The organism is Bradyrhizobium sp. 157 (genome assembly GCF_023073815.1).
Lineage (GTDB): Bacteria > Pseudomonadota > Alphaproteobacteria > Rhizobiales > Xanthobacteraceae > Bradyrhizobium.
Window position 1 is genome coordinate 1 of the sequence record NZ_JADPKF010000050.1, and the last position, 56,147, is coordinate 56,147.

The 56,147-nt window shown below is 63.5% G+C and carries 55 protein-coding genes (1 of these 55 running past the window's edge); 24 read left to right on the top strand and 31 right to left on the bottom strand.

Features of this window, described 5'->3' with window-relative positions; translation table 11 throughout:
- Nucleotides 1-126: 126 nt before the first annotated feature.
- The 3 genes from IVA95_RS11055 to IVA95_RS11065 all read right to left on the bottom strand — a co-directional run bounded on the left by IVA95_RS11055 (nt 127) and on the right by IVA95_RS11065 (nt 2,834).
- Nucleotides 127-651, bottom strand: coding sequence for a PAN domain-containing protein (locus IVA95_RS11055; protein WP_346657994.1), 525 nt, complete (start codon nt 649-651; stop codon nt 127-129).
- A gap of 227 nt (nt 652-878) precedes the next feature.
- Entirely contained in the window at nt 879-2,249 is a 1,371-nt protein-coding gene (locus IVA95_RS11060; RefSeq protein WP_247510504.1) for a glutamate--cysteine ligase, read from the bottom strand.
- 96 nt (nt 2,250-2,345) lie between these two features.
- Nucleotides 2,346-2,834: a MarR family winged helix-turn-helix transcriptional regulator gene (locus IVA95_RS11065; RefSeq protein ID WP_065731894.1), complete on the bottom strand. Its 489-nt coding sequence runs from the start codon at nt 2,832-2,834 to the stop codon at nt 2,346-2,348.
- 122 nt (nt 2,835-2,956) lie between these two features.
- Between IVA95_RS11065 and gstA the strand changes: the two genes are divergently transcribed.
- Nucleotides 2,957-3,571 carry a glutathione transferase GstA gene (gene gstA, locus IVA95_RS11070; RefSeq protein ID WP_247510505.1) on the top strand — a complete coding sequence of 205 codons (615 nt, stop codon included), beginning with the start codon at nt 2,957-2,959 and terminating at the stop codon, nt 3,569-3,571.
- 158 nt (nt 3,572-3,729) lie between these two features.
- Here the strand turns inward: gstA and IVA95_RS11075 are convergent, their stop codons facing one another.
- The 4 genes from IVA95_RS11075 to IVA95_RS11090 form a co-directional block, all read right to left on the bottom strand.
- Complete coding sequence (locus IVA95_RS11075) at nt 3,730-5,943, bottom strand: FAD-dependent oxidoreductase (protein ID WP_247510506.1); 2,214 nt, start codon at nt 5,941-5,943, stop codon at nt 3,730-3,732.
- A 151-nt stretch (nt 5,944-6,094) separates the two neighbouring features.
- Entirely contained in the window at nt 6,095-7,303 is a 1,209-nt protein-coding gene (locus tag IVA95_RS11080) for an acetyl-CoA C-acetyltransferase (RefSeq protein ID WP_247510507.1), read from the bottom strand.
- A 62-nt stretch (nt 7,304-7,365) separates the two neighbouring features.
- On the bottom strand, nt 7,366-9,156 hold the full coding sequence (locus tag IVA95_RS11085) for an acyl-CoA dehydrogenase C-terminal domain-containing protein (protein ID WP_247510508.1): 1,791 nt from the start codon (nt 9,154-9,156) through the stop codon (nt 7,366-7,368).
- A 179-nt stretch (nt 9,157-9,335) separates the two neighbouring features.
- Nucleotides 9,336-9,722, bottom strand: coding sequence for a nuclear transport factor 2 family protein (locus IVA95_RS11090; protein WP_247510509.1), 387 nt, complete (start codon nt 9,720-9,722; stop codon nt 9,336-9,338).
- Nucleotides 9,723-9,847: 125 nt separating this feature from the next.
- Between IVA95_RS11090 and IVA95_RS11095 the strand changes: the two genes are divergently transcribed.
- The 5 genes from IVA95_RS11095 (at nt 9,848) to IVA95_RS11115 (ending at nt 16,876) form a co-directional block, all read left to right on the top strand.
- Nucleotides 9,848-10,444 carry a PadR family transcriptional regulator gene (locus IVA95_RS11095; protein ID WP_247510510.1) on the top strand — a complete coding sequence of 199 codons (597 nt, stop codon included), beginning with the start codon at nt 9,848-9,850 and terminating at the stop codon, nt 10,442-10,444.
- Between the two features lie 190 nt (nt 10,445-10,634).
- Entirely contained in the window at nt 10,635-14,042 is a 3,408-nt protein-coding gene (locus tag IVA95_RS11100) for a hypothetical protein (RefSeq protein WP_247510511.1), read from the top strand.
- 246 nt (nt 14,043-14,288) lie between these two features.
- Nucleotides 14,289-14,948: a hypothetical protein gene (locus IVA95_RS11105; RefSeq protein WP_346657993.1), complete on the top strand. Its 660-nt coding sequence runs from the start codon at nt 14,289-14,291 to the stop codon at nt 14,946-14,948.
- Nucleotides 14,949-15,170: 222 nt separating this feature from the next.
- Nucleotides 15,171-16,097 (top strand): sulfite exporter TauE/SafE family protein, encoded by a 927-nt coding sequence (locus IVA95_RS11110; RefSeq protein WP_247510512.1) that lies wholly within the window; start codon nt 15,171-15,173, stop codon nt 16,095-16,097.
- The gene (locus tag IVA95_RS11115; RefSeq protein WP_247510513.1) at nt 16,094-16,876 is read left to right on the top strand and encodes a TIGR02186 family protein; all 783 of its coding nucleotides are present in this window, start codon (nt 16,094-16,096) and stop codon (nt 16,874-16,876) included. Before IVA95_RS11110 ends, IVA95_RS11115 begins: the two co-directional genes overlap by 4 nt.
- Nucleotides 16,877-16,917: 41 nt before the next feature.
- On the opposite strand, the gene IVA95_RS11120 is transcribed toward IVA95_RS11115, so the two are convergent.
- Together IVA95_RS11120 and IVA95_RS11125 are read right to left on the bottom strand one after the other, a co-directional pair.
- Nucleotides 16,918-18,267 (bottom strand): ATP-binding protein, encoded by a 1,350-nt coding sequence (locus tag IVA95_RS11120; RefSeq protein WP_213254207.1) that lies wholly within the window; start codon nt 18,265-18,267, stop codon nt 16,918-16,920.
- Nucleotides 18,267-18,989, bottom strand: a complete 723-nt coding sequence (locus IVA95_RS11125; RefSeq protein WP_247510514.1) for a response regulator transcription factor — start codon at nt 18,987-18,989, stop codon at nt 18,267-18,269. Before IVA95_RS11125 ends, IVA95_RS11120 begins: the two co-directional genes overlap by 1 nt.
- On the opposite strand from IVA95_RS11125, the gene IVA95_RS11130 reads away from it, so the two are divergent.
- From IVA95_RS11130 to IVA95_RS11140, 3 genes are all read left to right on the top strand, one after another.
- Complete coding sequence (locus tag IVA95_RS11130; protein WP_247510515.1) at nt 18,988-19,401, top strand: hypothetical protein; 414 nt, start codon at nt 18,988-18,990, stop codon at nt 19,399-19,401. The genes IVA95_RS11125 and IVA95_RS11130 overlap by 2 nt on opposite strands.
- A gap of 80 nt (nt 19,402-19,481) precedes the next feature.
- Complete coding sequence (locus IVA95_RS11135; protein WP_247510516.1) at nt 19,482-19,796, top strand: cysteine rich repeat-containing protein; 315 nt, start codon at nt 19,482-19,484, stop codon at nt 19,794-19,796.
- A gap of 12 nt (nt 19,797-19,808) precedes the next feature.
- Nucleotides 19,809-20,642: a sterol desaturase family protein gene (locus tag IVA95_RS11140; protein WP_247510517.1), complete on the top strand. Its 834-nt coding sequence runs from the start codon at nt 19,809-19,811 to the stop codon at nt 20,640-20,642.
- 8 nt (nt 20,643-20,650) lie between these two features.
- On the opposite strand, the gene IVA95_RS11145 is transcribed toward IVA95_RS11140, so the two are convergent.
- The 3 genes from IVA95_RS11145 to IVA95_RS11155 all read right to left on the bottom strand — a co-directional run bounded on the left by IVA95_RS11145 (nt 20,651) and on the right by IVA95_RS11155 (nt 23,913).
- Complete coding sequence (locus IVA95_RS11145; RefSeq protein WP_247510518.1) at nt 20,651-22,006, bottom strand: divalent metal cation transporter; 1,356 nt, start codon at nt 22,004-22,006, stop codon at nt 20,651-20,653.
- A 93-nt stretch (nt 22,007-22,099) separates the two neighbouring features.
- Nucleotides 22,100-22,882, bottom strand: a complete 783-nt coding sequence (locus IVA95_RS11150; protein ID WP_247510519.1) for an MBL fold metallo-hydrolase — start codon at nt 22,880-22,882, stop codon at nt 22,100-22,102.
- Nucleotides 22,883-22,959: 77 nt separating this feature from the next.
- Nucleotides 22,960-23,913, bottom strand: coding sequence for a DMT family transporter (locus tag IVA95_RS11155; RefSeq protein WP_247510520.1), 954 nt, complete (start codon nt 23,911-23,913; stop codon nt 22,960-22,962).
- 97 nt (nt 23,914-24,010) lie between these two features.
- On the opposite strand from IVA95_RS11155, the gene IVA95_RS11160 reads away from it, so the two are divergent.
- A complete protein-coding gene (locus IVA95_RS11160) occupies nt 24,011-24,874 on the top strand; it encodes a LysR substrate-binding domain-containing protein (protein WP_247510521.1) in 864 nt (287 codons plus the stop codon).
- 169 nt (nt 24,875-25,043) lie between these two features.
- On the opposite strand, the gene pdeM is transcribed toward IVA95_RS11160, so the two are convergent.
- The 4 genes from pdeM to IVA95_RS11180 form a co-directional block, all read right to left on the bottom strand.
- Nucleotides 25,044-25,742 (bottom strand): ligase-associated DNA damage response endonuclease PdeM, encoded by a 699-nt coding sequence (gene pdeM, locus IVA95_RS11165; protein WP_256470189.1) that lies wholly within the window; start codon nt 25,740-25,742, stop codon nt 25,044-25,046.
- A 126-nt stretch (nt 25,743-25,868) separates the two neighbouring features.
- On the bottom strand, nt 25,869-28,586 hold the full coding sequence (locus IVA95_RS11170) for a ligase-associated DNA damage response DEXH box helicase (RefSeq protein ID WP_247510522.1): 2,718 nt from the start codon (nt 28,584-28,586) through the stop codon (nt 25,869-25,871).
- 196 nt (nt 28,587-28,782) lie between these two features.
- Nucleotides 28,783-30,012 carry an ABC transporter substrate-binding protein gene (locus IVA95_RS11175; protein WP_247510523.1) on the bottom strand — a complete coding sequence of 410 codons (1,230 nt, stop codon included), beginning with the start codon at nt 30,010-30,012 and terminating at the stop codon, nt 28,783-28,785.
- Nucleotides 30,013-30,137: 125 nt separating this feature from the next.
- Nucleotides 30,138-31,064, bottom strand: a complete 927-nt coding sequence (locus tag IVA95_RS11180; protein WP_247510524.1) for a methyltransferase domain-containing protein — start codon at nt 31,062-31,064, stop codon at nt 30,138-30,140.
- 196 nt (nt 31,065-31,260) lie between these two features.
- Here IVA95_RS11180 and IVA95_RS11185 point away from each other — a divergent pair, with 196 nt between their 5' ends.
- From IVA95_RS11185 to IVA95_RS11205, 5 genes are all read left to right on the top strand, one after another.
- The gene (locus tag IVA95_RS11185; protein ID WP_247510525.1) at nt 31,261-32,298 is read left to right on the top strand and encodes a ligase-associated DNA damage response exonuclease; all 1,038 of its coding nucleotides are present in this window, start codon (nt 31,261-31,263) and stop codon (nt 32,296-32,298) included.
- Entirely contained in the window at nt 32,295-34,151 is a 1,857-nt protein-coding gene (locus tag IVA95_RS11190) for an ATP-dependent DNA ligase (RefSeq protein ID WP_247510526.1), read from the top strand. The genes IVA95_RS11185 and IVA95_RS11190 overlap by 4 nt, the downstream gene beginning before the upstream one ends.
- A 96-nt stretch (nt 34,152-34,247) precedes the next feature.
- Nucleotides 34,248-34,550, top strand: coding sequence for a DUF6460 domain-containing protein (locus IVA95_RS11195; protein WP_247510527.1), 303 nt, complete (start codon nt 34,248-34,250; stop codon nt 34,548-34,550).
- 24 nt (nt 34,551-34,574) lie between these two features.
- Nucleotides 34,575-35,309, top strand: a complete 735-nt coding sequence (locus IVA95_RS11200; protein ID WP_247510528.1) for an MBL fold metallo-hydrolase — start codon at nt 34,575-34,577, stop codon at nt 35,307-35,309.
- A gap of 2 nt (nt 35,310-35,311) precedes the next feature.
- Nucleotides 35,312-36,634: an MATE family efflux transporter gene (locus IVA95_RS11205; protein WP_247510529.1), complete on the top strand. Its 1,323-nt coding sequence runs from the start codon at nt 35,312-35,314 to the stop codon at nt 36,632-36,634.
- Nucleotides 36,635-36,766: 132 nt separating this feature from the next.
- On the opposite strand, the gene IVA95_RS11210 is transcribed toward IVA95_RS11205, so the two are convergent.
- Entirely contained in the window at nt 36,767-37,864 is a 1,098-nt protein-coding gene (locus tag IVA95_RS11210) for a quinone-dependent dihydroorotate dehydrogenase (RefSeq protein WP_213254234.1), read from the bottom strand.
- Nucleotides 37,861-38,205 (bottom strand): DUF952 domain-containing protein, encoded by a 345-nt coding sequence (locus tag IVA95_RS11215; protein WP_247510530.1) that lies wholly within the window; start codon nt 38,203-38,205, stop codon nt 37,861-37,863. Before IVA95_RS11215 ends, IVA95_RS11210 begins: the two co-directional genes overlap by 4 nt.
- Before the next feature lie 185 nt (nt 38,206-38,390).
- On the opposite strand from IVA95_RS11215, the gene IVA95_RS11220 reads away from it, so the two are divergent.
- Nucleotides 38,391-39,041, top strand: a complete 651-nt coding sequence (locus IVA95_RS11220; RefSeq protein ID WP_247510531.1) for a helix-turn-helix transcriptional regulator — start codon at nt 38,391-38,393, stop codon at nt 39,039-39,041.
- Between the two features lie 12 nt (nt 39,042-39,053).
- On the top strand, nt 39,054-39,557 hold the full coding sequence (locus tag IVA95_RS11225; RefSeq protein WP_247510532.1) for a mismatch-specific DNA-glycosylase: 504 nt from the start codon (nt 39,054-39,056) through the stop codon (nt 39,555-39,557).
- Nucleotides 39,558-39,765: 208 nt separating this feature from the next.
- Here IVA95_RS11225 and IVA95_RS11230 read toward each other — a convergent pair whose 3' ends face one another.
- The 5 genes from IVA95_RS11230 to IVA95_RS11250 form a co-directional block, all read right to left on the bottom strand.
- Nucleotides 39,766-40,548, bottom strand: a complete 783-nt coding sequence (locus IVA95_RS11230) for a class II aldolase/adducin family protein (RefSeq protein WP_247510533.1) — start codon at nt 40,546-40,548, stop codon at nt 39,766-39,768.
- 153 nt (nt 40,549-40,701) lie between these two features.
- Nucleotides 40,702-42,342, bottom strand: coding sequence for a lysine--tRNA ligase (locus tag IVA95_RS11235; RefSeq protein WP_247510534.1), 1,641 nt, complete (start codon nt 42,340-42,342; stop codon nt 40,702-40,704).
- Between the two features lie 243 nt (nt 42,343-42,585).
- On the bottom strand, nt 42,586-43,413 hold the full coding sequence (locus IVA95_RS11240) for a transporter substrate-binding domain-containing protein (RefSeq protein ID WP_247510535.1): 828 nt from the start codon (nt 43,411-43,413) through the stop codon (nt 42,586-42,588).
- A 180-nt stretch (nt 43,414-43,593) separates the two neighbouring features.
- Nucleotides 43,594-44,184 (bottom strand): SCO family protein, encoded by a 591-nt coding sequence (locus tag IVA95_RS11245; RefSeq protein ID WP_247510536.1) that lies wholly within the window; start codon nt 44,182-44,184, stop codon nt 43,594-43,596.
- Between the two features lie 23 nt (nt 44,185-44,207).
- Nucleotides 44,208-44,399 (bottom strand): hypothetical protein, encoded by a 192-nt coding sequence (locus IVA95_RS11250; RefSeq protein ID WP_213254250.1) that lies wholly within the window; start codon nt 44,397-44,399, stop codon nt 44,208-44,210.
- A gap of 340 nt (nt 44,400-44,739) precedes the next feature.
- Between IVA95_RS11250 and IVA95_RS11255 the strand changes: the two genes are divergently transcribed.
- The 3 genes from IVA95_RS11255 to IVA95_RS11265 all read left to right on the top strand — a co-directional run bounded on the left by IVA95_RS11255 (nt 44,740) and on the right by IVA95_RS11265 (nt 47,412).
- Entirely contained in the window at nt 44,740-46,134 is a 1,395-nt protein-coding gene (locus IVA95_RS11255) for a cytochrome B6 (RefSeq protein ID WP_247510537.1), read from the top strand.
- 54 nt (nt 46,135-46,188) lie between these two features.
- Nucleotides 46,189-46,830 (top strand): DUF4142 domain-containing protein, encoded by a 642-nt coding sequence (locus IVA95_RS11260; protein WP_247510538.1) that lies wholly within the window; start codon nt 46,189-46,191, stop codon nt 46,828-46,830.
- 84 nt (nt 46,831-46,914) lie between these two features.
- Nucleotides 46,915-47,412, top strand: a complete 498-nt coding sequence (locus IVA95_RS11265; RefSeq protein ID WP_247510606.1) for a ferritin-like domain-containing protein — start codon at nt 46,915-46,917, stop codon at nt 47,410-47,412.
- A 71-nt stretch (nt 47,413-47,483) separates the two neighbouring features.
- Here the strand turns inward: IVA95_RS11265 and IVA95_RS11270 are convergent, their stop codons facing one another.
- The gene (locus tag IVA95_RS11270) at nt 47,484-47,954 is read right to left on the bottom strand and encodes a hypothetical protein (protein ID WP_247510539.1); all 471 of its coding nucleotides are present in this window, start codon (nt 47,952-47,954) and stop codon (nt 47,484-47,486) included.
- Nucleotides 47,955-48,240: 286 nt separating this feature from the next.
- Here IVA95_RS11270 and IVA95_RS11275 point away from each other — a divergent pair, with 286 nt between their 5' ends.
- Nucleotides 48,241-49,899, top strand: coding sequence for an FAD-binding dehydrogenase (locus IVA95_RS11275; RefSeq protein ID WP_247510540.1), 1,659 nt, complete (start codon nt 48,241-48,243; stop codon nt 49,897-49,899).
- Nucleotides 49,900-50,020: 121 nt separating this feature from the next.
- Nucleotides 50,021-50,371: a RidA family protein gene (locus IVA95_RS11280; RefSeq protein WP_171579275.1), complete on the top strand. Its 351-nt coding sequence runs from the start codon at nt 50,021-50,023 to the stop codon at nt 50,369-50,371.
- Nucleotides 50,372-50,441: 70 nt separating this feature from the next.
- Here IVA95_RS11280 and IVA95_RS11285 read toward each other — a convergent pair whose 3' ends face one another.
- Nucleotides 50,442-51,581: an alpha/beta fold hydrolase gene (locus IVA95_RS11285; RefSeq protein ID WP_247510541.1), complete on the bottom strand. Its 1,140-nt coding sequence runs from the start codon at nt 51,579-51,581 to the stop codon at nt 50,442-50,444.
- Nucleotides 51,582-51,945: 364 nt separating this feature from the next.
- On the opposite strand from IVA95_RS11285, the gene IVA95_RS11290 reads away from it, so the two are divergent.
- The gene (locus IVA95_RS11290; RefSeq protein WP_247510542.1) at nt 51,946-52,311 is read left to right on the top strand and encodes a nuclear transport factor 2 family protein; all 366 of its coding nucleotides are present in this window, start codon (nt 51,946-51,948) and stop codon (nt 52,309-52,311) included.
- 849 nt (nt 52,312-53,160) lie between these two features.
- Here IVA95_RS11290 and IVA95_RS11295 read toward each other — a convergent pair.
- Nucleotides 53,161-53,448 (bottom strand): hypothetical protein, encoded by a 288-nt coding sequence (locus tag IVA95_RS11295; RefSeq protein WP_247510543.1) that lies wholly within the window; start codon nt 53,446-53,448, stop codon nt 53,161-53,163.
- A gap of 149 nt (nt 53,449-53,597) precedes the next feature.
- Between IVA95_RS11295 and IVA95_RS11300 the strand changes: the two genes are divergently transcribed.
- Nucleotides 53,598-54,560, top strand: coding sequence for a VOC family protein (locus IVA95_RS11300; protein WP_247510544.1), 963 nt, complete (start codon nt 53,598-53,600; stop codon nt 54,558-54,560).
- A gap of 65 nt (nt 54,561-54,625) precedes the next feature.
- Here IVA95_RS11300 and IVA95_RS38775 read toward each other — a convergent pair whose 3' ends face one another.
- The 5 genes from IVA95_RS38775 to IVA95_RS11320 form a co-directional block, all read right to left on the bottom strand.
- On the bottom strand, nt 54,626-54,760 hold the full coding sequence (locus IVA95_RS38775; protein ID WP_256470192.1) for a hypothetical protein: 135 nt from the start codon (nt 54,758-54,760) through the stop codon (nt 54,626-54,628).
- 64 nt (nt 54,761-54,824) lie between these two features.
- Entirely contained in the window at nt 54,825-55,061 is a 237-nt protein-coding gene (locus tag IVA95_RS11305) for a hypothetical protein (RefSeq protein WP_213254582.1), read from the bottom strand.
- A gap of 33 nt (nt 55,062-55,094) precedes the next feature.
- The gene (locus IVA95_RS11310) at nt 55,095-55,292 is read right to left on the bottom strand and encodes a hypothetical protein (protein ID WP_247510545.1); all 198 of its coding nucleotides are present in this window, start codon (nt 55,290-55,292) and stop codon (nt 55,095-55,097) included.
- A 374-nt stretch (nt 55,293-55,666) separates the two neighbouring features.
- The gene (locus tag IVA95_RS11315; protein WP_213254581.1) at nt 55,667-55,909 is read right to left on the bottom strand and encodes a hypothetical protein; all 243 of its coding nucleotides are present in this window, start codon (nt 55,907-55,909) and stop codon (nt 55,667-55,669) included.
- Nucleotides 55,910-55,952: 43 nt separating this feature from the next.
- A protein-coding gene (locus tag IVA95_RS11320; protein ID WP_247510607.1) for a glycoside hydrolase family 130 protein crosses the window boundary here: on the bottom strand, nt 55,953-56,147 show its 3' portion. It continues 1,101 nt past the right edge of the window; only the last 195 of its 1,296 coding nucleotides appear in the window; its start codon lies beyond the right edge, outside the window — the gene reads right to left on this strand; its stop codon occupies nt 55,953-55,955.

The following is a 56,147-nucleotide window of genomic DNA, read 5'->3' on the forward strand; positions in this document are numbered from 1 at the left end:
TTTGAGGGACGACCGCCTCCCAGCAAAGCCGCACGCGAGCGCGCTCTCAAATCGCGCCGTAGCGAGCGTGCGGCTCGATCGGCCGGCCCGTTACCCCATTCTACGGTTCTTATGCTGGTGCCGCCCCTACCGCACTACGCCCGAGGTAAACCCCGCCTTGCGGCGCGGCGGTTTGATGTCCTTCTTCAGGAAGCAGTGCGCTTCCTTGCCGGCATAACCCGGCCGGGCATAGGTCCAGGCGCGGCACTTGTTGTCGGCGGAACAGGCGGCCTTGCAGGCGTCTTCGCCGTCGCTGCTCTTGAGATCAAAACTCTTGTAGTCGCCGCCGAAGCGGTCGATCGAGGTTTCGACGGCCTCGTTGCGCCGTTCAACCACGCCGGCGCCGCGTACGCCGGAGACGCAGCAATCGCTCTGTATCCGCGGCGGCACGTTGCTCTTGAGCCAGCACACCGCACCGTTGGCGAGATCAGTCGGATAGTTGAAGCTCCAGGCGCGGCAGCGCCGGTCGCGCTCGCATACCAGCGCACATTCCGCCGGATCGCCCGAGATCACGGGCGCGCTGAGATAATCGCCGCCGGGACGGTCGAATTTGGCCTGCGCCAGCGCCGGGCGCGCGCATATGGCCGCCGCCAAGAAGGCGAGCGCCACCATACACGCGCTGAGCAGGCGACCAGTCTCCATCTGCGGTTGCTTTCGAATGCGCGTTGCCAGCGCGGGATGACTTTCCTCGAAAAGTCGTCCGCCCCCAGCCCCTTGATTCAGCATGATTTTTCGAAAGACCGGCAGGCGGTCGTTCGGATCATGCTGGATCGGCCGTCATTTGAGCGCCATCAACCTGTACGGCGGATGAACGGCCGAAGACCAGGCAACCCATTTAATCAGAACGCGTATTCCTGATAGACGGGCTCCACGGAACCGCCCCAGTCGCCATTGAATTTATCCAGCATCTCTTCCGCCGGCGTGCGGCCCGCTTCGAGGATGCGCTCCAGCGGTTCGAGGTGGCGGCTCTCGTCGCGGCCGGAATGGTCGACGCGGTTGCGCCGCCGCAAGCCCGCATGCGACAGCTTCAGGCATTCCTTCGCGATCTCGAACAGATAGCGGTCCTTGATCCTGGCCTTGAAGCCGAAGCGCGGGACATCGTCACGCAACGCCTGACGCTCCGCGGCGGTCCAGTGGCTGACCAGATCCCAGGCCGCGTCGAGGCTGCCATTGTCGTACAACAGGCCGACCCAGAACGCCGGCAGCGCCGGCAGGCGGCCCCAAGGTACGCCATCGGCGCCACGCATTTCCAGATAACGTTTCAGGCGGACTTCCGGGAAGATCGTCGACAGATGATTGGCCCAGTCCGACAGGGTCGGACGCTCGCCGGGCAACGAATTGTTGCGGCCCTCGAAGAAGGCGCGGAACGACGATCCGGCGACATCAATATAGGTCTCGCCGCGCTTGACGAAGTACATGGGCACGTCGAGCGCGTAGTCGACCCAGCGCTCGAAGCCCATGCCGTCCTCGAATACCCACGGCAACATGCCCGATCGCGCATTGTCGGTGTCGCGCCAGATCTCGGAGCGAAACGACAGGAAGCCGTTGGGCTTGCCCTCGGTGAACGGCGAATTGGCGAACAAAGCGGTCGCCACCGGCTGCAGCGCCAGCGACACCCGTAGCTTCTTGACCATGTCGGCTTCGGAGGAGAAGTCGAGATTGGTCTGCACCGTGCAGGTCCGGTACATCATATCGATGCCGTACTGGCCGACCTTCGGCATGTAGTTGGTCATGATCTTGTAGCGGCCCTTGGGCATCACCGGGATCTGCGACCGCGACCAGGACGGTGTCATGCCAAGTCCGAGAAAGCCGATGCCCAAGGGCGTCGCGATCTCGCGGACCTGCGCCAGGTGCGCCATCAGCTCGGACTGGGTCTGGTGCACGTTCTCGACCGGGGCGCCCGACAATTCGAACTGCCCGCCCGGCTCCAGCGAGATGGCGCCGCCCCCGGTGACGTCATACAGCCCGATGATGTTGCCGTGCTCCATGATCGGCTCCCAGCCGAGCAAAAGCTGCATGCCTTCGAGCAGCGCGCCGATGCCGCGCGCACCTTCATACGGCACGGGCTGGCGGCCCTCCAGCGTGAACGGAGTCTTCTCATGCTCGGTGCCGATGCGGAACTCGGACGGCGGCTTGATGCCGGCCTCGACCCACGCGACGAGTTCGTCACGCGATTGCAGCGGCGTCATATCGATCTGGTCACGCGCCATGAAAAAATCCGGATATCTGGCGATTCGACCGAACGCGCCGTGTGGCTGAGGGGGTGCGGACGGCGTCGTCCGCACCAACGAAACGTATCAAAGACGTCATCGCGCCGGCACGCCGTCGCGGGCAGCGGCCGCCTTGACGTCGGAGCAGGAGCAGCCCAGCCGGTCGAGCAGACCGCAGAGCTTCAAGGCGTCGGCATCGGACAGTTTGGAGCCGACGTGCTTTTCGATCGCCGCCGAATAGGCCCCCCACATCTTCTTCTGCAGCTCGCGCCCGGCTTCGGTGATCTCCACGAACTGGCCGCGCTTGTCGATCTTGCATTCGCGCCGCGCCGCCAGGCCTTCGTCCACTAGGCGGTCGATCAGCCGCGAGGTGGAATATTGCGGGATCAGCATCTGCTTTTCCAGCTCCACCGGGCGCATCTCGCCGGACGGGGCGCGCGACAGTTCCAATAGCGCGTCATACCAGGCCAGCGGCGGAAAGCCCGCTTTCTTCAAATCCTGTTCGACGGCATCGAGCACCCGGCTCTGCACCCGCATCAGGCGGATCCAGGCGGCAGTCGCCTCGGTCGATGGTTTGCGTTTCATGGTCCGGTCCGTATCTGTCAAGGATCAGTGTATCGCACTAAATGCAGCTGCATCAATCTTGACTATTCCATGCAGATGCATTTAGTCAGTCCGCCAATAATGTCGAGGGAAGGAAAAAGCCAATGAAACTGTATTATTCCCCGGGCGCCTGCTCGCTGTCCCCCCATATCGCGCTTCTCGAGGCCGGTCTGCCGTACGACCTGGTCAAGGTCGATCTGCGCGCCAAGAAGCTGGAGAATGGTGACGACTTTTTGAAGGTCAACCCGAAGGGCCAGGTGCCGGCGCTGGCGCTTGATTCGGGCGAACTGGTGACCGAAGGCCCGATCATCGTCCAGATGATCGCCGACAAGGCGGGCAAGAATCTGGCGCCGCCCCGCGATTCGGACGAGCGCTACAAGCTGCTGGAATGGCTGAACTATATCACGACCGAGTTGCACAAGAATCTCGGACCGATGTTCTCGCCGGTGCTGGCCGATGACGCCAAGGCGTTTTTCAAGGACCGCGCCATGGGCAAGTTCAAGTACCTGGAAACGGCGCTGGCCGGGCGCGACTACCTGATGGGCAAGCAGTTCACCGTGGCCGACGGCTACCTATTCACCATGCTGATGTGGGCGACCGACCGCTTGAAGTTCGATCTTTCCGACATGCCGAACCTTCTGGCCTACAAGGCCCGTGTCGGCGCCCGTCCGAAGGTGCAGGAGGCGATGGCCAAGGAAGGGCTGCTGAAGGCGGCGTGAGTTCTTGCGAATAGTGAATGCGGCAAGGGGCCGAATCGATGATCCGGCCCTTTGTCGTTGCGTAGCCCGGATGGAGCGCAGCGCAATCCGGGAAAGTGCAGCAAGTGGCGAGATCCCCGGATTTCGCTTCGCTCCATCCGGGCTACAACCTACAAAGCTTACGCCGCCTGCTTCTTCGGCGGGAAGCGGCCGTAGAAGGTCTCGCCGCTCGCCGCCATATCTTCGAGGAGCTTCGGCGGGGTGAAGCGCGAGCCGTATTTGGCCTCCAGCTTGTGGCAGAGCTCGACAAACTTCCGCGTACCCATGAAGTCGATATAAGACAGCGTGCCGCCCGTGAACGGCGCAAAGCCGAAGCCCAGGATCGAGCCGACATCGGCCTCGCGCGGGTCGGTGATGACGTGGTCCTCCACCGTGCGCGCGGCCTCGACCGCCTGCACCACCAGGAAGCGCTGCTTCAACTCCTCGATATCGATCGTATCGGGGTCGAGCTGCTTGGGCTGCAGCGCGGATAATCCCGGCCACAGGCTCTTCTGACCCTTGCCCTTCTCAGGATAATCGTAAAAGCCCTTGGCGTTCTTGCGCCCCAGGCGGCCCTGCTTCTCGACCAGCTCCACCATCAGCTTCTTCTGATCGGGGTTGATGGCGTTGGGGCCGAGATCGGCCTCGGTCGCCTTGATGACCTTCAGGCCGAGGTCGAGGGCTACTTCATCCGATAGCGACAGCGGGCCGACCGGCATGCCGGCCATCTTGGCGCAGTTCTCGATCATCGCCGGCGGCACGCCTTCGAGGAACATCTCGTTGCCTTCGGCGATGTAACGGCCGACGCAGCGGTTGGCGTAGAAGCCGCGGGCATCATTCACGACGATCGGCGTCTTGCCGATCACCCGCACATAGTCGAGCGCGGCGGCGAGCGCGACATCGCCGGTGTTCTTGCCGAGGATGATTTCGACCAGCATCATCTTCTCGACCGGCGAGAAGAAATGGATGCCGATGAACTTGCCCTGGTCCTTGAAGTTTTCGGCCAGCGACGTGATCGGCAGCGTCGAAGTGTTCGAGGCGAAGATCGCGTCAGGCTTGAGATACTGCTGCGCCTTGGCAAAGGTCTCCGCCTTGACTTTGCGGTCCTCGAACACCGCCTCGATGACGAGGTCGCAATCCCCCAGGGCAGCGTAATCCGCTGATGGCGTGATGCGCGCCAGCAGCGCGTCGCGGTCGCCTGCCTTGGCGCGGCCCTTGGCGATCTGCTCCTCGATCACCTTCTGCGCATGGGCTTTGCCCTTGTCGGCGCTTTCCTGGTCGCGGTCGATCAACACGACGTCGAGGCCCGCGCGCGCCGAGACGTAGCCGATGCTGGCGCCCATGAAGCCGGCGCCGATCACCGCAATCTTCTTCACTTTCGTCGGCGGCACGTTTTGCGGCCGCCGCGCACCCTTGTTGAGCTCCTGCATTGATAGGAACAGGCTGCGGATCATCGCGGCGGCTTCCTTCGAACGCAGCACTTGCGTGAAGTAACGCGACTCGACGCGCAGCGCGGCATCGATTGGCAACTGCAGACCCTCATAGACGCAGCTCATGATGGCGCGCGCCGCCGGATAATTGTCGTAGGTCTCGCGGCGGTAGATGGCGTTGCCGGCCGGGAACATCATCATGCCGGCCTTGGAGAACACCGGTCCGCCCGGCAGCTTGAAACCCTTCTCGTCCCACGGCGCGACCGCCTTGCCGCCGCCCTTGATCCAGTCCTTCGCCGCCTTGATCAGGTCGGAAGCCGGCACGATGGCGTGGATCAGGTTCAGCGACTTGGCCTTCTCAACGGTGACCGGATCGCCCTTGAGCAGGATCGTCATGGCGTCCTGCGGCGGCACCAGACGCGGCACGCGCTGGGTGCCGCCGGCACCGGGAAACAGGCCGACCTTCACTTCCGGCAGGCCGAGCCGGGTCTTGGGATTTTCGGCCGCAACGCGATAGTGGCAAGACAGCGTCACCTCAAAGCCGCCGCCGAGCGCCAGCCCGTTGATCGCGGCCGCCCATGGCTTGCCGCAGGTTTCGATGCCGCGCAGCACCAGCGAGAAGCGCCGGCTCTGGTCGAACAGCATCTCGTTGGCGGCGACCTCGCCCTTTTCCTTGAAGACCTTTGCGTATTCCTTGTTCATGCCCTCGAGCATCGAAAGGTCAGCGCCGGCGCAGAACGCTTCCTTGCTCGAAGTAATGACGACGCCCTTTACCGCGGCGTCCGCCGTGGTCTGTTTCAGGATCTCCTCGAGCTCGGTGGTCGAGGTTTCATCGAGCACGTTCATCGAACGTCCCGGAATGTCCCAGGTGACGAGCGCAATGCCATCGGCGTCGGTCTCTAGCTTGAAATTGTTGAAGGCCATGTCGTTGCTCCCTCGGTGCCGGCAGCCGATATCAGGCGCGGCGGTTGTGTCTGGATCTCGTACGGTGGGCAAAGCGAAGCGTGCCCACCATTGCTCGCGGAGTGCGTGAAGGTGGGCACGGCGCAAGAGCGCCTTTGCCCACCCTACGCGCTCAGACTCTTTCAACAATGGTCGCAGTCCCCATGCCGCCGCCGATGCACAGCGTCACCAGCGCGGTGGACTTGTTGGTGCGCTCGAGCTCATCCAGCACGGTGCCGAGGATCATGGCGCCCGTTGCCCCTAACGGATGGCCGAGCGCGATCGCGCCGCCATTGACGTTGATCTTCGAATTGTCGATCTCGAACGCCTGCATGTAGCGCAGCACGACGGAAGCAAAGGCCTCGTTGAGTTCGAACAGGTCGATGTCCGACTTCTTCATGCCGGAACGCTCGAACAGCTTTTCGGTGACGTCGACTGGACCGGTCAGCATCATCGCGGGCTCCGAACCGATATTGGCGAAGGCACGGATTTTTGCGCGCGGCCTCAGGCCGTGCTTGGCGCCCGCTTCCTTGCTGCCGAGCAAAACCGCGCCGGCACCATCGACGATGCCGGAAGAGTTGCCGGCGTGGTGCACGTAGTTGACACGCTCAATTTCCGGGTGCGACTGGATCGCGACCGCATCGAACCCGCCCATCTGCGCGACGACGGTGAACGACGGCTGCAATTGCGCCAGCGACTGCATGGTCGTGGTCGGGCGCATGTGCTCGTCCTTGGCAAGGATCGTCAGGCCGTTAACGTCCTTGACCGGCACCACCGATTTATTGAAACGCCCCTCGTCCCAGGCTTTGGCGGCGCGCTGCTGGCTCTGCACGGCATAGGCGTCGACGTCGTCGCGCGAAAAACCGTATTTGGTGGCGATCAGATCGGCCGAGACGCCCTGCGGCATGAAATAGGACGGCACCGCCATCGAGGGATCCATCGGCCAGGCGCCGCCGGAGGCGCCAATGCCGACGCGGCTCATCGATTCGGCGCCGCCGCCGATCACGAGTTCATGCTGGCCGGCCATGATCTGGGCGGCGGCAAAATTCACGGCGTCGAGGCCGGAGGCGCAGAACCGGCTGATCTGCACGCCGGGGACGCTTTCGCCGAGGCCGGCCTTCAGCGCCGCGAAGCGCGCGATGTCGGATCCGGCCTCGCCGACCGGATCGACCACGCCGAGGATGACGTCATCGACGACATCTTCAGCGAGGTTGTTGCGCTCCTTCAGCGCCTGCAGCGGCACGGTGGCGAGCGCCAGCGCCGTGACCTCGTGGAGCGCGCCATCGGGCTTGCCGCGGCCGCGCGGGGTGCGAACGTGATCGTAGATATATGCCTCAGGCATGACGCCCTCCTGGTATGAGGATCATAATATTATAGGCAGATCGAGACGGAAACGGCGAAAAATCAGAACGCTTCCGCCGCCAATTCCATGGTGGTCGCGCAGCCGGACTGGATGCGCGCCAGATGAACGTGGGTTTCCGGCAACATCCGCTCCATGAAGAAGCGGCCGGTCACCAGCTTGGTCGTCAGATAGGGCGTGGCGCCATCAGCCGCAATCTTGTCCTGCGCCACCTTCGCCATCCGCGCCCACATGTAGCCGAAGGCGACGAGGCCGAACAATTGCATGTAATCGGTGGCGGCGGCGCCGGCGTTGTCGGGCTTGGTCATCGCGTTCTGCATCAGCCAGCCGGTGGCCTGCTGCAGATGGCCGAGCGCGGTCGAGAGCGGCGCCACGAACGGCTTCATCGCTTCGTCGCCGCCATGCTCCTTGGCAAAGCCAGCGACTTCGGCAAAGAACGCCATCACGGCGCGGCCGCCATTCCGCGGCAGCTTGCGGCCGACGAGATCGAGCGCCTGGATGCCGTTGGCGCCCTCGTAGAGCATGGCGATGCGCGCATCGCGCACGAACTGCTCCATGCCGTGCTCCGCGATATAGCCGTGGCCGCCATACATCTGCTGCGCCAGCACCGCGTTGGAGAAGCCGACGTCGGTCATCACGCCCTTCATGACCGGGGTCATCAGGCCCATATGGTCGTCGGCGGCCTCTCGATCCTTCGGATCGGAGGAGCGGTGGGCGACGTCGCTCTTCAGCGCGGTCCACACCACCATGGCGCGGGCCGCCTCGTTGAAGGCGCGGATAGTGAGCAGCACGCGGCGAACATCCGGATGCACGATGATCGGGTCGGCCGGCTTCTCGGGCTCCTTGGGGCCGGTGAGCGAGCGGCCCTGCAGGCGCTCGCGCGCATAGGCGACGGCGTTTTGATAGGCGACTTCGGACTGCGCCAGACCCTGCACGGCGACGCCGAGGCGGGCCTCGTTCATCATCACGAACATGCCCTGCATGCCCTTGTTCTCTTCGCCGATCAGCCAGCCGGTGGCGTTGTCGTAATTCATCACGCAGGTGGAATTGCCGTGAATGCCCATCTTGTGCTCGATCGAGCCGCAGGACACGCCGTTGCGCTGCCCCAGCGAACCGTCGGCATTGACGAGGATTTTCGGCACCACGAACAGCGACACGCCCTTGATGCCGGCGGGCGCACCTTCGATGCGCGCCAGCACCAGATGGATGATGTTCTCGGCGAGGTCATGCTCGCCGGACGAGATGAAGATCTTGGTGCCTGTGATCCTGTAGCTGCCGTCGGCCTGCTTTAGCGCCTTGGTGCGCAACAAGCCTAGGTCGGTGCCGCATTGCGGCTCGGTAAGGTTCATGGTGCCGGTCCACTCGCCCGCCACCATCTTCGGCACGAACATCTTCTTTTGTTCGGGCTTGCCGTGCACCAGAAGCGCAGCCGTCGCGCCCATGGTCAGGCCGCCATACATCGAGAACGCCATGTTGGCCGCGCTCTGGAATTCGGTGACGACCTGGCTCAGCGTCACCGGCAGCCCCTGCCCGCCATATTCTGCCGGCGCCGACAAACCGAGCCAGCCGCCCTCGGCCACCTGCTTGAAGGCTTCCTTGAACCCCTTCGGCGTCGTCACCGAGCCATCATCATGCCGCTTGCAGCCTTCGAGATCGCCGACGCGATTCAGCGGCTGCAGCACCTCTTCGGAAAGTTTTGCGGCCTCGCCCAAAATGGCCTCGCGCACATCGGCGGAGGCATCGGTGAATCCGGGCAGATTGTCGTAGCGATCGATCTGGAACACGTCGTTGAGCAGGAAGGTGACGTCTTCCACGGGGGCTTTGTAGATCGGCATGATGTTCTCCCGGCAGGGGCAAAGGGCGGCGAAGGCGTTTGAATGAAATTCGTTGTGGCGTTCCGGAACGAGACCTTACCGCGTTCCGGCAGTCCTAGGGAGTGAGTGGGCAAGCGAAATATCCGGACAACCATTGCGACATAAGTCGAGCCGGAGGTCGCAGCCTTTGCTTCCTCACCTCACTGCTTGGCGAGTTGCTCCCCCATCAAGCGGTGCAGCAGATTGATTGCTTTCAGCGGACGCACCATCACCTTGAAGTGCGTGATCTTACCGTCATCGCTGAACGTGATGATGTCGACGCCGTTGATCTTGATACCCTCGATCTCGTTTTCGAATTCGAGGACCGCGCCGCTCTCGCTGCGCCATTCGCCTGTGTACTTGAAGCCGGGGCCGCCCAGCACCTTCTCGGCGCTCGCCAAATATTTGAAGGTGATGTCACGCCCACGCTGCGGCGTGTGGACAACAGGGCTTTCGAACACCGCGTCCGGGTGCAACAGATCCCATAGCGCCGCCTTGTCATGGGACTTCATGTAGCCGTACCACTTGTCGAGGCCGCTCATGGTCATCATGTCTCCTATGCGGTCGATGACGGGCTGGCGCCGGGAATGAACTCTCCGGAGCTTATGCGCGTTGACGCATATGCAACTTTATGCATAAAGTCAAATCACAATGAAAGCCGGAGGCGGGCGTCTTGGCGCTTGGTGACGCGATCCTTGCCTGCCTGACCGAACGTCCGATGACGGGCTATGAGCTCGCCAAGACGTTCGACAACTCTATTGGATTCTTCTGGAAGGCAGACCACCAGCAGATTTATCGAGAGCTCACCAAACTTCGCGACCGCGGCCATATCCAGGGCCGCGAGGTGGTGCAGTCCGGTAAGCCGAACAAGCTGGTCTATACCCTCACGCCGGAGGGGCGCGCCGCGCTCCGGCATTGGGCTGCGCGGCCGAGCGTGCCGGCTTCGATCAAGGACGACCTCTTGGTGCGGCTCTATGCGCTCGATAGCGTCGACATCGAACCGCTGCGCACCGATCTGATGGCGCGGCTGGAACATCACCGCGACCGCTTTGCCCGCTACGAGCGCCTGCTCAACAAGCGATTCCCTGACGGCACGGCGCCGCCGGCGGATGTCGGCAAATTGCTCGGACTTCGCATCGGCCTCGCCCACGAGCGCGCCGTAGCGGAATGGTGCGAAGAGGCGATCGATGCGTTGTCGGCCCTATCTCCAGGCACGGAGCGGAGTAACGTCGTGCCCATCGACGAGAACAAGCGCGAAAACAACGCCTGACGCCAGCCGATTTGGCCGCCTGGTAACTTTTGGGGCAGTCCGTCCCATTCCTTAACCCCTTCTTTACCGTAACGCGAAAAAGTCAGTTCCGAGGCAGGCGACCCGCGCAGAAATACGATTGTCTCCTCAGTGGGACGCGCGGGGAGGCTGATGGCGCGGGTGGGGCGCCGTAGCGGAACCGGACGAGAGCATGAATTCGCGCGTATCGTGGAGTGTTGACGGCATCGATCCATCGGTCCGCGATAGGGCCGAGGCGGCTGCGCGCCGCGCCGGCATGTCGTTGAACGACTGGCTGAATTCCACCATCGGCGAGCCGGCCCCGCCCAGTTTCGGCGCACCTTCCGGTCAGCGGCCGGCGATGCCGAGCCGGCAGATCCCCGATGTGGCCGACATTCACCAGCGGCTGGATTCGATCACAAAGCAGATCGAGCAGATTTCGCGGCCTGCAGCCCGCGGCGAAGCCGCTCATGGCGAGCCGACGGTGGCCCGCCAGCTCAACGACGCCATTTCGCGCCTCGACGCGCGGCTGTCGCAGATTTCGAATCCCCTGCCGGCGCGTCAGGCCCAGATGCAGGAAAGGCAGCGTCAGACCGATTTGGTCGAGCGTGCCGCGGCCCAGGTCTATCGCCCCGCGCCGCCACTCAGCCCGGCCTCGATGGATTTTGCGATCGCCGAAATCGTCGCGCGCCAGAACGAACTCGACACTCCGCCGCCGCGCCAGATGCCGCCGCGCAATGCCGCGCCGACGGCCTCGGCCGCCCAGCACCATTCCGGGCAGCCCACAACGCAGCCCGCGCCTGCGGGACCGGACTTTTCTTCGCTCGAACGGCACCTGATCAAGATCACGAGCCAGATCGAGGCGCTGCAGCGCCCCGATCATATCGAGCAGTCGATTGCGGCGTTCCGCAGCGAGCTTGCCGAAATCCGTCAGGCCATCACCGAGGCGGTCCCGCGCCGGGAGATCGAATCGCTCGAGAGCGAAATCCGCTCGCTGTCGCGCCGCATCGACGACAGCCGCCACAACGGCACCGACGGCCAGATGCTGGCCAACATCGAGAGCGCGCTCGGTGAAATCCGCGAAGCGTTGCGCTCGCTGACACCGGCCGAGCAGCTTACCGGCTACGACGAGGCGATCCGCAACCTCGGCGCCAAGCTCGACCTGATCCTGCGCTCCAACGACGATCCGTCGACGGTGCAGCAGCTCGAAAGCGCGATTGCGGCGCTGCGCGGAATTGTGTCCAACGTCGCCTCCAACGACGCGCTGGCCCGCCTCGCCGACGATATCCACACGCTGTCGGCCAAGGTCGACCAGCTTTCCCGCTTTGACGGCAACAGCGATGCCTTCGGCATTCTCGAGCAGCGCCTCGCCGCGCTGACCTCGACGCTGGAATCCCGGCAGCCGCCGGCCGCAAGCGAGAATTCGGAATATGTCGAAAACGCGCTGCGCTCGCTGTCGGAGCGGCTAGACCGCATTCCGGTCGGCAACGACAATGCGTCGGCGTTAGCCCATCTCGAACAGCGCGTCTCGTATCTCTTGGAGCGCCTGGAAGCCTCTAACGATCGTTCCGCAGCTCCGGCCATCGATCTCGGACGGGTCGAGGAAGGCCTGCACGACATTCTGCGTTCTCTCGAACGTCAGCACGCCAGCCTGGTCGCACTCGCCGATTCCAACCGCAATTCCGCCGGTGCATCGCAGCCGATGGACGCCGGCATCGTCGATCTGGTCAAGCGCGAATTATCCGACATCCGCTTCAGCCAGTCGGAAACCGATCGCCGCACGCAGGACTCGCTGGAGACCGTTCACAACACGCTCGGCCATGTAGTCGATCGCCTGTCGATGATCGAAGGTGATCTGCGCGGGGTTCGCGGTACGCCGGCCGCGCCCCAGGGCGCCCAGGCGTCGCTAGAGGGACGCGACGAGACCCCGCGCGCGGCGCCGCCGCCGCAGGCCTTTACGCCGCCCTTGGCACAGCCCTCGCCGCCACCCTTGATGCAGCCTTTAGCGGCGCCGAAGCCGGAATTGCCGAATCCCGCTGCGCTGCAAGAACATCCTCAAGGACATTTCGACGCTGCCCCGCGCGAATTCCACGCCGTGCAAACGGCCGCGCCGGTTGTGCCGCCATTGCCGCCGCGGGCGATCAGCGAAATCCTGGAGCCGCATGCATCAGCGCCGCGCACCGCGATCGCGCCGGAATTGCCGCCGGATCATCCGCTCGAGCCGGGTACGCGGCCGCCGGCACGCATGTCGTCGCCGTCGGAGCGGATCGCCGCTTCCGAAAACGCGATCAGCGAGATTGCTTCCGCCCCCAAGGAGCCGGTCAGTTCGTCGAGCTTCATTGCCGCCGCGCGCCGCGCCGCGCAGGCGGCCGCCGCCGCGCCTCCGCCCGAGAAAGCCGGACGTTCGGCTGCGAAGGCCGTGCTCAAGGACAAGAGCGGCAACAAGGCCAAGGCGGACGACAAGAACGCGTCGAATATTTCCTCCAAGATCCGCTCGCTGCTGGTCGGCGCGAGCGTGGTCGTGATTGTGCTCGGCACCTTCAAGATGGCGATGACGCTGCTGGATACCGGCAGCGTGCTGCAACTGCCGCTGATGGAGCAGTCCAGCGAGCCGGTCCCACCGGCGCAGGCCCCCGCACCCTCGGAGAGCAGCGCCAGGCCCGCGCCCGCAATCCCCGCGCCGCAGGCGCCCTCGATGATCTCGCCGACGCCGGTCGAGAAGCAATCGAACAACTCCTCCGCACCGAACACGCTGGACAGCGCGCGGGTCGCAACTCCGCCTCACGCCACGACGTCTCCGGCGACATCCAGCGACATTACCGGCGCGATCCAGTCGATGCCGGCCACCGGCGGCGTCAAGCTTGCGATGATCGCGGTGCCGCCGAGCGAGCGGTTGCCCGACGGCATCGGCGGCCCCGTGCTGCGCGCCGCCGCGCTGAAGGGCGACCCGACCGCCGCTTACGAGGTCGGTGTGCGCTTTGCCGAAGGCAAGGGCGTCGCCCCGAACCTTGATGAGGCCGCCAAATGGTACGACCGCGCGGCGCAGGCCGGCGTGGTGCCGGCATTGTTCCGGCTCGGCACCTTCTACGAGAAGGGCATGAGCGTGAAAAAGGACCTGGATATCGCGCGGCGTTACTACCTGCAGGCGGCCGAGCGCGGCAGCGCCAAGGCGATGCACAATCTGGCCGTGCTCGACGCCGATGGCGGTGGCAAGGGTGCCAACTACAAGAGCGCGTCGATCTGGTTCCGCAAAGCCGCCGATCGCGGCGTCGCCGACAGCCAGTTCAACCTCGGCATTCTCTATGCCCGCGGCATCGGCGTCGAACAGAACCTCGCCGAATCCTTCAAATGGTTCAGCCTCGCAGCCGCCCAGGGCGATGCGGATGCCGGCCGCAAGCGCGACGATATTGCCAAGCGCCTCGACGCCCAGTCACTGGCAGCGGCCAAGCTTGCGATCCAGACCTTCACCGTCGAGCCGCAACCCGACGAGGCCGTAAACGTCGCGTCACCTGTCGGCGGCTGGGATTCGGCCCCCGCACCTGCTACCGGCAAGCCCGCCGCCAAACCGGCTGCGACCAAGCGCACCGCCGCCGTTCACTAAGCGCTTACCGCCGGCATTGCCGCCATATCCTCGGCCACAAATTCGTATTAGTGCTTCTGGTCAGCCGGATCCTGAACGGGTCCGGCTTGCAAGAGGATCGATTGTCAGCCGACGACAGCCAGGACGGGGAAAATCGTTTCCGCAGCTCGCCGACGGCGACCTGTGGTCGCGCCGCCGCGCATCCCAGCCGGTCGGACCCCGGCGCCGCCGCCCCAGCCATCGCGGCGCAGACGGCATTTTTGGACGGTGGCGATCTTCATCCTGTTGGTTGCTGGCATCTGCATTCGCGCCTACCGAGACCTGTCGCAGCCGGACGCTTGGCACTACTGGAAGGACCAGTACGTCTCGCCGAGCCTGACATCGCAGGTGATCGATACGCTCCACCTCGACAGTTCGAGCCGGGGGCGCCGCGCCCTGTTCGTCAGCGGCACGATCGGCCCCGCCGCGGCGAGCTGGTTTCGCAGCAGGCTGGACCAGGCCAACCTCGCACCCGGCGACATCGTCTTGTTGGCCTCCCCCGGCGGCGATTTGAACCAGGCCGTGATCATGGGCGAGATCATCCGATCGCGGGGGCTCGCGACCGCGGTCGGCAGCGCCGACGCTTCGGGCCGCATCAAGCCCGCATACTGCGCCAGTGCCTGCGTGCTGGCCTATGCCGGAGGCAAGACCCGCTTCGGCGTATTGGGCTCGGCATTGGGCGTTCATCGGTTTGTCACAACCAGGCCCGTGGAAGACCCCGTCGCGGACACCCAGCGGATATCAGGCGCGGTGTTGGGCTACATGACCAAAATGGGGGTTTCATCCTCGATCGTGGAAGCGATGTCCGAGACCCGGGACATTCGCTGGCTCAGTCCCAAGCAGGCGCTGGCGATGAACCTCGTCACCGACCCGCTCGGAAAGCCCTGAGCCTGCCGCTCGCCGAGCGGCCGCGTTCGGCAAAAATTTGCCTTCCCGGGCATTTTTAGTCCCTCATCCTTCCGAATTCAGTTATGCAAAGGCGGGAACCGGCCCTGCGCACGCAAAGGTGCATGCGCGAACCGGATTCCACTGCCGGCAAATACAAGAGAAACCATGCCCTGAGCGGCCCATCGGCCGTCTCTTGCGGCAAAGCTACAAAAGCAGACGCGCGTGCAGCTCTACCTCCCGATCGCCGACATTCCGGTCAATGTTTTCCTCATCCTGGCGATGGGCGCGGCGGTTGGGTTCGTCTCCGGAATGTTCGGGATCGGCGGCGGCTTCCTGATGACGCCGCTGTTGATCTTCGTCGGCATTGCTCCCGCGGTTGCGGTCGCTTCCGTGGCCAGCCACATCGCGGCCTCCTCGTTCTCCGGCGCGATATCCTACTGGCGGCGCCGCGCCATCGATCCGCTCTTGGCGGTCGTGCTGTTGACTGGCGGCAGTTTGGGCACGGCGCTGGGCGTGTGGACCTTCACGCTGCTGCGCTCGCTCGGTCAGCTCGATCTCATGATCGCGACGTCCTACGTGATTCTGCTGACCACCGTCGGCAGCTTGATGTTCTGGGAAGGCCTGCGGGCGCTGCTAAGGGCCCGCCGCGGCGGTCCGGTCACCACGCGCCGCCCGGGCAGCCATGTCTGGATTCATGGCCTGCCGTTGAAGATGCGCTTCAAGCGCTCGAAAATCTATCTGTCCGTCATTCCGGTCGTCGTGATCGGCTTGGCCATCGGCTTCATCGGCGCCGTGATGGGGATCGGCGGCGGCTTCATCCTGGTGCCGCTGTTGATCTATGTGCTGCGGGTGCCGACCTCGACCGTGATCGGCACCTCGATGGTGCTCACCCTGGTCACGATGGTGTTCGCCACCATGCTGCATGCCGTGACCAATCATCTGGTCGATGCGGTGCTGGCGCTGATCCTGATGGTCGGCGGCGTCACGGGCGCCCAGTTCGGCGCCCGTGCGGGGCAGAAAATCCGCGGCGAACATTTGCGGTTGCTGCTCGGGCTACTGGTTCTCGCCGTGGGCATTCGTTTCGCCGTTGAACTGGTGATCCGACCCGAGGATCTCTTCACCGTGCGGGAAACAGGAGTGACGGGATGACCGCACGCCTCGCCCGCACGCTTGGATGGCTTGCGCTGGGCGCGGTGCTCGCGGCGTCGCCGGTACGGGCCGAACGGCTGATCGTTTCGGTGTCCAACCACCGCGTTACCGTGACGCCCAACTATTCCGGCGAGGAACTCGTGCTGTTCGGCTCGGTGGAGAAGGACGCAAACACGCCGGCTAACCGCACTTATGATCTTGTGGTAACGGTGGCCGGCCCGCGCGCCGACATGGTGACGCGCCGCAAGGAGCGCCGGTTCGGGATCTGGATCAACACCGACTCCCGGCAGTTCCTCAAAGTGCCGACCTACCTGGCGCTATTTTCCAACCGCCCGTTCGACGCCATCGCCGCGCCCGAGGTGCAGCGGCGGCAGCAGCTCGGGCTGAACAACGTGCTGCTCACCCAGCGCGTCGGGCCTGACTATGCCGACGTCGTGCCGGACGATGCGTTCCGCAGTGCCTTCGTGCGGCTGCGCAAGCAGCACGGCCTCTATCGCGAGGAGACCTCGGCGGTGACGTTCCTGACGCCGACGCTGTTCCGCACCGGCATCCCGCTGCCTGCGGAAGTGCCGATCGGACTCTATAATGTCGAGATCAAACTGTTCGCCGAAGGTGCGCTGGTGGCCAAGACCGACACTGCGTTTGAAATCGTGAAAGTCGGCTTTGAGCAGTTCGTCGCGACTACCGCGCGCCAGAACGGGTTTGTCTATGGACTCGTCACTGCGTTCATGGCGCTGATGACGGGATGGATGGCCTCGATCGTGTTCCGGAAGGATTGACGCGGGCGGCGAGGCGCCATCCGCCTCGGCCTCGGCAACCCTCAGCCCGGACGGAAAACCGGCAACGCGATACTCACACTTGTGCCGCCACCCGCCGCCTCAGTGACTTCGATCGAGCCGCCATGGGCTTCGACCAGGCTGCGGACGACCGCGAGGCCGAGCCCCGCACCGCCGGTGGCGCGATTGCGCGAGGTCTCGAGGCGGTTGAACGGCTCCAGCATAGCGCGGCGCTGATCTGCGGGAATCCCGGGACCTTCGTCATCGACGATAACGAGGATGGTATCACCTTCAAGCCGGGTCCGAACATGTGCAACTCGACCGTATTTCACGGCGTTGTCGATCACGTTCGCGACGATGCGCCGCAGCGCCAACTGATCGCCGAGCACGAAAACGCCCTTGCTCGCTTCGTCAACCGCCACATCGACAGCATTGCCTTGGGCGCGCCGGTCGTCGACCTCGGCACCCACGAACGCCGAAAAGTCCACCATCTCCTGCGATAGCTGCCCGGCCCCCACGCGGCTCGACAACAGGGCATCGTCGAGCAAGCTGATCATGTCATCGATGTCGGCAATGGCTTTCTGCTGCTCGGCCGGATCGGGAATCTTTTCGACGCGAAGGCGCAGCCGTGTCGCAAAGGTTCGCACATCGTGCGCGATGCCGCCGACCAATGTCATGCGGGCGCGCAGCATCTCGTTCAGCCGCGCCTGCAGGCGATTGAATGCGGCGATGAGGGCGCGGATTTCCGGCGCGCTGCGGCGCGCGTCGGGAAGCGGCGGCGGATCGGCGGCGAGATCCACGCGATCCACGGCGGCGGCAAGCCGGGCGAGCGGCCTCGTCTCGCGCTGCATGACCAGTAGGGCCAGCAGGGCAACGATAGTTCCGAACAACCCCGCCCCGAAGCCGAGCGGCAGGCCGAGCCGGGTGACCGGCAGCCGGGTCGATGCGTCGATCACCAGCGTCTCTCCGGTGCGAAGTGCAACCCGAAGCTCGATTGCGTTGGCCATGAATTTGGTCAGTCGCGGAAACCGGCCGCGGGACGCGGCGGAGGACGCAGCAACCGTGACCTCGCGGCCGGAAAGTGCAGCCGCATACATCTCGCGAAGCTCGGGTCGAAGATCATTCGAAACCGGCTGCCCGGCTGCCGCAGCGGCAGGCTCGATCCGCACGGCGAATTGTGGTGACGATATCGCGCCGAGAACCTGCACCCGCGCCGCGGGATCAGACCGCTCGATCAAATCGGCGATGGCCGCGATCCGGCCGGGTGAGGGTCGCGCAAATTCATTTTCGCGGATCGATGTGAAATAAAAGACAGCAATGATAGCGATACTGACCGCCGAGAATCCAACGATGGCGATCAGCGCAAGCCGCGTCGCCAGCGTGAAGCGCAACATCACGACACCTGCTTCACGGCGGCCGTAAACAGATAGCCGCCGTTGCGCACCGTGGTGATGAGGTTGGACCCGGGAGACGCGGCGTCGAGCTTCTTGCGCAGCCGCGAGATCAGCATGTCGACGGTGCGGTCGAACGGTTCCGACGAACGCCCGCGCGTCCAGTCCAGGATCTGATCGCGCGTCAGCACGCGACGCGGTCGCAGCACGAAGCAGCCGAGCAAGTCGAATTCGGCGCTGGTAAGCTGCAGCGCTTCGGACGCGGAATCGCCGCGCTGCAGGCTGCGCGCATCCAGATCGATCACGAACTGATCGAAGGCATAGCGCCGGACCAGCGGCTTGGCCGGTGCCGCCCTGGCACGGCGCAGGATCGCACGCACTCTGGCCAGCAATTCGCGGGTTCCGAACGGCTTGGTCAGGTAATCGTCGGCGCCCATCTCCAGCCCGACCACGCGGTCGACCTCGTCGCTTTTCGCGGTCAGCATCAGGATCGGGAAATCCTCGTGGGCGCGTAGCCGCCGGCAGATCGACAGCCCGTCCTCACCGGGCAGCATCAAATCCAGCACCAGTAGATCGGGGCGCTGCCGCTGCAGCACTGTATCCATCGCCTTGCCGCTATCCGCGCATGCGACCTCGAACCCCTCCCGCTGCAGGAAATCGGCGATCATCCGGCTGATCTCCGGGTCGTCTTCCACAATCAGAATCAGCGGCGGAGGCGCGGTCATGGCGCATTCTGGACCACGCCGCGCACGGCGCAAGGCCGCCAGCGACGTTGTTACACACTGTTACACGCGATCGACAAAACGCTACGAACCGTTTCTCCGCGGCAATATCGCGCTGACAAAGCGGGCGCAGTCTCCACCGTACGGCCATCGCACCGGTAGCCGTTTACACATCGAGGAGACCGCGACCATGAAGAAGTTCGTCCTGCTGTCGGCGCTGGCCGGCACCCTTTCGCTCACCGCCATTGCCGAAGCCAGCGCCTGGACGCGATCGGCTTCCTCCAACGGGCCGCGCGGAGCATCGAGCCTGTATGTGTCCGGCGGCTGCGCCAATGGTACCTGCTCGCGCACCGCCACGCGCACCGGGCCTGCCGGAAACACCTACACCCGCCAGGGCACGGTCTCGCGCTACTGACCGCAAAGGCGATCACTCACGGCCGAAGCGCCCTGAGCGATCGCCTCTCCATCCCCGCAACCCATCTTCAGGAGATCACGATGCCCAGGTTTCCCTTATCTTCGATACCGCTTCGCGCGACGGTCGGCTTGTTTGTTGTATCGGCCGCGTTCGCGGGAGCTGCCGCAGCGCAGGCGCAGGTATCGGCGCAGATGCGCAGCGAAGCGACGGCGCTGATGCGGGTCTGCCGTGCCGATTACGTCCGCCTGTGCGGCGGCGTGCAGCCCGGCGGCGGGCGCATTCTGGCCTGCCTCCAGAGCCACACGAACGCACTCAGCGCCGCCTGCGCACAAGCCATGCCGCGCGCCCAGTCGCTCAAGGACGGCGCCGTCGCGGCCGGCGTGATGCCTAAATAGCAGGAGTGACGCATGGACCTTGCATCATTCCTCAGCCCCTCCGCCCGCGCCATGATCCTGGTTACCGCACTCGGCTTCATGGCGCTGGAATATGGCCTCGGTCGCCTCACGCATCGAAAGACGCATGATTGGCGGGAGAGCGCCGCGACGCTGGGCGTCGCGGTGGTGCAGAGCCTCATGCGCGTGATCGAGGCCGGCATCGTCGCGATCCCGTTCGCATTCGTCTATGAGCACCGGCTTTTCGAATTCTCGGCGACGAGCGCGCCGGCCCTGCTCGGATTATTTTTGGGCATGGAGTTTTTCTATTACTGGCAGCACCGCGCCTCGCACCGGATCCGCTGGATGTGGGCGACACATCGTGTCCACCACTCGGCGACCAGATTCAACCTGACGGCAGCGATCCGGCTCGGCTGGACCGGCAACATTTCCGGCAATTTCCTGTTCTTCCTGCCGCTGGCCTGGATCGGATTTCATCCGTTCGCGGTGATCGCGATGCTCGGCATCAACCTGATGTATCAGTTCTTTATCCACACCGAGCTTGCGCCGCGGCTGGGTCCGCTCGAGCTGGTACTGAATACGCCGGCGCATCATCGCGTGCATCACGCGTCAAACGAGCCCTGCCTCGACAAGAATTTCGGTGGCATGCTGATCATATTCGATCGCCTGTTCGGCACGTTTGCGGAGGCGCCGGCACAGGAAAGACTCCGTTACGGCCTGGTCGGCGGCAAGCCGTCTTTCAATCCGGTGCGGATCGCACTCGGCGAGTGGAGCGCGATGTTCCGCGATGTCCGGAAGGCGGCAGGCGTGCGGGCAAAGTTTAGGGCGATGTTCGGACCGCCGGGATGAAGCATTGCTTACTTTCCGACAAGAAATCCGATCCCCATCGCGACGACGCTGAGCAGCATCGCCGCGGTGGACAGCCATCCGAGCCAATAGAGCGGGCCCTTGATGACGTAGCGGTCCATCACGTCCTCGCGGCGAGCCATCAACATCAGCAGCACCATCACCGGCACGGCAAGCACGCCGTTGATGACCGCGCTCCAGTACAGCGCCGAGATCGGGTTGATCGGCGTGAAGTTCAGCGCGATGCCTATGCCAGCCGAAAGCGCCAGCACCGCGTAGAAAGCGGCGGCGGCCTTGGGCTTGCGCGCGAGCCCGACCGGCCATCGCCGTCCTTCCCCGACGGCATAGGCCGCGGCGCCGGCGAGCACTGGAACTGCCAGCAATCCGGTGCCGATGATGCCGAGCGCAAAAATCATTTCAGCGAATGCGCCGGCAATCGGACGCAGGGCTTCGGCCGCGTCCGCTGAGCTCTGGATATCGGTCTTTCCGGCCGCATGCAGCGTCGCCGCGGCGGTGACGATGATCGACAACGCAATCAAATTGGAGAACGCCATCCCGATGATGGTATCGGCGCGAATGCGGTTGAATTCCTGCTGCGCGCCGTGATGCCTTTCGACCAGCGGCCGCTTCGTGTTGTCGACGCGCTGGTCCTCGGCTTCCTGCGAGGCCTGCCAGAAGAACAGATACGGCGAGATCGTGGTGCCGAGGATCGCGACGATGGTGGTGAAATAATCGACGCTCCAGGTCGGGCGCGGAACGAGAACGCCGGCAAGCGCGTCGCCCCACGAAACGTTTGCAAAGGCAAGCGCGGCAACGTAGGCGAACAGGCTGAGCGTCAGCCATTTCAGCACCGACACGTAACGCTTGTAATCGAGGAAGATCTGCGCCGCGACCGAGGTCACGCCGAACAGCAGCACATAAGCGATGCTGTGGCCGCCGATCAGCAACTTGGTCGCGTCCGCCATGGCGCCAAGATCGGCGCCGATGTTGATGGTGTTGGCGATGAATAGCATCGCCACCACCACATTGAGCAACCATGGCGAATAATGCCGGCACACATTGCCCGCGATACCATGCCCGGTGACGCGGCCGACGCGTGCGGAGATTTCCTGGATCGCCGCCATCAGCGGAAATGTCAGCAGCATAATCCAGCCGATGCCGTAGCCGAGCTGCGCGCCGGCCTCGCTGTAGGTGCCGATCCCCGACGGATCGTCGTCGGACGCGCCGGTGATGAGGCCCGGCCCAAGCGCCTTCAACGCGTTGTGGAAGCGAAGCGGCCGGGCGGCCCCGCCCTCTGCATCCGGATTCGTATGGCCGGAATTCGTACGCTTCGGATGCTTCTTATTCGACCGTGTACGATTTGCCATGCCAGCGATCCACCGCAGCAACAACGAAGCTGACGGGGACAAGTTCCGGCGGACGGAACTCGCGCTAGGATGCTGGCCCACATGCTGCCAGCGTCACGCGGCGTGCAATGGCTCGATGATTGTTGCCACACCCGGCTCTAGAATCCGCAACCGCGGCCCAAAACCCAGCGTGTCGAAAGTAGCTCGCAGATCGGCCGCACTCTGGCGGAAATGCTTCCACCCTTCCGTATGTACGGGCACGATCACCGCATCTGGGAATGCGCGCGCGGTCTCGATCGTATCGTTGGTGTCCATCGTGATGTGGAAGGGGCCGCGGGTTTGCGCCGCGCCCGCGAACGGCAGCACCACACCGGCCTTGAACCGCTTCGCCACTTCCGCAACGCCGTCGTACCAGACGGTGTCGCCGCTGATGTAGATCGGGCGGCTGCCCGGCTTGCTCGACGAAACCACGAAGCCGATCACGTCGCCCGCCAGCGGTTCGATTCCCGCCGGACCGTGACGTGCCGGCGTCGCGGTGATGGCCAGCGAATGACCATTCTTGCCGGCCAGTTCGGTCGACGCCCACGGCGCAAAGCCTTCGGCGTGGCCGCCGAGCCGTTTTGCGCCAACCTCCGTCGTCAGCACGCGCTTGGCTGATTTGAGAAAATCGCGCCCCGAATGATCGAGATTGTCCGAATGCTGGTCATGGCTGAGCAGCACGGCGTCCACCTCGCCGATATCATGCGCGCTGACGGCAGGACCGACCAGTTTTTCCAGTTTCACGTGTGGCAGTTGATAGGCGCCGGGCTCGTCAAAGGTCGGATCGGTCAGCAGCCGGAAGCCGTCGACTTCGATGAGCGCGGTCGGGCCGCCGATCAGGGTGATGATTAGTGTCATGACTGCTCCTTCTATTTTGGCGTTTTCGAGCGAAGTGGATTCCGGTTCGCGCGAAGAAAACGCGTCAAAGTGAAAATTTAGAGCTTCGATTCTGATTTAGTCAGAACCGAAGCTCGGGATTGATCGGCCGCAGCGGGACGGGTCACCAGATAAATGCCGAGGGCTACGGGAATGATGCCAAGCAGGTCGCGCAATTCGACGTGTTCGCCGAGCACAAGGAAGGCGAACAGCATGCCGAGCGGCGGCATCAGGAAGTGATAGGCGCTCGCGGCCGTCGCGCCGCAGACCTTCAAGAGGTGAAACCAGAGCAGGTAAGCCAGGATCGATCCGCCGAGCACGAGGAAAGCGAACGCGCCGGCGAGCCGCGCGCTCGGCACGATGTCGCCGACGCTGGAAAACGTGAACGCAAGCGGCAGCAGCACGACGCCCGCGGCGAGATTCTGCACGCCATTGCCGACCCAGAGACTTCCTTTCGGCGCCAGCGCCTTGAACAGGATGGTGCCGGCGACGATCGAGGCCAAAGACGCAAGCGTAAACAGGATGCCGTGAAAACTATCTGTGCCGACCGACATGCGGTGCCAGACGATGAAAGCGACGCCGGAAATGCCGAGCAAAAGTCCCGCCACCTTGCGCCAGGTGAGCGCCTCGCCGAGAAAGGCCGCCGCAAGTACAGCAGTGAAAACTGGATTGGCGCTGACGATCAGGGCGCCAAGGCCGGCCGATATTGTCTGCAACCCGGTGTAGCCGAGGCCGAGATAGAGCGCGTTGTTGGCGACGCCGAGAATCGCGAAAATGCCGGCGTCGCGCCAGGTGAGCGAGGACCATGCCTCGCCGCGCAGCGCCGTGATGCCGAGGATCAGGATTCCCGCGAGCGAAAACCGCGCCGTGAGCAGGATCAGCGGCGGGCAGTCGGTGACGCCGACCTTGCCGGCGACGAAGGCAAAGCTCCAGAGCAGACAGAACAGGCCGATATAAAGCGGTAACAGATTGAAGCCGGCGCGGGGGACCGCGACCGAAGGGGCGAGTGACATGGACAGTCTCCTTCACCCGTGATCTAGGGCCGCACCTTGATATTTGGAAATTAAATGATAAACTGATGTCCAGTGGATTTATAAATGGAGCGTTCACATGCTCGATCTGGAGCTGCTGCGCAGTTTCGTGTCCGTCGTCGACGCCGGCGGCTTTACCCGCGCCAGCGAGCGCGTCCACCGCACGCAATCGACCGTCAGCCAGCAGATCAAGCGTCTGGAAGACGACATCGGCCAGGCGCTATTGAACCGCAACGGCAAGGACGTGACGCCGACGGAGGCCGGCGAGCGGCTGCTTTCCTATGCGCGGCGGCTGTTGTCGCTCGCCGAGGAAGCCCGCGACGTGGTGGCGCGGCCGGAAAGCGAAGGCGCGATCAAGCTCGGCATCCCCGAGGATTTCGCCGCCTATCGTCTCGCCAAATTGCTGGCGACGTTTGCGCGGTCACGGCCGGGCCTGCGGCTCGACGTGCGGGCCGACCAGAGCACGTATCTGCGACGCGACATCGAACGCGGCGACCTCGATCTGGCGCTCCTCAAGCGCGACGCCGGCGAGAAGGGCGCGATCGCGGTGTGGCCCGAACAGGTGCACTGGGTCACCAGCAAAACCCATCCCGTCGATATCGACGCTGGCTCGGTGCCGCTGATCGGCTTTCCCGCCGGCTGCCTCTATCGTTCGCGCGCGATCCATGCGTTGGAAAGCGCTGGGCGCTCCTGGCACATGGCCTATACTTCTTCTGGCCTCGCCGGCATCCAGGCCGCGGTCGCCGCGGGATTGGGATTGAGCATCCTCTCCGACATCGCGATCCAGGCCGGCCATCGCGTGCTCACGGCGAAAGACGGCTTTGCGCCGATCGACAAGACCGAACTGGCGCTGGTGGCCTCGCCCGATGCCAGCCCCGCAACGCTGCGGCTCGCCGACCGCCTCGCCGAGTTCTGCGACAGCGTCGACGCGAAGGCGGCGTAGCGAGCGTCGGGACCGCGCTCCCTCTCCCCGTTCTTTACGGGGGGTGAGGGGCTGCCTCCACGAGTATTGAAAGTGGTGAGACCTGTACCCCCTCACCCGGATTGCTTCGCAATCGACCTCTCCCCGCAAGCGGGGCGAGGTTACGGGAAGCAAGGCGCGAACTGATCGCTCAATAACACCTTGATGCCGCTATCGCGTGCAGCCTGTTGTCGCCGAGCACATGCGCCATCAGGGCCGGCGTCGGAAAAATCTTCGCAAACGCGGGATCGCGGATGCTCAGGCCGCCAGTATAGGCGCCGAAGGCGGGCATCACCGCGCGCTCGCCGTCACTGGCGAAGCATCGCCGCTCCATCGATCGTCCCCGGGTGGCGACGCGCGCCTTGGGATGCAGATGGCCGGCGATTTCACCTGCCGCCCCCGTTGGCTCATGACGGAACACGATCGGCCCGATCGCGACTTCGTTCGCCACCGTGCCGCCGAGGTCGGGCGGCAGGGCCGGATCGTGATTGCCGGAAATCCAGATCCAGTCGCGCCGCGCCTGCATCGCTGAGAGCGCGTCGCGATCCGGCGCCGACAGCCGCTGATGCGCATCGCGATCGTGAAAACTGTCGCCAAGCGCGATCACCATGCGCGGATCGTGCCGCGCGACGACGGCGGCGAGACGGCTCAGCGTCGCCACCGTATCGTAGGGCGGCAGCAGCACGCCGCGCGCGGCAAAGCTCGAGCCTTTTTCCAGATGCAGGTCGGAGACGACGAGCAGGCGCTGCTCCTGCCAGAACAGCGCGCCGGAGAGATCGGCGAGCATTGAGACGCCGGCAATTTCGAAGGCGCTTGAAGGTTTGATCGTGACAGATATTCTCTCCGTCATGGCCGGGCTTGTCCCGACCATCCACGTCTTTGTCTCGCAAAGAAAGGCGTGGATGCCCGGGACAAGCCCGGGCATGACGACGTGGATGGATCGCCCCGTAAACTCATTCGTATTCTCTATGACGCCTTACGACATCGCCTCTTTGATGAGTTCATCGGCGGCCTCCGCCAGCAACTCATCTCCCGCTTCGCCATAAACTGACTCGCGGCCGATTTCCAGCATCACGGGGACTGCGAGCGGCGAAACATGTTCGAGTTCCCGATGGGTGATTCGCCCGTGAATGCGCGAGAGCATACCACCCAGACGCTTGAGATCGAGCAGGCCTGTTGCGGCGTCGGCGCGCGCGGCGCGCAGCAGCACGTGGTCGGCCTGATGCTTACGCAGCACGTCGTAGATCAGGTCGGTCGAGAACAGCACCTGGCGGCGAGATTTTTCCTCGCCGGTGAAGCGCCGCGCGATCAGGCCGGAGATGATGGCGCAGGTGCGGAAGGTACGCTTCATCAACGCGGATTCGGCGAGCCACGCCTCGAGGTCGTCGCCCAGCATGTCCGGATCAAACAGCGCGTTGAGATCGAGCTTGCCGTGCCGGATCATGAACGACATATCGCCGAGACCCCATACGGCCAGCGCATATTCATTGGCGACGAAGCCGAGCGGCCGCACCCGCGCCCGCTCCATCCGCCGCGTCAAGAGCATGCCGAGCGTCTGGTGGGCCAGCCGGCCCTCGAAGGGATAGCAAACGAGGTAATGTTTGTTGCCGCGGGGAAAAGTTTCGATCAACAGCTCGCGCACACCCGGCACGCGGGAAAAATCCTTCTGCAGCGATAGCCAGTCGCGCACCTGATCGGGCAGCGCATTCCACGCGCGGCGGTCGTCGAGCAATTTGCGGACGCGTTCGGCAAGATAGGTCGAAAGCGGAAACTTGCCGCCCATGTAGGACGGCACTTTCGCGTCCTTGTCGTTGGCGCGCGAGACATAGACCACGTCCTCGGCGAGCGCCTCGTAGCGCACGACTTCGCCGCCGAATACAAACGTATCGCCGATGACGAGGCCTTCGATAAAGGCTTCCTCGATTTCGCCCAGCATCCGCCCGCCGCGGCCGAGCGCGCCGGTCGAGCCGGATCCACTGCTTCGCGAGCGCACCAGGCGGACCTTCAGCATGGTCTCTTCGACGATGGTGCCGACGTTGAGGCGATAGCTTTGCCTCACCTTTGGATTGGCGACGCGCCAGCGGCCCTGCTTGTCCTGCTTGATGCGGGCGAAGCGTTCGTAAGTCTTCAGCGCATAACCGCCGGTGGCGACGAAATCGACGACATCGTCGAAATCGTTTCGCGTCAGCGAGGAATAAGGCGCCGAGGTCAGGACTTCCTCGTAGAGCTCGTCGGAGAAAAACGGCTCACCGCAGGCGCAACCGAGCACGTGCTGCGCCAGTACATCGAGCGCACCGGTTCGGAGCGGCGGCGTATCTTGCGCATTCTCCGCAATGGCATCGATCGCGACACGGCACTCCAGCACTTCGAAGCGGTTAGCCGGGATCAGGACCGCACGCGAGGGCTCGTCGAGCCGGTGGTTGGCGCGGCCGATCCGTTGCATTAGCCGCGAAGAACCTTTCGGCGCACCGACATTGATGACGAGATCGACATCGCCCCAGTCGACGCCAAGGTCAAGCGACGACGTGCAGACCACGCCGCGCAGCTTTCCGGCCGCCATCGCGTCCTCGACCTTGCGGCGTTGCGCGACGTCGAGCGAGCCGTGATGCAGGGCAATGGCAAGGCCATCGTCGTTCATGCGCCAGAATTCCTGGAACAGCATTTCAGCCTGGCTGCGGGTGTTGACGAAGATCAGCGTGGTCTTGTTGCGCCGGATCAGGTCATACATTTCGCCGAGCGCATGGCGCGCGGTATGGCCGGCCCACGGCAGCCGCTCCTTTGTGTCGAGCATCTCGACGATGGGCGCCGCCGCGCCGCCGGCCACGACGATGTCGGCGGACACCTCCTTGCCTCCGCGCTGCGGCATCAGAAACCGTGCCAGCGATTCCGGCTCGGCCACCGTCGCCGAAAGGCCGATCGCGCGCATCTCCGGCGCCAGGCGCCACAGCCGCGCCAGGCCGAGCGACAACAGATCGCCGCGCTTGGAGGTGACCAGCGCGTGCAGTTCGTCTAGCACGATGCGTTTCAGCGAGGAGAACAGAAACGGTGCGTCGTCCGATGACAGCAGCAGCGCCAGTTGCTCGGGCGTTGTGAGCAGGATATCCGGCGGATAACGCCGCTGCCGTTGCCGCCGCGACACCGGCGTATCGCCGGTGCGGGTCTCGACCTTGATCGGCAGCCCCATCTCGGCGATCGGCGTCTCCAGATTGCGGGCGATGTCGACCGCGAGCGCTTTGAGCGGCGAGATGTAGAGGGTGTGGAGGCCGCCGGTGCGTTTGACGCTGCGACCGGTGGAGATGACCTTGCCGCTTGCGATATGTGCTCCCTCCCCCCTTGCGGGGTCCGAGGCGAGCGAAGCTCGCTCTCGAGGCTGGGGAGAGGGGTAAGCCGCAGGGTTCGGTGTATGTGGCCACCCCTCTCCCCACCCCTCCCCCGCAAGGGGGGAGGGAGAAGCACGCACTGCCGTTGAGGATACACTCAGCTCCACCAGCGTCGGAAGGAAACCGGCCAGCGTCTTGCCGGCGCCGGTTGGCGCGATCAGCAGCGCGGAGTGGTCATCCCGGGCTTTGGCCAGCAGATCAAGCTGATGCTCACGCGGCGACCAGCCGCGCGAGGCGAACCAACGCCGGAAGCGGTCTGGCAAGAGCGCAGCCGTTTCAAGCGGCGTGAGGGGCAAGGGATCGAGCGACGGCACGGCAAAGAGGTAAGCCGTCAGGGAGGGTTCGTCGAGGGCCTAGGAAGTCACCTCGCCCCGCTCTTCGCGGGGAGAGGTCGGCGCGTCGCGCCGGGTGAGGGGCTTTCTCCGCGAGTTCGTTTGTTATCGTCTGCGCGGAGAGAGCCCCTCACCCCGACCCTCTCCCCATGAAGAACGGGGAGAGGGAGAGGTAGCCCTACTCCGTCACCGGCTTGTCGGAGATATCCCAGTCCTTGCCGTTGAAGATCGAGATGTAGAGCGTCTTCATCGGCGTGTAGTCCTCCGGCGTGTAGCTATAGGTCACGCCATCCAGCATGTAGGGGGAATGGAAGCCCGCCAGTGTCGTGGCCTGCTTCAGAACGTTGGCGCGGGTGAGCTCGTCGTCGCAACGGCGCAGGATCTCCGCCATCGCCACCACCTGGCCGTAACCGGCAAAGGCGATGGTGTTATCAGGATCGACATTGGGCAGATATTTTTTGCGCAGCTCCTCGAACGCCATCACGTCCGGGTCCTTCTCGAAGCGCGGCACGCCGACTTCCTTGGCGTAGCGGATGGCAACGATGCCGGTGGCATTCTCGAAACCGGCGGCACTGAGAATCGACCGGCCCGTCGATCCCGCCGACAACAGATGCAGCGGCTTCCAGCCGAGTTCAGCGACTTTCCGGATCGACTGCGACGACGCCTTGCCGGTCGAGATATTGTAGAAGACGTCAGCGCCGGACTTAGAGAGATTGATGATCTGCGAATCGATCGTCGGTTCGGTCAGATCGTAGGTCTGCTCCATGATCACCTTGGCGGTGCCGCCTGCATCGGCCAGCACCTTCTTGAAGGGCGCCAGAAAATCGCGGCCGAAATCATCGTTCTGATAGAGGATGCCGATTTTCGCATTCGGTTTCACGCTCACGACATGCTTGGCGAGAATGCGCGCTTCCGTCGGATAGAGCGGCAGGCCCGCCATGGTCCATTTGAAGTTCTTCGGATCGTTCCATTTTGACGCGCCGGTATTGAGCAGCAGTTGCGGCACGCCCTTCGAATTGAGATATTTGTGCACGGCGGTCTGCGGGGCGGTGCCGAGCGAGCCGTACAGCGCCAGCACTTCCTCCTGTTCGACCAGCCGCCGCGTCGCCTCCACACATTTCGGCGCGCTGTAGCCGTCGTCCATGGTCAAGAATTTTACCTTGCGCCCATTGATGCCGCCCTTCTCGTTCAGCATCTGAAAATAGGCTTCGCCGACGCGGCCGAGCACGCCGTAGAGCGAGCCGGGCCCGGAATGGGGTACGGTCTGCCCGATCTTGATTTCGGTGTCGCTGGCGCCCGGATCGTATTTTTTTTCGGCGGCCCAGACGAAGGGCGCGGGCAGCGTTGATGCAAAAGCGGTAGCGAGCGCGGTGGCGCCGAATTCACGGCGGGTTTGTTTCTTGTTCATTGTTGTTTCTCCCTTGGTTGCGCGCCATGATCTACATTCCCAAGACCTCGGCAATAGCCAACTGACGGCCATGCCGCTTGCGATGTCCACCTCATTTCGCAAGGCGGAAATCGTAGCGTCTAGACTCAAGTTTTGGCGGCGACGGCGACCAGACCGGGAACGGGAGCGTTGTCCTCATTGCGGGCGGAGCGATCTTCCAGCAGGGATAATTTGAGGCCCGCGCCCTCGACCGACGCGCGCAGGTAAGCGGCAGCATGGGCGTAGCGCAGCCCGTGGCCGATGATGACGCCTTCTCCGTCATGGGTCTCGGCGGTGAAAGCAAGCAGGCCACCCGGCGCAAGCACACGCGCGGCTTCAGCCAGGACGGCTGCGAGGTCGGCAACATAGACCATCGCGTCCGCAGCGAGAATGAGATCAGCGCTAGCGACTGGCCTTGCGCGCAGGCCCTGCAATATATCCGCGACTTCCAATTCTCCGTACAGCCCTGTACCGCGCGCCCGCTCGATCATGCGCGGCGACAGATCGATGCCGATGAAATGATCGACTTCCCTAGCAAACGCCGACGCCGCGAGCCCGGTGCCGCAGCCGAGGTCGATGGCGCGCTTGAAGAATGCCGGCTTGCGCGCCGCTGATCGCACCGACAGCACCGCCTTGAACAGCAGCGCCGGGCCGCGATAGCCGAGATCGCCGACAAGTGAAGCTTCGAACCGCGGCGCATATTGGTCGAAAAGAGTTTGCACATAGGCCTGCGACATGCCGGCCAATGGCTCGGCACCGAGCCGCATCAAGCGAAGCCCGGCGCCGTGACGGTCGCCGGGATCGCTGGCCTGGGCCTTGCGGAACGCGGCAACAGCCGCCTCCCGCTCACCGAGCTGCTCGCGAATATCGGCGAGCGTGAACCAGGCGGAGCTGAAATTCGGCGCCAGTTCGATCGCCTGCAAGAGCAGATCGGCAGCGGCGGGCAGATCGCCCTTCAATTGAAGATCGCGCGCGAATTCGAACCGGCGGTCGGCCATCAGATCGCCGGAGGACAGAAAAAGGCGGGCAGGCATGGGTTCCGAAGCTTGTCATTGCCTGGCTTGCCGACTTCGCTGAAGCTACGCCGGCCTGACACTAGAGTGCCCGGCGAAGCCTTGGCGTAGCCGGGACCCGGCAATCCATCAAGAAAGATTCTTCCGGGAGATGGATACGCGGGTCAAGCCCACGCATGACAGTAAAATTCGTCGTAACGCCTCCTATATAACCGGAATGCGCCCGCACGACATCCTGTTGCCAGTTGCCGCCGGCCTGTGCTGCAAGCCGGGCGGCTTCCATATCGACCCCGTTCGCCCGGTCGAGCGCGCCGTGATTACCCATGGCCATTCCGACCACGCGCGCCCCGGCCATGGCGCTGTGCTCGCCACGCAGGAAACGCTCGACATGATGCGGCTGCGCTATGGCGACAATTTTGCGGGCAGCACGCAGGCGATTCGCTATGGCGAAGAGATCCGCCTCGGCGACGTCAAGATCAAGTTTCACCCGGCGGGCCACGTACTGGGCTCGGCACAGATCGCCGTTTCCTGCAAGGACCTCTGCATCGTTGCGTCCGGCGATTACAAGGACGCCGTTGACCCGACCTGCACGCCGTTCGAGGTGGTGCCCTGCGACGTCTTCATTACCGAGGCCACCTTCGGCCTGCCGGTGTTCCGCCATGGCGACGCGGCGGATGAGGTGAAAAAGCTGCTCGCCTCGGTCGCGCTGTTTCCGGAACGTGCGCACCTGGTCGGCGCCTATTCGCTCGGCAAGGCGCAGCGCGTGATCGCGCTGCTGCGCGAGCAGGGCTACGACGCGCCGATCTATCTGCATGGCGCGATGGAAGGGATCACGCGCTATTATGAGAGCCGCGGCGTCGCGCTCGGCGAGCTGCGGCTGGTGAGGGGCATGAAGAAGGCCGACCTTGCCGGCACCATCACGCTGGCGCCGCCGACGGCCACTTCTGATATTTGGACGCGGCGTTTCCCCGATCCGGTCACGGCGTTCGCCTCGGGCTGGATGCGGGTGCGGGCGCGCGCCCGACAGCGCGGCGTCGAACTGCCGCTGGTGATATCCGACCACGCCGACTGGGACGGCCTGACCGCGACCATCGCGGCCACCGGCGCCGGCGAGGTCTGGGTCACGCATGGGCAAGAAGACGCGCTGGTGCATTGGTGCAAAACGCGCGGGCTCGCCGCACGGCCACTCGATCTGGTTGGCTACGGTGACGAGGAAGAGCACGAGGTGGTCACGGTCGACGGGGCCGAGGCATGAACCGCTTTGCCGAACTGCTCGATCGTCTTGCCTACGAGCCCGGCCGCAACAACAAGCTGCGGCTGATCACCGCCTATTTCCGCGACACTCCCGATCCCGACCGTGGCTACGCGCTGGCGGCGCTGACCGGCGCGCTGTCGTTCAAACATGCCAAGCCGGGGCTTGTTCGTGATTTGATTATGGATCGTGCCGATCCGGTGTTGTTCGGACTGTCTTACGATTATGTCGGCGATTTATCCGAGACAGTCGCGCTGATGTGGCCGAAGGACGGTGACCACTACGGCGAGTCTTTGCTGGGCCACCCCTCTCCCCAGCCCTCCCCCGCAAGGGGGGAGGGAGCGCAGTTGGGTGCTGGGCTGCCAGCGCGAACAAAATCTAAAGGCACAATCGAGACTCTCGCCGTTCCCTCCCCCCTTGCGGGGGAGGGCCAGGGAGAGGGGTACCACACGGGTAGTCTCGATAATGACGCCCTTCCTCCAACCAGCCACAACAACCCGCCGCCTCCAACTCTCTCCGAAGTCGTCACCATCCTTCGCACGCTCGGCAAGACCGAACTGCCAAAACAGCTCGCGCGCTGGCTTGACGAGCTCGACGAGACCGGCCGCTGGGCGCTGTTAAAACTCGTCACCGGCGCGATGCGGATCGGAGTTTCGGCGCGGCTGGCGAAAACGGCCGCAGCGGCGTTGGGGGACAAGGATCCGCATGAGATCGAATTGATCTGGCCGGGGCTCGCCCCGCCCTATCTCGAGCTGTTCGCCTGGCTGGAAGGCCGCGGCGAAAAACCGGTCAACCGCGATCCGGCGCCGTTCCGCCCGGTGATGCTGGCGCATGCGATCGAGGACACGGATTTCGCCAGTCTCGATCCAGCCGATTACATCGCGGAATGGAAATGGGACGGCATTCGCGTGCAGGCGGTCGCCGGCCGCGACGAGCGCGGACACATGCAGGCACGGCTCTATTCGCGCACCGGCGAGGACATTACAAAAAGCTTCCCCGATCTCGTCCCGTCACTGCATCTGCCCGGCGCAATCGACGGCGAGCTCTTGGTGCTGCGCGAGGGACGGGTGCAGACCTTCAACGTGCTGCAGCAGCGGCTGAACCGGAAAGTGGTCTCACCGAAATTGATCAAGGATTTCCCGATTCACCTGCGCGCCTACGACCTGCTCGGCGATGACGAGAATGACCTGCGCGAATTGCCGTTTGTCGAGCGCCGCGAGCATCTGGAGAAATTCGTCAGGAAACTGAACGACCCGCGCATCGATTTGTCGCCGACGATTGCCTTCAATAGCTGGGACGCGCTGATGGCCGCGCGCGCCGATCCCGCAAATGCCGGCGCGGGAGAGGACGCTGATGCCGTCGAGGGCGTGATGCTCAAGCGCCGCGACGCGCCCTATCTGCCGGGCCGACCCAAGGGGCAGTGGTGGAAGTGGAAACGCGATCCCCACATCATTGACGCCGTCTTGATGTATGCGCAGCGCGGCCACGGCAAGCGCTCGTCCTATTATTCGGACTACACCTTCGGCGTCTGGACCAATGGCGAGGAGGGCGAGCAACTGGTGCCGGTCGGCAAGGCTTATTTCGGCTTCACCGACGAAGAGCTGCTGCAGATCGACCGCTTCGTCCGGCGCAACACCACGGAAAAATTCGGTCCCGTCCGCCATGTCGTGCATGAGCCGGACCAGGGCCTGGTGCTGGAAGTGGCCTTCGAGGGACTGCAGCGCTCACCGCGGCACAAATCCGGCATCGCAATGCGGTTTCCGCGAATCAGCCGGCTGCGCTGGGACAAGCCGCCGCGCGAGGCCGACCGGCTGGAGACGCTGGAGCGGATGCTGAAGGACGTGACAGCAAATTAACATTCCGAAGGCGTATGGCGGCCATTGACCGACATCAACGGGTTCCCCATGTGCCCCGCCGTGCCTATAATGGGCACGACCCGCGAGGAGAAACCGATGCCCAACGACGTCAGAGACCTGCCGGCCAGCAATGACGGCCTGTACCGTTTTCTCGGCGGCTCGCCGCTGTCGGTGGCGTTCCGGCTGATCCTGTTGTCGATCCTGGTCGGCGTGGTGCTCGCCGCCATCGGTTTCGATCCCTGGAACATCGTGCATAGTATCCGCATGCTGTTCCAGCGGCTGTGGGATCTCGGTTTTGACGCCGTCAACTGGCTGTGGCGCTATTTCCTGCTCGGCGCCGTGATCGTGGTCCCGATCTGGCTGCTGTCGCGGCTGTTCGGCGCCCCGCGTGGGCGCTAGTCACTCATTGGGCGGTGGCAGCCGATGCAATTGCAATTTGTCGGTTGCGGTGACGCGCTCGGCTCCGGCGGCAGGTACAATACCTGCTTTCACGTCACGGGTAGCAGGGTCAATTTCCTCATCGATTGCGGCGCGTCGTCGCTGCCGGCGCTGAAGCGCCTTGGCATTGCGCGCGATGCGATCGATCTGATCCTGATCACGCATTTCCACGGCGACCATTTTGCCGGCCTGCCGTTTCTGCTGCTGGACGCGCAGTTCACGCGCCGCTTCCGCCCGCTCGTCATTGCCGGACCGCAAGGCATCGACGCGAAACTTGCCAACCTGATGGAAGCGCTATTCGAGCATTCCTCCAAGACAAAGCAGCGTTTTGATCTCTCGGTCGTCGCACTTGAACCGGAGCAAAGCCGTACGTTCGGCGAGGTCAAGGTCACGCCCTATCCGGTGGTTCACGGCGAATCCGGCGGGCCATTCCTGGCCTATCGGGTCGAGGCCGAAGGCCGCGTCATTGCCTATAGCGCCGACACCGAATGGACGGAGACGCTGATCCCGGCGGGGCGCGACGCCGATCTGTTCGTCGCCGAGGCATATTACTTTGATAAAATCGTCAAGAACCATCTCAGCCTGAAAACGCTCGCAGCGCGTCTGCCCGATATCAACCCGAAACGGCTGGTGCTAACGCATATGAGCGACGACATGCTCGGGCGGCTGGGCGAACTGCCCTACACGGCCGCCTATGACGGCATGGTCGTCGAGCTCTAGGTATGCATTCGCCCCTAGCTCCATCGAAAGTCACGACAGCACAGGTGTTTGCCATCGCCGGTCCCGCGATGGTCGCAAACCTGACCACGCCGCTGATCGGCATCGTCTCGACCACCGCAATCGGCAGGCTCGGCGACGCCACGCTGCTCGGCGGCGTGGCCTTGGCCTCGGTGCTGTTCGACTGCATGTTCTGGCTGTTCGGGTTCCTGCGCATGAGCACGGTCGCCTTTACGGCACAATCGCTCGGCGCTGGCGAGACGTCGGAATTACGCGCGATCCTGATGCGCGGATTGATCGTCGCGGCGCTGGTTGGCACGGCGCTGATCGCCCTGCAGATTCCGCTCGCCACGGTTCTGCTGAACGCGATGGGTGGCAGCGAGGGCGTCACGCGCGCGGCCAAGACCTACTTCATCATCCGGATCTGGTCTTCGCCGCTAGCGCTTGGCAATTATGTCGTGCTGGGATGGTTGATCGGGCAGGCCCGGGCCAAACTGGCGCTCGGCATGCAGATCACAATCAATCTCATCAATGTGGCGGCGACAGTCGTGTTGGTGCTGGTGTTCGACCTTGGCATCGCCGGCGCTGCAATCGCGGCGCTGATCGCGGAGGCCGCAGGCCTCCTGCTCGGCTTGCTGATCGCGCGCCACCTTTCGAAAGGGCAATTCGCGGCTTCCCGCGCGTTGCTGTTCGACCGCACCAAGCTGATGCGCATGCTTTCGGTCAACCGCGACATCATGATCCGCACCGCGTCGCTGATCACAGCATTTTTGTTCTTCACCGCACAGGGCGCACGTGCCGGCGATCTGACGCTCGCCGCCAATGCCGTGCTTAATAATTTTCTGCTATTCAGCGCGTTTTTCCTTGACGGCCTGGCCAACGCCGCCGAGCAACTCTGCGGCCGGGCCTATGGCGCCCGCAACAAGGCGGCTTTCGCAGGCGCCGTCAAGCTCGTCGTCATGTGGGGCTTTGGCTTCGCGCTCGCGGTCGCCGCCTGTTTCCTGCTGTTCGGGCCCACGTTTGTCGACATCATGACGGCAAGCGCGGAGGTGCGGCGCATCGCGCGCGACTATCTGCCGTTCGTGATTTTTGCACCGCTGCTCGGCGTGTTCGCCTTTGCCTTTGACGGCATCTATATCGGCGCCACCTGGGCGCGTGACATGCGCAATCTCATGGTGGCTTCGCTGGTGATCTTCCTCGCCGCGTGGTTTGCGCTGCGGTCGTTTGGCAATGCCGGACTGTGGGGCGCGCTACTAGTTCATTACGCCGCGCGCGGTGGACTGGAGGCGCTGCGGTATCCGGCGCTGTTGCGGAAATCGTTTGCGTAGCCCGGATGGAGCGCAGCGAAATCCGGGCCCTCCCCACGCGGTGACCTTATTCCCGGATTGGCGGAGCCTGTCATCGGGCGCGCATTCGCGCGACCCGTTGGCTCCATCCGGGCTACGAAAATCCGTCGAGTATCACCTCACCGGCCAGTCCTCTGCCGTGATCGTCGCAGCATCCGCGCCGACGATTTCGGACAGCGAGTCGCGCCCCGTGCGCAGCAAGGTCGAGGCGAGATCATTTTTGATGTCGTCGACGAGACCAAGCCCCTTGTAGACCAGCGACGAATAGATCTGGATCAGGCTGGCGCCGGCGCGGATTTTCGTCAGCGCCGCGCCGCCGGAATCGATGCCGCCGACGCCGATCAACGGAAACGCGCCCTCGGTGCGGACATAAGTCTCCGCCACCATGCGGGTCGATAGTCGAAACAGCGGCCGTCCGGACAAGCCGCCCTGCTCTTTCGCGCGGGCCTGCTCGCGCAGGGATGAAGGGCGCGCCAGCGTGGTGTTGGCCACGATCATGCCGTCGACACGGCGCGAGCGCGCGATGTGCACGACGTCGTCGAGTTCGGCGAGGCTGAGATCGGGCGCGATCTTGAGCAACACCGGTGAATCGCCGGCATTCTTCCGCACCCGCTCGCGCGCATCGATCACCTTGGCGAGCAGTTCGTCGAGCGCTGCCGCTTGCTGCAAATTGCGCAGGCCCGGCGTATTCGGCGAGGAGACGTTGACGGTGAAATAGCTCGCAACCGGCGCAAAGGTCTCGATCAGCTTGACATAATCGGCGACACGGTCGGGCGAATCCTTGTTCGCCCCGACGTTGACGCCGATAATGCCGCCATGGTGGGCGCGCGCCGCAAGCCGGCGCAATGCGGCTTCGGCGCCGTCATTGTTGAAGCCCATGCGGTTGATCACGGCTTCATCCCGCTCGAGCCGAAACAGCCGCGGCCGCGGATTGCCGCCCTGCGGTTTCGGTGTCACGGTGCCGATTTCGACAAAGCCGAACCCGAGCCGCAACAGCGCGTCGGGCACTTCCGCGCTCTTGTCGAAGCCCGCGGCCATGCCGATCGGATTGGGAAAATTCAGGCCGAAGGCGCGCACCGCCAGTTTGTGGTCGTCGGCGCGCGGCTTGACCGACGGCAGCAGCCGCAGGCCCTGGATCGCCATGCGGTGCGCGTCCTCCGGATCGAACCAGCGCAACAGCGGCAGCGAAAAGGCGTCGAACGCGCGGATCACGGGAGTAGCTCCGGAATCTCGTGCGTGCCATCGGAGCGCGCGCGAATATCGAGGATGGCCGTCACCGCGCCGAGATCGAGTTCGCCGTAAAGATGCGGGAACAGTTCGTCGTTGCGCGAACGCTCCCAGCGCAGCGCATCGCCCAGCGCGTCGGCATCGACCGCGACGAGAAACAGCCCTCTCTGGCCGAAATAATGCTTGCGCGCGGTCTCCGCGACCTGGGAGGCGGTCGAGAAATGAATGAAGCCGTCGCGCAGATCGTCGCTGCTACCCCGGTAGACTCCCTGCCGTTCGGCCTCGCGCCAGGCCGAGGCGGGAGTGATTTTATAGATCGTTGGCACGGCTTTCCGGACTTCCTGCTTGTCGTTGAGTCTCTTGGGATTTTCCCGGAAATGGCCGGGCTGGCGACCGACCGTAAAGGCGGCCTGCGCCTAACTCAAGCGCTGCGGCGACAGAGTTCGGCTGGAAGGTTTGCGCAAACCGGCCGAATGAGGCAATAATTCCTAGATAGCTTCAGGGATTTTCGATGGCCCGGCAGGCCAAGGCGCAACGCATTCTGACCCATACCCAGATCTGGACCGCGCTCGACCGGCTGGCGGAACGCGCGGGCATGTCACCCTCGGGTCTTGCCAAGCGCGCCGGCCTCGATCCCACCACGTTCAACAAATCCAAGCGCATCGCCGCCGACGGCCGCGAACGCTGGCCGTCAACGGAATCCGTTTCCAAGGCGCTGGCTGCGACCAATTCGTCGATTGAGACCTTCATGCAATTGATCGGCGACGGCGCGCGCGGCCAGCAGTCGGTGCCGCTGCTCGCGCTTGCGCAAGCCGGCGGCGGCCATTTCGACGATTCCGGCTTTCCCGCCGGCAAGGGCTGGGACGAGGTGGCGCTGCCGTCGGCCGGCGACGAGCACGCCTACGCGCTGGAAATCTCGGGCGACGCGATGAAGCCGACCTATCGCGACGGCGACATCATCGTGGTATCGCCGGGCACGCCGATCCGGCGCGGCGATCGCGTGGTGCTCAAGACCTCGGACGGCGAAGTGATGGTCAAGGAATTGAAACGCCGGACTACCAAGACCCTGGAACTGCAGTCACTCAATCCAGCGCATGCCGATCGCACGCTTGACGCCGAAAAGGTCGCCTGGATCGCCAGGATCGTGTGGGCGAGCCAGTAGGACTGCCCTTCCGTGACGGACGTGCTGAGCGACCTGCTGCAACATTCCCTTCGCATCGTGTTGTGCGGAACCGCCGCCGGGACGACGTCTGCGGCCCAACGGGCCTACTACGCGCACCGGCAAAACAAGTTCTGGAAGGTCCTATACGAGACAGGGCTGACGCCGGAGCAGCTGCAGCCGCATCAATATCGCGATCTGCTGCAGTATCGGATCGGACTGACGGATCTCGTAAAAGCGGGCGTGGGCATGGACCGTGCGACCCTGCCAAAAATGACGGCAGCGGATCGCGCCCGGTTGAGCAATGCGGTCGCGACATTTCGTCCGCAATTCCTCGCATTCACCAGCAAGACGGCCGGACAGAAATTCTTCGACGGCAAGCGAGACTATGGCGAGCAGCTAGAACTCATCGGCGATACCAGGGTGTGGATATTGCCGTCGACCTCGGGTGCCGCCAATGGAAGCTGGCGCCCGGAAGTCTGGCACCGATTTGCGGATGCGGTCAGGGCGATGCGCTGATGGAGTCGCAGTAGGGGCTTTTCCTTCTCCCCTTGTGGGAGAAGGTGGCGTAGGCGGCCGCCGTACTTAGAAAAAGGACGCCGATGCTTTGCATCGGCTATGGACGCGCAGCGGCAGCGAGACGGATGAGGGGTCTGTCTCCGCGGAGAGAACCCCTCATCCGGCGCTTCGCGCCACCTTCTCCCACAAGGGGAGAAGGGAAGAAAACTTACGTCGCGTAGTCAGGCTCTTTCCGATCCAGCATCCGCTTCAACGCATCGAAATGCCGCTGGGCCGGGGTTGGGCCTTTGTAGAGATGATCGTCCTTGTAATCGCGCTTGGTTTTCTCCACCACGGGCGCCGGAAGCTGCTTCAGTTTCTGGCCGGTCCACATCGCATAAATCTGCACCTGGGCGGCGCGCTCGACGTAGTAGAGCATGTCATAAGCTTCGGCGACGGTGGCGCCGACGGTGGAGATGCCGTGATTGGCCATGAACAGCACCGTCTTGTCGCCGATCACTTTTGCAAGCCGCGCGCCTTCGGCGGGATCGAGCGCCGGGCCGGTGTACTCGTCGTCATAGGCAATGGCGCCGGACAGTCCGACCTCGGTCTGGCCGATTTCCTTGATGCGGGGGTCTTCGAGCCGCGTCAGCGCGCTGGCGTGCGGCATGTGGGTATGAAATACGGCCTTGGCCTGCGGCAGCGCCTTGTGGATCGGCGCATGGATGCAATAGCAGGACCGCTCCACCTCGCCCTCGCCGCGCTTGATCTCGCCGTCGTCGATGCCGACTTCCATGAAGCAGGAAGCCGTGACCTCGGACCAATGCGTGCCGAACGGGATCTGGTAGTAGCGGTCGCTCTTGCCCGGCACCACCAATGTCAGATGGTTGAAGATGCCTTCGGAAAATCCCTGGATAAAGGCCAGCCGGTGCGCGGCCGCGAGATCGACCCGCGCCTGCCATTCCTCGGCGCCGTACTCGCTGAGCGTCTGTGGCGAAACCCTGAACTGCATGAGCTTTCTCCCTGATGCGCTTTTTGCCGGCCCCTCGGCGGAGGCTTTGACGGCTGTTATGCGCAATAGTGTAGCGCAATCAGGCGCCGCCATGGCTGAAATTGCGGAGGGCCTGCCATCCCGGTTTGCAGGGTAGAAAGCGGCGATCTCTCCCTACGCGCTCCTTGCCAGCGCGCCGTCGATCATGTTCACGGCGTTCGCAATGCCGTACACCGCGACGAACGAGCCGAAGCGCGGGCCCTTCTCCTGGCCGAGCAGCACCTGGTAGAGCATGTTGAACCAATCGAGGGAGACGCCGGGCCGGCCGTCCTTGCCCTTCTTGACAGGGTCGAGGAACGGCTCGCGGCGGCCGATCTCGTAGACCACGTTCTGGATGTCCTCGGCGCTCGATCCCGCCGGCAATTGCGACAGCGCATCGCGCAGGTCCTGGAGCGCGGCGCGCTCGCTGTCGGTCGGCTCGCGGAACTTCTTGGTCGGCGCCACGAAGTCGCGATAGTAGTTGATGGCGTAGCCGACCATCGCGTCGAGCTTCGGATGCGTCTGCGGCGTCACGCCCGGGCGATAGCGCCCGATGAAACCCCACAGCGTCTCGGCATTTTCCGCATTTGACGACGACACCAGCGTCAGCAGGAGCTGGAAGGTGACCGGCATATCCGCCTTCGGCGGCTTACCGGAATGGATGTGCCAGACCGGATTGGCGAGCTGCTGCCTGGCATCCTGCCGCGGAAAACCGTCGAGGAATTGCTGGTAGTCATCGACATTGCGCGGGATGACGTCGAAATACAGCCGCTTTGCCGCCTTCGGTTCGCGATACATGAACAGCGACAGCGACTCCGGCGAGGCATAGCGCAGCCATTCGTCGATGGTGAGCCCGTTGCCCTTCGACTTCGATATCTTCTGGCCCTTTTCATCGAGGAACAGCTCATAGTTGAAGCCCTCGGGTGGCGTGCCACCGAGCGCCGCGCAGATCTTGCCGGACAGCTTGACGGAATCGATCAGGTCCTTGCCGGCCATTTCATAGTCGACGCCGAGCGCGAACCATCGCATCGCCCAGTCCGGCTTCCATTGCAGCTTGCAATGCCCGCCGGTGACCGGCACCGTGACGCGCTCCTTGGTCTCGGGATCGTCATAGGAGACCGTGCCGGCCTTCACATCATGCTCGACGATCGGCACATACAGCACCATGCCGGTGCGCGGACAGATCGGGAGGAACGGCGAATAGGTCGCGGCGCGTTCCTCGCGCAAGCTGGGCAGCATGATCTTCATGACGGCTTCGAGCCGTTCCAGCATACGCGACAGCGCAGCGTCGAACCTGCCCGACGTGTAGTAGTCGGTCGAAGAGGCGAATTCGTAGTCGAAGCCGAAGGTGTCGAGGAACGCGCGCAGCCGTGCATTGTTGTGCGCGCCGAAACTGTCATGGGTGCCAAACGGATCGGGTACCTTTGTGAGCGGCCGGCCGAGATGCTGTTCCAGAAGCTCCTTGTTCGGCACATTGTCCGGCACCTTGCGCAGGCCGTCCATGTCGTCGGAGAACGCGAGCAGCCGCGTCTTGATCTTGTCCTCGGTCAGCACGCGGAAGGCATGGCGCACCATGGTGGTGCGCGCGACCTCGCCGAAGGTGCCGATATGCGGCAGCCCCGATGGGCCGTAGCCGGTCGAGAACAGCACCTCGTCCTTCGGGTTCTTCTTCAACCGCGCGACAATGGCCTTGGCCTGCTCGAACGGCCAGGCGTTGGATTGTTCGGCGAGCGCACGCAAATCGCTCGGGTTGGCGGCAAGGTCGATGACGGACATTTTAGAGGCTCTCTCCGGGGCCGGGAAACGGCCGGTTATAGCCGTCATTGCGAGCGAAGCGAAGCAATCCATTTCGCGGCGTATTGAGCCATGGATTGCTTCGTCGCTTTCGCTCCTCGCAATGACGACGTCTCCGATGTCATTCCGGGATGGTGCGCAAGCACCACACCCGGAATCTCGAGATTCTCAGGGGCGCAAGGGGCGGCCCATAGTTCGATGCTGCGCATCGCCCCGGAATGACGTCTAAAACGGACTGATCGAAAAATACCGCAGCCACAGATCGGTGAAGCGGCCTTTTTCCCAGATCCGGAACAGCGCCCAGTTCAGCGATGTCCGCAGCAAATCGTTGCCCTTACGGACGGCGATGCCGATGCCTTCGCCGAAATAGCGGCTCTCGACAAAGGGCCCGCCCGAGAACGCGCAGCATTCGGCCGAATCGGTGCCGTTGATCCAGAACGCGAGCGAGATCGCGTCGCCGAAGATGAAGTCGACCTCGCTACGCCGCAAGGCCAGCCGCAGCGCGTCGTCGTTCGGATAAGATTTGATCTCGGCGTCGGTGAACATCGCCTTCAGATAGGCCTCGTGCGAGGTGCCGGCGATGACGCCGACCTTCTTACCTTCGAGATATTCCGGGCGAACCTCCGGCATCACGGCGTCACGCCGTGACACGAAGCGCGCCGGCGCGCGGTAATAGGGATCGGTGAAGTCGAGCCTTGCGCGCAGGGCCGGCGTCACCGCCATGGAAGCGATGATGGCGTCGCCGCGGTTGCTGGTGATGGCGTCGACCAGCGTCTCGAACCGGCGCATCTGGATGGTGCAGGAAATCTTGATCTCGTCGCACAGCGCGCGCGCGAGGTCGACGTTGAAGCCGGCGGGATTGCCGTCGGGACCGGTAAAGTTGAACGGTGGATAATCAGTCTCGGTCAGGAACCGGATCACCGTGAGCCGCGACATGTCCGGCCGGTCCGGGCGCCGCCGCGGGTCCCAGAAGCCGGGCACCGCCTGCGGAGCCGCCTCGACGGCCGGACGGGGCTGGGTTTGCGCCTGCGCCGCATTACCGCCGACAGCCATCAACGCGCACGCGATCCACACCCCGACCAGCCACACGCTGATGGTTCGACGCAGTCTTGCATTGGTTAACTGGACGTTAAGATATGGCATCTTCGGCAATGGCTTTGCGGAATTTCACGGCCTTATAGACCATCCGGCCCGCGATGCGAGGCCGTTTTCGCCCTTTGACCAGCTTGCCGCTCAGAGATAGCGCTTCAAATCCTTGGCGGCTTCCTCCGGCGTCCGTTTCAGGTTGAAAGGCGCTACGAACTTGCCGTCACGATCCATCAGATAGACCAGCGCAGTGTGGTCCATGGTGTAATCGCCGTCCTTGAGCGGGACTTTCCGGGCATAGACCCGGTAGGCCGAAAGCACTTTTGCCACCGCGTCCGGCGAGCCGGTCAGCCCCTTCAAATGCGGGTCGAAGCTGGAGAGATAGTCCTTCATCGCGGCCGCGGTGTCGCGCTCGGGATCAACGGAGACGAACCAGGCATTGACGCGGTCGGCGTCCTTGCCCATCGCCTTCAGCACTTCCGAAATCTCGAATAGCGCCGTCGGGCAGACATCGGGGCAATGGGTGAAGCCGAAGAAGATCAGTGTCGGCTTGCCCTTCAAATTCTGCTCGGTGACGGTCTGGCCCGACTGATCGGTCAGTTGAAACGGCCCGCCGATCGCGGCCGGCGCTGTGACGGTTCGCAAGCCGCCCATTGCCCACAGCATGATCGTTAGCCCGATCGCAAGGCTCGCAGCGAAGGCAGCGATAATCACCAGCGGGCGGATCGTCCGGTCCATGAAAGGAATTCCTTATTGCCCGGTCAGAAGCAGGCCGAGATGCCGGCGGCGATCATTTCGAAAAACACCGTGGTGCCGTAATGGAACCACAATGCAGCCGCGCCGAGCACGACCAGCGCACCGAGGCCGGCAGCGCTCCAAGCGATCACCGCGGCCACCCCGCTTTGCTGCCGGGCGGCCGCTATGTCCTGTCGGGTGGAGATCGGCTGAACCATGAAGGTTCAGATAGGGCGAGTTCCCCGAGCAGGCAAGCGGAATGGCCGGAGGAGAGATCACGTCATGCGGAGGGCAAGCTGCGACAAAAGCGACGGGGATGTCGCCGGAGCGCGCGTCAGCAGGCCCTGACGCTTTCCACACGCATTGGTAGACCTTGCGAATCTGGCGAGGTGATATCCTGCGGAAGTTGCGAATGACGCAGTCGAAACTCGGCAAGCACTGCCGCTGATGTGTTTCATTAGGAACAATGATGAGTTGCACGCGTTTGGCAGCGCATCTGCGTTGGGAGCCCGCATTTGTCGCGCTCACCTTTGCGCACTCCGAAGTCGGAGGCCATCAATGTCAAAACGCCTGAGAATTGCTCTTCCGCTGGCCGGAGCAGCCCTGCTTGCAGTCGCCGCGCTGGCTGGCCCGCTGCCTCCCGACGCGACCTATCGGCCACTTCCAACGCTGCCGTTCGATGCCGTCAAGGCGCTCGACGACGCCCAGAAGCCGCAGGTCATGCAGCGTCAGCAGGCCCTGCTTGAGCAGCGCTACGACCTCTCGAATCGGCCGATCGCCAACGTCATAATGTCAGGCGGGCGAAAGCCGGTGCAGGGGGGTGTGCGTGTAAAGCTCCCCGCAGGCGTTACCTGGGACAGCCTGTCGGCGATGAGTCCGGACGAGATCCGCGAGCGCGGCCTGCTGCCGGCCGGATTCATGCCGCTGCCGCACGTTAAACAGGCGACCGGCGGTCAGGTTTTCCCGAACCAGCAGATCGATGAGGTGGGCCGGCAGGAGCTCCGCAATATCAGGCGGTTCGATATCGACTTCGACCTTCCGGATCGGTTCACGCCCGAGTTTCCACCGCCGATCTTTCTCACAACGCGCCCGGAGTTGGGCGACGTCTCCCACGGCCAGCTCCTGACAATCAAGAACCACTATCAACTGATGGTCGGCCTCCTTACCCCTGTGCAAATGGAGGGACTGCGTCTCCTGCTGACGCCGTTCCCGCAGGAAGAGTTCAACCAGACAGAGGATCGCAAGAGCGCGGACCAGAGTCTTGGCGTCACCTGCCTCGACTGCCATGCCAATTTCCACACCAACGCGGCCTTCCACCTGACGCCTGACGTTCGTCCGCAGGCGGCGCGCTTCCGCCTCGACACGGTGAGCCTTCGTGGCATGTTCAACCAGCAGATTCACGGCTCGAAGCGATCGCTGCGCTCGGTCGAGGACTTCACCCAATTCGAGCAGCGGACGGCGTATTTCAACGGCGATCACGTCAGCGCGCAACGCAAGGGCGTGAACCTGCCGGACCGATTTGATCAGGTGCCGATGATGGCGCAGATGCAAAACATCATCGACTTCCCGCCAGCACCGAAGCTCAACCCAATGGGACGCCTGGACCCCAGCAAGGCGACCCAGCAGGAACTCGCAGGAGAACAGGTCTTTCTGGGCAAGGGCCAGTGCGGACAATGCCATACGCCGCAGACATCGTTCCTGGACAACAATATGCACGATCTGAAGCTCGAGCGCTTCTACAACATAGGCCAGACCGTCAACGGCCTGGTGGCGTTGCCCGACGGATCGATCAAGACCTTGACGTTGCGCGGCATCAAGGACTCGCCGCCCTATTTGCATGATGGGCGGCTGCTGACGCTCGCCGACACGGTCGAGTTCTTCAACCTGGTGCTCGGCCTGAAGCTGACACAGGAGGAGAAGGATTCGCTGGTGGCCTACATGCTCACGCTGTGACGCCGCCCTACGCTCGCAGCGGTCAATGTCTCCCGGCCGTCGAAGGAGGTTGAAATGATTCGCTTCGTTGCCGTCGCATCGCTTGCTACTGCGCTTCTTGCGCCACCCGCCCTTGCTCAGTCGACCAATCCGGCGAGCCCGGCACCCGGCAACCCCGGCGGCATGTCGCCAGGTACCAAACAATCAGCGCCCGGAGTGCCCGCTCCGCGACAAACCAATCAACCCGACCGCGCCTTCATTCACGCGGCGACGATCAGCGGATTGGCGGAGGTGGAGTTCGGCAAGCTTGCGGCACAAAAAGCATCGGGCCGTGCCGTAAAGGAATTTGCCCAGCACATGATCCGCGATCACAGCGCCGCCAACGACAGGCTAGCGGCACTTGTAAGGACAGTCGGCATCGCGCCGCCCGATCGACTGGACGAGGAACACAAAGCCATGCACGTCAGGCTCCAACAATCTGACGGTGCCCAGTTCGACCACGCCTACATCCAGGGCCAGATCATCGAGCATCAGAAGGCAGCACAGCTTCTGCAATACGAGATCGGTTCAGGCGAGAACGCGGAACTGAAGGACTTCGCATCGGACATCCTGCCGACCGTACTGGGCCATCTCCGGATGGCGCAGGCCATTGCCATGGAAATGGCGCAGCAGGCCCAAGCTGACGTACCGCCAACAGATCGAGAGAAGCGAAAGTAACCGGGCGTTCAAAAAGCCGGTCGGCGAGGAACGCTCAGCATGTCTGTTGATTGTGCCTCAATGATCAATCTGAAGGAGACCACCATGCCTACCAGTGCTCGTGATATTTTTGTGGTCGGATTGCGTAACGCACATTCGATGGAGGTCCAGGCCCGTGAGCTGCTGGAGCGGCAGTCTGAGCGGCTGGATGATTACCCGCAAGTCAAGGCCAAGGTTCGAGCCCATCTGGAAGAAACCAATGGCCAGCTCAGGCGATTGGAGCAGTGCCTCGAATCCTGCGGCGAAACGACCTCGAGCCTAAAGGATACGGCGCAATCGGTAATGGGCAACACCGCTGCGATGCTGAACGCGATGGCAGGCGACGAAATTTTGAAGAATACGTTCGCAAACAATGCGTTCGAGCATTTTGAGATCGCGGCCTACAAGTCCCTGTTGGAACTTTGTGGCCCGGCCGGCATGGAATCCGCGCGTGCCCCGCTTCAGGCATCACTCCAGGAGGAACAGGAGATGGCCGCCTGGATCGATGCAAACGTTGGAAACGTGACGCGCGAGTACGTCGCCCACGAAGCGCGCGCTGCCTAGAATCCGGCAGGCCGTTTTTGTGAACTGAGCCTGACGACCGCTCCGGCGTTGCAGAGCAGCGGCCGTTCGGCTCAGCGCGGGGCCGGCTTGTTCGAGGACGCCTGGGCGTCGAGATAGCAGGGCCTGTACATCGCCTGAAGCTGCTTGCCGCGCAGGAAGAGCATGCGTTGGGTCAGGCCGCCGCGCGCCGCGATCCATTTGCGCACCGGCGGCGGATACATCGAATACAGCATCTGAGTCGCTTCGGGGTTCATGATGGCGCGGCCGTTGGCGCCGAAATCCCAAGCCGCATGGAAGCCGAGATTGGCGTGCGAGGTAACGCAGATCCGGTCATGGGGAACCGCGCCGAGCACGATGGTGCAAGCCGAGGCGCAGAGGCCATCAATGATCACGGTTTCGCCCGAGGTACGCAGGCCCTGGTATTTGTCGACATAGGTGCCGATCCGGCCGCCGCGGTCATCCGCGATCCGCACCACCGCCTGGCTCGCCCCTACCCCCGCCAGCAGCAGCACCGCGGCAAGCAACCCCGTCACCAGCTTCATATCCCGCCCCAGTCCAAAAATGTCGAAACCGAATCTGATCGTCTTCGTGATGCAAGACGTGGCGTAGCGTCGTTTGAGATCGTGATTTTGTCTAGGCAGCCACAGCTAGTCAAAACAAATTCAAATTAAGTGTTGCTTGGCCGCTGCACCCGTCCCGCGAAAAGGTCCCAGACTGGAACATGCAACCAGTAGCGCGGTGGCAATGCGGGCACAGGCTAGAGTCCGTTTGCCGTTGACCACGCGCAAGGACGCGGGCTTGAATCAAAAGCGGCATGGGGAGGAAACGATGGCCGATGACGCAGACGTAATCGTGGTTGGCAGTGGCTTGGCGGGGCTGGTCGCGGCGACGGAGATCACAGATGCCGGCAAGCGCGTCATTGTCGTCGACCAGGAAGGCGAACAAAGCCTTGGCGGACAAGCCTTTTGGTCGTTCGGCGGATTGTTTCTGGTCGACTCTCCCGAACAGCGCCGGCTCGGCATTAAGGATTCGTTTGATCTCGCATTGCAGGACTGGATGGGGACCGCGGGGTTCGACCGCGACGACGACCATTGGCCCAAGCGGTGGGCGGAAGCCTATGTCGCGTTCGCGGCCGGCGAGAAGCGCGACTGGCTCCGCGCGATGGGCCACCGTATTTTTCCGGTGGTCGGCTGGGCCGAGCGCGGCGGCTATGACGCGATGGGCCATGGCAATTCAGTGCCGCGCTTTCACGTCACCTGGGGCACCGGCCCCGGCATCGTCGAGCCGTTCGAGCGCCGCGCACGCGAAGCGCAAAAAAATGGCCGGTTAACGTTCAAGTTCCGCCACCGCGTCGACACACTCGTGATGACGAACGGCGCGGTTGAGGGGGTCGGCGGTTCTGTGCTCGAGCCTGATAGCGTCGAGCGCGGCAGGAGCTCCTCGCGCCAGGTGATCGGCGATTTCACGCTGCGGGCGCAGGCGGTGATCGTCGCTTCCGGCGGCATCGGCGGCAATCATGACATGGTCCGGCAGAACTGGCCGAAGCGCCTGGGCGAGCCGCCGAAATTCATGATCTCCGGCGTCCCCGAACATGTCGATGGCCGCATGATCGGCATCACCGAGGCCGCCGGCGCGCGACTGATCAACCGCGACCGGATGTGGCATTATGTCGAGGGCATCCGGAACTGGAACCCGATCTGGCCGCGCCACGGCATCCGTATCCTGCCCGGCCCCTCCTCGCTGTGGTTCGACGCCACGGGCAAGCGCCTGCCCGCGCCACTCTTCCCCGGCTCCGACACGCTCGGCCAACTGCAATACATCATGTCGACCGGCTACGATTACTCCTGGTTCATCCTGACCCAGAGCATCATCAAGAAGGAGTTCGCGCTCTCCGGCTCCGAACAAAATCCCGACCTCACCGGCAAGAGCTGGCGCATGACGATCAAGCGCGCCACCAACAAGGGGGCACCGGCGCCGGTGGAAGCGTTCAAGAACAACGGCGCCGACTTCATCGTGCGCGACAATCTCGGCGACCTCGTCGGCGCGATGAACGCGCTCGCAGGCAGCGACCTGCTCAAGCTCGATCACATCAAGGCGCAGATCGAGGCGCGCGACCGCGAGATCACCAACCCTTACGTCAAGGACGCGCAAGTGATGAACCTGCACAATGCGCGCCGCTACATCGGCGACAAATTGATCCGCACCGCAAAGCCGCATCGAATTCTCGACCCCGAACACGGACCGCTGATTGCGGTGAAGCTCAACATCCTGACGCGCAAGACGCTGGGCGGTTTCGAGACCGATCTCGACTCGCGCGTGTTCGGCACCAATGGCGAGATCATCCAGGGGCTTTACGCCGCCGGCGAAGCCGCCGGATTCGGTGGCGGCGGCATGCATGGCTACCGCTCGCTGGAAGGCACCTTCCTCGGTGGCTGCCTGTTCTCGGGGAGGAATGCGGGACGCGCGGCGGCCAAGGCGGCTTCGTGATTTTTCGCCGCGATGATCAGGCTTGTCCCGGCATGGCGGCTGCAATCTCAATGCAAATAACGCAGTGGCGCATGGGACACGAGCGCGCTAAGTAACCGCCGCCCCTCATTAGGAGAACAATATGACCATCCAGCGCTTCGAAACCGGCCCTCGCATGAGCCAGGTCGTCGTCCACGGCAACACCGTCTATCTCGCGGGCGTCGTTGCCGGCAAGGCCGCCGGCAAGAGCGTGACCGAGCAGACGCAGGACATTCTGTCGATCATCGACGGCCATCTCGCCAAGGCCGGCACCGACAAATCGAAGCTGTTGTCGGCCACGATCTACATCACCGACATGAAGACCTTTCCCGAGATGAACGCGGTGTGGGACGGCTGGGTCTCGGCCGGCAACACGCCGGCGCGCGCCACCGTCGAGGCCAAGCTCGCCGCTCCGCAGTACAATGTCGAGATCATGGTGGTCGCGGCGAAGTAACGCCAGCCAGCCGCTAACCGTCTTGCTGCCCCGGATTGCAGGCGCCATCCGGGGCATTTTCATCGGCCTCTCACGCGCTGATCCGTTCGCCCGTGACATCGCCGATATCAGCCTGAAGCCACTGGGCGATCCTGCGCCAGGAATGGCTCAGAACTTTTCGCCCCATGAACAGGCTGAGGTGATCGCATGGTTCGGAGGCCCGTTCCAGCCACGCTGGTTGCGTGCCCAAAAGCCGAACTGTGGCGAACGCCTGATCGCGCGGGACCACGATGTCGTTCTCTCCCGCCAGCAGGAAGACCGGCACGCGCACCTCGGCGAGATCGATCCGGCGACCGAGGGCGACGAAACGTCCTTCAGCGATCTGGTTCTGACGAAACACGCGGTCGGTCACTTCGAGATAATAGGTCCCCGGCAGATCCAGCGGCGCGCGATCCCAGCGCTTGACACGGTCCAGCAGCATGCGGGCCTCGTCCGATCCATCGCGAAGATTCCTTTGCAGCACGGCTTCCACGTCATGCTGGCTGAACGGAATGTTCCAGAACCGCAGCATGTGCTCGCCGTTCACGATTCCTCCTCCCTGCTGCACCATCTGCTCGAAAGCCTGACGGGGAAGTGCGGCCACCATCTTCGAGAGTTCTGACGGCGTGGAAACATCGACCGGGGCGCCGGCGAGCACCAGCCGCCGCACTTTGCCGGGAAAACGAGCAGCGTAGACCAGCGACAGCCACCCGCCCTGGCACAGGCCGACAAGATCGACCGGCGCGCCGATCTCGTCGATCGCGACATTGAGCTCGGCAAGATAATTATCGATCGACAGATGGCGCATTTCCGGCGTGGCCGAGCGCCAGTCCGTGACATAGATGCGGTTCATGCCGCCTCGTTGCAGCGCCGCTACCAGACTGTGGCCCGGCGCGAAGTCCGCAACCAGCGCGCCGTGCAACGCATAGGGCGCGCAAACGAGCACTGGCTGCCCCGCATTCCCTCGCGAAAACTCGCGCAATCGCATCGACTGAAGTTGCAACACCACCGCGTTTGGCGTGGTCCAGACGAGCGGCATCTGCTCCGGCGCGCGGGAAGGCGCAGGTTTCTGATCGGCGATCCATTGCGCGTAGCTGTCGAGCGCCAATCGCGTGGCTTCGAGCGGCCACAGCCACACCTGCGTCCAGTCGGCGCCCGCATGTTCCTCCGGCCTCTTTGGCTTCTCTACCACACCCGTTCACCGATTGGTCGTGCCGTCATGGTGAGGACGGCAGGATCGAGCTGTTCTGGAATAACGAGATCGCATGCTTTTACGCCAAATCCGGCGCAGGCCCTAGCTGGTCGATCGTCACACCCTCGCTGATCATCCCTGCGAGCCGCTCAACATTCACGCGCTGCTGCCGGCCCGCCGGTTTGTGCCCGCCAAGGTGCGATGTTTCCTCGATGCGCTGGACGTCCATGCCCGCGGCGACGCGACGGACGATGCATGTATCAGTAAAAATCGAAATCCTTGACCTCCGAGGTAATCGATTGGCGCGTCGGATTTTTCGATAGTCGGTCAGCCGGCCCATTCGGCCGAAACGAAGGAGAGCATGATGACCGACATCAACAAGATCGCCCGCAGCTACATCGAGCTGTGGAATGAGCGGACGCCAAGCCGCCGCCGCGAAATTCTCAGCCAGTACTGGACTAGTGATGCCCGATATGTCGACCCGCTGATGTCGGGCGACGGCCACGACGGCGTGGACGCGCTGATCGCTGGCGTGCAGCAGCGGTTTCCGGATTTCAGGTTCAGGCTGATCGGCGAGCCCAATGGTTTTGGCGACCACGTCCGGTTCTCCTGGGGTCTCGGCCCCGAAGGCGGCGATACTCCGATCAAGGGCACGGATTTCGCAGTCCTCAGCGACGGCCGCATCCGCAGCATCACCGGATTTCTGGATCAGGTGCCGGCGGGGGCATAGCCGACCGACCGACATCCCGCCACTCGGTCTCGCCTTCGGCGAGTCCGATGGCAGGCACCGCGAAGCAAAGCAACACACCATGGTCATCCCCGCGAAGGCGGGATCCAGTACGCCGCGGCTTATCGCTTGAATCACTGGCGCCTCTGGAATATTGGGTCACCCGCCTTCGCGGTGACGACAAGGGAATATCAAGCGGCATTCTCGCGACGCATGGCGCCCGAGTTTGCATCTTCTTTTCCCACCCTCTCCAATCAGAGGGCGCGGGGAAGACCGGGTGCGCGCCGCACCCGCGGTCTCGTGTGCAATTTGCGCACTAAGAACGCGCACACGAGCATACAGGTACAGCGGGAGCATCCCGGCCTTCCCTGCGCAATGGCTTTACGGCTTACTTCGTGCTCTTCCCGGTGAACGGCTTTCTTGCCACCGTCGCCACGCGGAAAACTTCCACGCAACTTAACGCCAGCACCGCGGCGCCAGAACCACACGACTTCGCCGTACGCGTCGGGCGCCACCGTCTTGTGCGCCTCTCGCGTCCATCGCATCCCACCGCACGTTCGTGACGATCGCGAGCCGCCCCTCCATCGGGTGAGACGGGCGGAGTTATGCGGCTGATTTGCCCGGCCTGTTAAGCGGAATATTTTTGCAAGAAGGTCTGGACAGACTTTTGGTGATTTGCCCGTCGTGCCAATTGGTCGCAGCCGCGCATTGATTTTTTCGCTTTTGCGCGCCGCAAATCAGTTCGCAATCCGTAGGGTGGGCAAAGCGATAGCGTGCCCACTATCGAGAAGTGCGATCGCCGATGGTGGGCACGGCGCAAGGGCGCCTTTGCCCGCCCTACGGATCTCGTCGTCAATCTTTTGGTGTGGAATCCGGCGGACAGTTCGGGGAAGCCTTCAGCGGCTCGTCGCCGCTCTGCACCGTCGGCGCGGCAGAGTCCGTGCCGCCCGCATCGGGCAGCACCGCGCTCTTGCCGACGGTGACTGAATTCGACGTCTTGTCCTCGCCGCTTCCCGACGTCGCAGCCGGTGATGTCGTGCAGGCCGTCTCCTCCTTCTCGCCCGATGGTGCCGTGGATTGGGCAGAGGCCGCACTCACTCCGATTACCGCTGCAAAAATCGCTGCCGCGAGGCGGGTCATTTTCGGTCTCCAAAGGCTTGAAAAACAGCTTGCTCGGAGCAAAACGTTCTGCTGCAACGAAGGTTCCGGTTAGTTTTTATGCGGCGTCGCGGAGATTGAAACCGGCGCAGGATTTGCTTCACTGAACGATCTGTGAAAGGGAAAATTTCATGACTATCGAGCTGACGCGCCGCACACTGCTCCACCTCGCCGGCGCCTCGTCGCTATCAGCCGCGGCCGTTGCCGCGGCGCAGGCAGAGGGCGTGGCCGACGGAGGACCGACCTTCGCCAACCGCACACCGATGCGGATCGGCATGGTGACCTTGCGCGTGCGGAACCTCGATCTCGTCACCGATTACTATCGCGATGCGATCGGGCTCACCGTGATGCAGCGCACGGCTACGGGTGCCCGTCTCGGCGCGGGCGGCGTGGCGCTGCTTGATCTCACCCTGCGCGCGGGCGCCGCCAGCGAGGCGCGGAATGCGGCGGGCCTCTATCACACCGCCTTCCTAATGCCGACCCGCAAGGATCTCGCGCGCTGGCTGGTGCACGCCGCGACGAACAAGGTGCCGCTCTCCGGATTTGCCGACCATCTTGTCAGCGAGTCCGTCTATCTCGACGATCCCGAAGGCAACGGCATCGAGATCTATGCCGACCGCGCGCCCGAAAGCTGGAAGTGGGATGGCGGCACGGTGGCGATGGCCACCGACCCGCTCGATATCGACGGCCTGCTGGCGCTGACAAATCCGCGCATCTCCAACTATGCCGGGGCACCCGACGGCCTTCGCATCGGCCACATGCACCTGCGCGTCGGCGACCTCGAACAGGCCGACCGCTTTTATGGCGGCGCCATCGGCTTCGATCCGACGCGCAAACGAACCGGTGCCGCGTTCCTGTCATCGGGGCGCTATCACCATCACCTCGGCATCAATGTCTGGCAGAGCGCCGGCGCCGGCCGGCGGAATGATGCGGCCACGGGACTTGCATGGTTTTCGCTCGAGGTCGCGTCGGAGGAGATCCTGCAGGCCCAGGAGCAGCGCCTGCGGCAGGCCGGCGCGCCGGCGGCTGCGATTACGAACGGCATCGAGACCGCCGATCCCTGGGGCACGAAGGTGCGGCTAATCAAGGTTTGATGCTGGGCGCGATCGTCGGTTAGCCCGGTTCAGCATGCGCCGATAGGCCATGCGAGCACCGAACATTATTTCTTCTTACCGGAACCCAAGGTTGGCTGCCAGCCTCCGGTCTTCTGACTCGGTGCTGCGGCAATTACCTTGATCTTCTCCTTCTTGGGTTTCTTGGCTTCCCGATTGCCTCTTTGCTCGCCTTTGGCCATGTCGATCTCCTGGGTTGATGGTGATGCTAGAACCAATGCAGATCCGGCTAGATATCGTTGCCGACTAGAGCCGAGGCGCGTCGAGGTCATATCTGACCTTCAACGTCCTGATCAGATCGAGCGTGCGGGTGCGATAGAAATTGTCGCCCTCGGACGCTGGCCGACTGATGCTCGCGCTCCATCCGTAAGCATCGTCGAAAACAAACATTGTCATCCCCGAAGGCCAGGGACCATGGAGAATCCTTGCCTGCTCGACAATCATGTCCTGGAGCTCATCGGCGGTCTTGAAGGGTCTGCTCACGGCTTGCCTCCCGGACCTTTTGTGGGCGCCCCGCTATTCTTCAAGCTGATCGAACTCATCAGACAACAGGATCCGGCCCCGGGGCGTGGATATCCTCACGTCCAAATAACCTTCCTGCAAAAGCTCCTTTGCCTTCTTGACGGCAGCCCCCGCCGCCGCACGGCTAAGATTGACCCGGCCAAATTGATTGTTGCCGCTGATCAGGTAATGCAGTTCGCTCGTCCTATCCATGCAGGAATGCCACGGCCGACACCAACAATGGAAGAAGCGGCGGAACGATTGCCAGCGGGACGGTCCGGTCGGCAGCCAAGCAACCTTGGGACAACAAAAGCGCTCCGTTCGTCGGGCGTGAGCGTTGCTAGCTCTCAGTCACCGATAGACGCCGTGGGAAACGCGGTGATAATCAACTCTAGGCTCGCGTCGCGGCAATAGCGAGAGCTAAAACGCCGCGGAGCCCAACCGCGAGCGCCTGCCGGTGGCAATGCTCGTACTTCACCTTATCCCAACCTCGAGCGCGACTACGGAAGGGGCGCTGACGTAATCCCGTCGCATCCAACTCGAAGCGATCTACATGGCTCGATCCGCGGAAATTTGTCGGGCCTAACTCAATCGAAGGCCGATGGCAGCTCGCCCTTGCGGAAGATGACCGTCGGCTCGTCGTCATAGTCGCCCATCTCAGGGTCACCGGTGGATGAGAAGGCAACAACCCCGAGCTTGCTCTCGGCCAGCCGCTCCGCGGTGCGAAGCGCGCCCGTTGCCGTTTTGCAGGCTATCGGAACGCCCGCTTTCAGGTTTCCTCCCCGGCCGGCATCGAAGGCCTGAACGAAGTAGCTTGTTTCGCGAGCCATGGGCTCTCCTTAGGAATGCGGGTCGCACCGCGCGATTTCTGATTCAGGCCATCGATCGCATCAGCGCAGAAATTTCGATTGTCGCAAAGTTGGAGTACGTATCCGAGACGGCGTAAGGCAAAATGAGTTGATCGTTGTGCGTCATCGCCCCGCAGGTATAGACCACATTGGGAACGTAGCCTTCGCGTTCGGATGGTTCGGGTCGCAGCAACGGTTCACGCGAACGTGCCAGCACCCT

Excerpts from the sequence above, each read along its gene's own strand:
- IVA95_RS11140 (WP_247510517.1), top strand. The coding sequence starts at position 19,809 with ATGGACCTTGCATCATTCCTCAGCCCCTCCGCCCGCGCCATGATCCTG.
- pdeM (WP_256470189.1), bottom strand. The coding sequence starts at position 25,742 with ATGACGGAGAGAATATCTGTCACGATCAAACCTTCAAGCGCCTTCGAA.
- IVA95_RS11265 (WP_247510606.1), top strand. The coding sequence starts at position 46,915 with ATGCCTACCAGTGCTCGTGATATTTTTGTGGTCGGATTGCGTAACGCA.
- IVA95_RS11270 (WP_247510539.1), bottom strand. The coding sequence starts at position 47,954 with ATGAAGCTGGTGACGGGGTTGCTTGCCGCGGTGCTGCTGCTGGCGGGG.
- IVA95_RS11065 (WP_065731894.1), bottom strand. The coding sequence starts at position 2,834 with ATGAAACGCAAACCATCGACCGAGGCGACTGCCGCCTGGATCCGCCTG.
- IVA95_RS11090 (WP_247510509.1), bottom strand. The coding sequence starts at position 9,722 with ATGACCATGAGCGGCCTCGACAAGTGGTACGGCTACATGAAGTCCCAT.
- IVA95_RS11200 (WP_247510528.1), top strand. The coding sequence starts at position 34,575 with ATGCAATTGCAATTTGTCGGTTGCGGTGACGCGCTCGGCTCCGGCGGC.
- IVA95_RS11155 (WP_247510520.1), bottom strand. The coding sequence starts at position 23,913 with ATGTCACTCGCCCCTTCGGTCGCGGTCCCCCGCGCCGGCTTCAATCTG.
- IVA95_RS11195 (WP_247510527.1), top strand. The coding sequence starts at position 34,248 with ATGCCCAACGACGTCAGAGACCTGCCGGCCAGCAATGACGGCCTGTAC.
- IVA95_RS38775 (WP_256470192.1), bottom strand. The coding sequence starts at position 54,760 with ATGGCCAAAGGCGAGCAAAGAGGCAATCGGGAAGCCAAGAAACCCAAG.
- IVA95_RS11130 (WP_247510515.1), top strand. The coding sequence starts at position 18,988 with ATGGCGCATTCTGGACCACGCCGCGCACGGCGCAAGGCCGCCAGCGAC.
- IVA95_RS11290 (WP_247510542.1), top strand. The coding sequence starts at position 51,946 with ATGACCGACATCAACAAGATCGCCCGCAGCTACATCGAGCTGTGGAAT.
- IVA95_RS11315 (WP_213254581.1), bottom strand. The coding sequence starts at position 55,909 with ATGGCTCGCGAAACAAGCTACTTCGTTCAGGCCTTCGATGCCGGCCGG.
- IVA95_RS11085 (WP_247510508.1), bottom strand. The coding sequence starts at position 9,156 with ATGCCGATCTACAAAGCCCCCGTGGAAGACGTCACCTTCCTGCTCAAC.
- IVA95_RS11180 (WP_247510524.1), bottom strand. The coding sequence starts at position 31,064 with ATGCCTGCCCGCCTTTTTCTGTCCTCCGGCGATCTGATGGCCGACCGC.
- IVA95_RS11310 (WP_247510545.1), bottom strand. The coding sequence starts at position 55,292 with ATGGATAGGACGAGCGAACTGCATTACCTGATCAGCGGCAACAATCAA.
- IVA95_RS11235 (WP_247510534.1), bottom strand. The coding sequence starts at position 42,342 with ATGTCCGTCATCGACCTTGCCGCCAACCCGAGCGATTTGCGTGCGCTC.
- IVA95_RS11060 (WP_247510504.1), bottom strand. The coding sequence starts at position 2,249 with ATGGCGCGTGACCAGATCGATATGACGCCGCTGCAATCGCGTGACGAA.
- IVA95_RS11100 (WP_247510511.1), top strand. The coding sequence starts at position 10,635 with ATGAATTCGCGCGTATCGTGGAGTGTTGACGGCATCGATCCATCGGTC.
- IVA95_RS11135 (WP_247510516.1), top strand. The coding sequence starts at position 19,482 with ATGCCCAGGTTTCCCTTATCTTCGATACCGCTTCGCGCGACGGTCGGC.
- IVA95_RS11175 (WP_247510523.1), bottom strand. The coding sequence starts at position 30,012 with ATGAACAAGAAACAAACCCGCCGTGAATTCGGCGCCACCGCGCTCGCT.
- IVA95_RS11230 (WP_247510533.1), bottom strand. The coding sequence starts at position 40,548 with ATGCAGTTCAGGGTTTCGCCACAGACGCTCAGCGAGTACGGCGCCGAG.
- IVA95_RS11240 (WP_247510535.1), bottom strand. The coding sequence starts at position 43,413 with ATGGCTGTCGGCGGTAATGCGGCGCAGGCGCAAACCCAGCCCCGTCCG.
- IVA95_RS11255 (WP_247510537.1), top strand. The coding sequence starts at position 44,740 with ATGTCAAAACGCCTGAGAATTGCTCTTCCGCTGGCCGGAGCAGCCCTG.
- IVA95_RS11120 (WP_213254207.1), bottom strand. The coding sequence starts at position 18,267 with ATGTTGCGCTTCACGCTGGCGACGCGGCTTGCGCTGATCGCCATCGTT.
- IVA95_RS11280 (WP_171579275.1), top strand. The coding sequence starts at position 50,021 with ATGACCATCCAGCGCTTCGAAACCGGCCCTCGCATGAGCCAGGTCGTC.
- IVA95_RS11205 (WP_247510529.1), top strand. The coding sequence starts at position 35,312 with ATGCATTCGCCCCTAGCTCCATCGAAAGTCACGACAGCACAGGTGTTT.
- IVA95_RS11250 (WP_213254250.1), bottom strand. The coding sequence starts at position 44,399 with ATGGTTCAGCCGATCTCCACCCGACAGGACATAGCGGCCGCCCGGCAG.
- IVA95_RS11300 (WP_247510544.1), top strand. The coding sequence starts at position 53,598 with ATGACTATCGAGCTGACGCGCCGCACACTGCTCCACCTCGCCGGCGCC.
- IVA95_RS11220 (WP_247510531.1), top strand. The coding sequence starts at position 38,391 with ATGGCCCGGCAGGCCAAGGCGCAACGCATTCTGACCCATACCCAGATC.
- IVA95_RS11245 (WP_247510536.1), bottom strand. The coding sequence starts at position 44,184 with ATGGACCGGACGATCCGCCCGCTGGTGATTATCGCTGCCTTCGCTGCG.
- IVA95_RS11160 (WP_247510521.1), top strand. The coding sequence starts at position 24,011 with ATGCTCGATCTGGAGCTGCTGCGCAGTTTCGTGTCCGTCGTCGACGCC.
- IVA95_RS11190 (WP_247510526.1), top strand. The coding sequence starts at position 32,295 with ATGAACCGCTTTGCCGAACTGCTCGATCGTCTTGCCTACGAGCCCGGC.
- IVA95_RS11080 (WP_247510507.1), bottom strand. The coding sequence starts at position 7,303 with ATGCCTGAGGCATATATCTACGATCACGTTCGCACCCCGCGCGGCCGC.
- IVA95_RS11145 (WP_247510518.1), bottom strand. The coding sequence starts at position 22,006 with ATGGCAAATCGTACACGGTCGAATAAGAAGCATCCGAAGCGTACGAAT.
- IVA95_RS11055 (WP_346657994.1), bottom strand. The coding sequence starts at position 651 with ATGGTGGCGCTCGCCTTCTTGGCGGCGGCCATATGCGCGCGCCCGGCG.
- IVA95_RS11115 (WP_247510513.1), top strand. The coding sequence starts at position 16,094 with ATGACCGCACGCCTCGCCCGCACGCTTGGATGGCTTGCGCTGGGCGCG.
- gstA (WP_247510505.1), top strand. The coding sequence starts at position 2,957 with ATGAAACTGTATTATTCCCCGGGCGCCTGCTCGCTGTCCCCCCATATC.
- IVA95_RS11275 (WP_247510540.1), top strand. The coding sequence starts at position 48,241 with ATGGCCGATGACGCAGACGTAATCGTGGTTGGCAGTGGCTTGGCGGGG.
- IVA95_RS11295 (WP_247510543.1), bottom strand. The coding sequence starts at position 53,448 with ATGACCCGCCTCGCGGCAGCGATTTTTGCAGCGGTAATCGGAGTGAGT.
- IVA95_RS11150 (WP_247510519.1), bottom strand. The coding sequence starts at position 22,882 with ATGACACTAATCATCACCCTGATCGGCGGCCCGACCGCGCTCATCGAA.
- IVA95_RS11260 (WP_247510538.1), top strand. The coding sequence starts at position 46,189 with ATGATTCGCTTCGTTGCCGTCGCATCGCTTGCTACTGCGCTTCTTGCG.
- IVA95_RS11125 (WP_247510514.1), bottom strand. The coding sequence starts at position 18,989 with ATGACCGCGCCTCCGCCGCTGATTCTGATTGTGGAAGACGACCCGGAG.
- IVA95_RS11075 (WP_247510506.1), bottom strand. The coding sequence starts at position 5,943 with ATGGCCTTCAACAATTTCAAGCTAGAGACCGACGCCGATGGCATTGCG.
- IVA95_RS11185 (WP_247510525.1), top strand. The coding sequence starts at position 31,261 with ATGCGCCCGCACGACATCCTGTTGCCAGTTGCCGCCGGCCTGTGCTGC.